A 56806-nucleotide genomic window follows, 5' to 3' on the forward strand; every position below is an offset into this window, starting at 1 on the left:
GGGTGGCGTTCGGTGTGGTAGGTGTCGAGCAGGTCGGGCGGCGCCCAGCCGTGCACCGCCGCCGCCAGCTTCCAGCCCAGGTTCACCGCGTCCTGCAAGCCAGCGCTGAGTCCCCACGCCGCCAGCGGCGGCATCTCGTGCGCCGCGTCGCCGGCCAGGAAGACCCGGCCCCGCCGGTACTCCTCGGCGACCGCGGCCGCGTTGCCGCAGGCCCACAACCACGGTGCCGACCCGTGGTGCAGGGACTCACCGGTGAGGCGTTGCCACGCATCGGCGACCTCGGCAAACGTCAGCGCGTCCGGATCTGGGTTCGGCGGTAGTCCTCGGTCGTGGAGCACGATGCGGTAGCGACCGTCCCCCAGTGGCGTGCACACCACCATGCCGCCGCCGGGCCGGCGTTCGCCGATCGGACGAGGGCGTAACTCGACTCCGGTGATCTCCGCGGTGTACATGCCCCGGGTGGCTGCGGGGCCGGAGGCTTTGATCCCGGCCAGCGCCCGGACGGTGCTCCGCGCGCCATCACAGCCGACCAGGTAGTGGGCCCGCACCTCAGTGCCTCCGCCTGGCTCGTCGAAGGTCGCGACGACGCCGTTGCCCGTTTCCCGCACGCCGGTGAGCTCGTGTCGCCGTACTATCGGAACGCTCTGTTCGGCCAGCCAGTCCGCCAGCATCTGCTCGGTGCGGGCCTGCGGCAGGCCCAGGATGCCGCTGTGGTCGTCGTTGAGCCGGCTGAGGTCGATGCGTACGCCGCCGAAATGTCCCATCGGACCCCAGCGGATGCCGCCCAACCGTGCGAGTAGGCCGCGCTGGTCCAGTGATTCGGCGGCACGCCGGTTGAAGCCGAGAGCACGGGACTCGCCGGTGGCGGCGGCGAGGCGGTCGTACACCCGTACCCGCGCGCCGCCCAGGTGCAGTTCAACGGCGAGCATCAGGCCGACCGGCCCCGCACCCACCACGATCACGTCGGTTTCCATTCCCCGGACCTTTCCGCCTCGCGGCCGGATAATCGCGACGCCAAAGTATCCGCCGACGCCCCTCGGATCAATGGTGACCGACGGTTGGCGGTAATTGTTCGACTGCGGATTTCGCTCGGTTGAACCAACGCTATTGCGCGGCAATTTCAGAGATGCCGCATTTGCGGTTGGCCGTTCAGCATGGACGCGACAGTGCGACGGAAAGGAATTGTGGACGTGCCGGTCGAGAAGATCGCGCTGATCACTGGCGCGAACAAGGGAATCGGGTACGAGATCGCGCGTCAGTTGGGGGAGCGAGGGCATACCGTCCTGGTCGGGTCCCGGGACGAGACCCGGGGTAGGCAGGCGGTGGACTCCCTGGCGGCCCAGGGCATCAGGGCAGTACCGGTGCGCCTGGACGTGACGGATCCGACCTCGATCTCGGCGGCTGCGGCGGAGATCGAGCAGCGCTATGACCGCCTGGACATCCTGGTCAACAACGCCGGCATCGCCGGTACCGCCACCGGTGTGCCCAGCACGGTACGCGTCGATGACCTCCGCCAGGTGTACGAGACCAATGTCCTCGGGGTGGTGTCCGTGACCAACGCCGTGCTTCCGCTGCTGCGTCGGGCGGTGGCCGGGCGGGTGGTCAACGTCTCCAGCCACCTGGGCTCCCTGACCCTGAACTCGCAGTTGGACTCGCCGCTGGCTGGCGTCAACCTGATCGCATACCAGTCCTCGAAGACCGCCCTGAACGCGATCACTGTGGCGTACGCCAAGGAACTGCGGGGCACGCCGATCAAGGTGAACGCGGCGAGCCCTGGCATGGTGGCCACGGACCTCAACGGCCACCGGGGAAACCAGACTCCCGCGGAAGGCGCGGCGATCGCGGTCCGGCTGGCGTTGCTGGACGAGGCGGGGCCTTCCGGCTGCTGCCTCTCCGCGGCCGGCGTCGTGCCCTGGTGACCGAACTTCCTCGCGGACACCGGCGGGTGTGCGCGCTGCGCAAAGGAGCAAACGTGCCGACAGATGGGGCGATTCTGGTGCTGGGCGGTACCGGCCGACAGGGCGGGGCGACGGCGCGCGAACTACTGCGCCGCGGACGGACGGTACACGTCCTGGTCCGGGATCCGGGCAAGCCCGCGGCCCGGGCACTGGCGGCCGCGGGTGCCGTACTGGTCCCCGGCGATCTCGACGACGAGGCGTCGTTGGCAGCGGCGATGACCGGAGTGCACGGGGTGTTCAGCGTCCAGACGTTCCGGACCCCGGGCGGTGTGGTCACCGAGCAACGGCAGGGTAGGGCGGTAGCCGATGCCGCGGCTCGCACCGGCGTGGGGCACCTGGTCTACAGCTCCGTCGGGGGCGCGGAGCGCGCCAACGGCGTTGACCACTTCGCGAGCAAGTGGCAGGTCGAGCAGCACATCCAGCAGCTGGGCATCCCGGCGACGGTACTGCGGCCCACCATGTTTCACGAGGTCTTTCACGACACCGGTCCGCGGCTGGTCGACAGCGGGCTGGTCCTCGGCCTGTGGCTGCAACCCGAGGTGCCGTTGCAGCTGATCGCGACCAGCGACATCGGTGCCTTCGCGGCGGACGCCTTCGACGACCCGGACAGCTGGCTGGGCCGGCAGGTGGAGCTCGCCGGTGACGAACTCGCCGGACCCGAGATGGCGGCGGCGTTTGGGCGGGTCGCTGGCCTGCCGGCGCGCTACGAGCAGTTGCCGCTCGGTCCGCTCCGCGTCGCCCGTCCAGATCTGGCGGCCATGTTCGACTTCTTCAACGACGGGGGATACCGCGCTGACCTGCCGGCGCTGCGCCGGATTCGGCCGGACCTGGTCAGCTTAGAGGCGTTCCTCCGGTCCACCTGGACGGCGCCGGGGCCGGGTCAGTGAGCGACGGCGGGCCGGCGCCCCCGGCCGGGCTGCCGGCACCCGTCCCGGTGCCGGCAGCCCGTGTGGTTGCGGTCAACCGATGATCGGACCCTGGGTACGACTGCGCTTGAGCTCGAAGAACCCGTCGGTCGTGGCCAGCGCCAGCACGCCGTCCCAGAGCCGGAGTGCGGCGGCGCCCCGTGGTGTCGGCGACACCACCGGACCGAAGAACGCCACGTTCCGCACTGCGATCACCGGCGTGCCGACATCGGCGCCGACGCGGCCGAGGCCGTCGTCGTGACTGGCGCGTAGCGCCCCGTCGTACTCAGTAGAACTCGCTGCTGCAGCCAGCTCGGGATCCAGGTTCGCGGCGACCAGCGCCGCCTCGTGGGTGGAACGCTGCCGGGGGGCGTTCTCGAGGTGAAGCCGAGTGCCCAGCTCGGTGTACAGCCGGCCCAACGCGGGGGCACCGTACTTCTGCTCGGCGGCGACGCAGACCCGCACCGCCTCCAGCGCGCCCTGCATCCCGCTCCGGTAGCGCTCTGGCAGGTCGTCGCGTCCTTCGTTGAGCAGCGTCAGGCTCATCACGTGCCAACATGGCGTGATCGGCCGCTGCTTCGCGACCTCGAGCAGCCACCGGGAGGTGATCCAGGCCCAGGGACAGGTCGGGTCGAACCAAAAATCTACGGGGGTACGGACATCGTCCGACATCACTGGACTCCTTCAGCCCTCGGCGGCCCAGCGATAGAACCGGGTGGCCAGGGCGTCCGTGGGGGAACGCCAGGTGGCTGGGTCGTAGGGCTGGATGAACGGCTTCAGATCGTCGCTGATCTGGCGGAAGCGGGGGTCGGTGCGGGCCTGGGCGATCCGCTCGCCGCCGTACTCGCCGTCGAAGTCCTGCAGGTGGAAGTAGAGCCCTTGGTAGTGGAACAGCTCGCGGCGTCGGGTGCCCATGCGGTGCGGCATCTCGGTTCCGTCGAACGCGCCGAAGAGTTCGGCGACCTCCGCCGACCACTGCGGACGCATTCGACCGACGATTAGGGTGCTGTACATTGTCGCGTCACCGCCCTTGGCTGCGAGATCAGTAGTTTCCGAGGCCGCCACAGACGTTGATCGCCTGCGCGGTGACCGGAGCGGCCGCGTCGCTGACCAGGTAGCCGACGAGGCCGGCGACCTCCTCGGGGGTGGAGTAGCGACCCAGTGGGATCTTCGCCTGGAATCGCTCCAGGATCTCCGCCTCGGTCGTCTCGAAGTGCGCGGCGTACCCCTGCCGTACCCGCTGCGCCATCGGCGTCTCGACGTAGCCGGGGCAGACCGCGTTGACCGTGACCCCGGTCTTCGCGAGCTCCAGCCCCAGCGCCTTGGTGAAGCCGACTACCCCGTGCTTGGACGCGGAGTAGGGCGCGGCGAGCACCACCCCCTGCTTACCCCCGGTTGACGCGATGCTGATGATCCGTCCCCAACCGCGCTCCAGCAGCTGTCCCGACCGGAGTACCTCACGGGTGACCCGGAAGACGCTGTTCAGGTTGGTTTCGACGACGTCGTACCAGAGCTTGTCCTCAATGGTGGCGGTCACCCCGCCGCCGCTGCGCCCGGCGTTGTTTACCAGGACGTCAACGTGTCCGTACCGCGCGACTGCGGCGCCCACGAGGCGCTCGACGTCGGCCTGACGCCGGACATCCGCGACAGTGCCGGCGGCCTGGTGGCCGCCGGCCCGCAGTTTGCCGACCGTCTCCTCGACGGTCTCCGGAGTTCGCGCACAGAGGAAGACCTTGAGGCCGCAGCGGGCGAGCGTCTCCGCGACCGCCAAGCCGATTCCACTGGTTCCACCGGTGATCAGCGCTACTCGCTGTTCGTTCTCCGCCATGGGGTTGCCTTTCCCGAATACGGTGTCGCGGCAGTATGTCAACGATTTGCGAAATGTCGCTCGAGCCTCGGTGGAAAGCGCTGTTCCAACCGCGTCAACTCGTCAGTTGAACGACCTGGTGGGGCTTGCGACCAGAAAACGACGCGGCCTATCGTCTGGCATCTCACTATCGCCTCGGAGGAAAAGGATTATGTCCGCAGTACCTGCCGCTCCCGTGGTGCGGGACAATTCCGCCGCCTACCTATTACTTGACCTGATCCAGGGCTCGGTGATCACTCAGGCGATCTCGGTCGCGGCCAAGCTCGGCGTCGCCGATGTTCTCGCCGCCGGCCCGTTGCCGGCTGAGGAGATCGCCAAACGCGTGGACTCCGATCCGGAGGCGACCTATCGGCTGCTGCGTACGCTCTCCGGCTGCTCGGTGTTCGCGCTGCGACCGGATGGCCGTTTCGCGCTGACCCCGATGGGCGAGGCACTGCGCGATGATGCGCCAGATTCCATGCGTGGCATAGCGATGCTCATGGGGCATCCGCTGCTCTGGGAGGAGTGGGGGCACCTGATCGAGTCGGTGCGCACCGGGGCAGCCAGCCTGCCGAAACTGCGGGGCATGGGCGCCTTTGAGTTTCTGATGGCGAATCCGGCGTACGCGGCCGAGTTCTTCCAGGGCATGGGGAGCCTCTCCGGCGCGGAGACCGCCCCCGTGCTCGCCGCGTACGACTTCTCGCGGTTCCGTACCGTGGTGGATGTCGTCGGTGGACGTGGCACGCTGCTGGCCGGCATCCTCGCCCAGACCGGGGGCTCCCGCGGAATCCTGTTCGACAACGAGGTCGCCACCGCGGACGCACCAGCGGTCTTCGCCTCGGCCGGCGTCGGTGACCGAGTGACGATCGAGCACGGCGGTCAGTTCGACCCGCTGCCGACCGGTGCCGACGCCTACGTGCTCAAGCACGTCCTGCATGACTTCCCGGAGCCCGCCTGCCGGCAGCTGCTGCACAACGTGCGGGAGGCGATCGCTCCAGGCGGGACCATGCTCGTGATCGAGTATGTGCTCGAGGAGCAGAATGAGCCGCACATTGGCAAGATCATAGATCTGTGGCTCCTGCTGCTGCTCGGCGCCAAGGAGCGCACCCGGCCGCAGTACACCGAGCTGTTCGCCGAGGCCGGCCTGAAGGTTACCCGGGTCATCCCGACCGCCTCACCGGTCTCGATCATCGAGGCGGTTCCGGTATGAGACTCGCCGTACCGCCGCTCCCACCGCCCCCACTGAGGAGCTGAGGTCAGCAGATGGACACGGACGTAATCGTCGTCGGCGCCGGACCCACCGGACTGATGCTCGCGGCCGAGCTCCGGCTCGGCGGCGCGAGCGTCACCATCATCGAGCGGCGAAGCGAGCGGAGCTGGGAGTCCCGCGGCATCGGATTCACGGCGCGCGCGGCGGAGGTCTTCGCGCAGCGCGGCCTGCTGGAGCGACTGGAGAACGCCGAGATCACCCGGCAGGGGCACTTTGGTGGCATTCCGCTTGACTTCGGGGTGCTCGAGGACTCGCACTTCGGAGTCCGCGGCGTGCCTCAGTTCACCGTCGAGGAGATGCTGGAGAACCGAGCGTTGGAGCTCGGGGTGACCCTACGCCGGGGGCACGAGCTGATCGAACTGAGTGAAACCGGCGACCACGTCACGGCGACTGTACAAGGGCCGAACGGCCGGATCGGATACTCGGCCCAGTACTTGGTCGGTTGCGACGGCGGCCGGAGCACCGTACGCAAGCTCGCCGGTTTTGACTTCCCTGGCCAGGACGCGACCTGCGAGATGTACCTGGCGGACGTGACCGGCTGTGACATCCGGCCGCGGATGATCGGCGAGTTGCTGCCGAACGGCATGGTCATGGCGGGGGCGCTCGGCGAGGGCTACTCCCGCATCATCGTCTGCGAAACCGGCACTCCGCCGGATCGGGACCGGCAGGTCACCTTCGTGGAGGTGGCGGACGCCTGGCAGCGGTTGACCGGTGAGTCCATCCATCACGGCGCGGCGCGCTGGGTAAGCCGGTTTACCGACGCCACCCGCCAGGTCACCGAGTACCGGCGGGGACGGGTGTTGCTGGCCGGGGACGCCGCCCACATTCACCTGCCCGCCGGTGGGCAGGGGATGAGCATTGGCGTGCAGGACGCAGTCAACCTCGGTTGGAAGCTGGCGGCCACAGTCCGGGGCACCGCGGACGCCGGGCTGCTCGACACCTATCACCGGGAGCGGCATCCGGTGGGGGCCCGGGTCCTGCGCAACACCCGTGCCCAGGGCATCCTCAACCTCAGCGGGAGCTCGGTCGAGCCGCTGCGGGCCGTGGTGGCCGAGCTCATCGCGCTCCCGGTGGTGGCGCGGCACCTCTCCGGGATGGTGAGTGGACTCGATATCCGACACGACCCGGATCCGGGCGGCGCGCCGCTGGTCGGCGTCCGGACTCCGGATCGCGAACTGGAGTTGGTCGGCGGTGGCCGGGACCGGACTGCCCGGCTGCTCCAGTCGGCGCGGGGCGTCCTGATCACCACTGCGGACTCCGCAGCGACGGAACGGTTGGCTGCGGCCTGGTCCGATCGGGTCGACCTGGTACGCGTGCGGAGTATGCCAGCCGGCCTGGACCCGGACGGCCCACCCCCGGAATCGCTGCTGATCCGCCCGGACGGCTACCTCGCCTGGGTCGCGCCGGGTGGGGGCGAGCTGGTGGACGCCCTGCGGCGTTGGTTCGGCGCGGCCGGACCCGCCGGTGACACCCCGGACCCGGACCGCCTCGCGCGGGCCCACCCGGCAGCCGGTACCCAGGGGAGGCGAACGTGACCACCGACACGGTGCACGAGACGGAGCATCAGGTCGTTGTCAACGCACCCGTCGAGCGGGTGTATTCGTTGATCGAGGAGGTCGGCCGTTGGCCGGAGGTGTTCCCGCCGACGGTCCACGCCGAGTGTCTCGAGCGTGACGGCGAGGCCGAGCTGGTCCGGATCTGGGCGACCGCCAACGGCGCCGCCAAGACGTGGACCTCGCGGCGGCGGCACGACCGAAAGCGGTGGACTGTCTCCTTCCGGCAGGAACGCTCGCAGCATCCGGTCGGCGGCATGGGCGGGGCGTGGGTGATCGAGCCGATCTCCGTCGCCGCCTGTCGGGTGCGGCTGCTGCACGACTTCTTCGCGGCCAGCGACGACCCCGCCGAGCTGGCCTGGATCCGGCGAGCGGTGGATCGCAACAGCACGTCGGAGCTGGCGGCGCTCAAGACGGCTGCCGAGCTCACCACCGCCGACCAGCGTCTCTCCTTCGACGACACCGTTCCGGTCGCCGGCAGCGCCGCGGAGGTCTACGACTTTCTCCAGGACGCCCGGCGCTGGCCACTGCGGCTCCCACATGTTGCTCGGGTGGTGCTGGCGGAGGAGACACCGGGGCTTCAGGTGCTGGAGATGGATACCCGAACCACGGACGGGCCGGTGCACACGACGCGCTCCGTCCGAGTCTGCGAGCCACACCGCGGCATCGTCTACAAGCAGATCCTCCCGCCTGCCCTGCTGACGTTGCACCTCGGTCGCTGGTTGATCGAGGAGCAGGGACCGGGGCGGGTACTGGTCACCTCCCGGCACACGGTCCGGATCAATACCGCGCGGATCGCCGAGGTCCTCGGGCCGGTGGCCGATCTGCCGGCCGCGCGGGAGTTCGTCCGGAACGCCCTCAGCGCCAACAGCCTGACGACCCTACGGGCCGCGAAGGCGTACGCCGAGGGCGCTGGTGGCGGACGTGTAGCGCCGTGACAGTCATCCCGGTCGTCATCGTCGGTGCCGGCCCGGTCGGGCTCCTGCTCGCCGGCGAACTGGGTCGGGCCCGGGTACCGGTCGTCGTCGTGGAGCGGCTGGCCGACCCGATGACCGAGTCGCGGGCGGGGCAGCTCTCCACGCTCACCGCCGAGCTCCTACACGAGCGGGGCCTCGACGTACTGCTCGGCGAGGCCGCGCACGAGCCGCGGGCCCACTTCGCCGGCCTGGGATTGGACCTGTCGGGGCTGGACAGCGCGTACCAGGGCAGCTGGAAGGTGCCCCAGTACCGGACTGAGGCCGTGCTCGCCGAGTACGCCCGGCGCTGGGGCGCGACGGTGCTGCGGGGGTACGAACTGACCGGACTCACCGCCGGGCCGGGCCACGTGGTCTGCCAGCTTCGGGGGCCCGCGGGTCGGCAGCGCCTCGATGCGGGCTTCGTGGTCGGCTGCGACGGGGCGGACAGCTCCGTACGCCGGCTGTGGAACTTCCCGGTGTCGGCTGCAGCGTCGACGAGAGAGCTGCTGCGTGCGGACGTGATCGGACTTCGGATTCGCGACCGTAGGTTCGAGCGGCGGCCCGCCGGGCTCGCAGTGGCGGCGACCCGAGCCGGTGTCACGCGGGTGATGGTGCACGTGGCCGGCCAGCCGGTGACCAACCGGGTGGGGCCGCCGGAGTTCGGTGAGGTCGTCCGGGCTTGGGCGGTGGTGACCGGCGAGGACCTCTCCAGCGGAACTCCGGTCTGGCTGGATGCCTTTCACAACTCCCGGGGACAGGTCGGCGCATATCGACGGGGTCGGGTGCTACTGGCCGGGGACGCTGCTCACTGGCACCTTCCGATCGGTGGCCAGGCGCTCAACGTCGGACTCCAGGACGCGGTGAACCTGGGCTGGAAGCTGGCGGCGACGGTGCACGGCTGGGCCGCACCCGGGCTCCTGGACAGCTACCACGACGAGCGGCACCCGGTAGCGGCGCGGGTGCTGGATTACGTTACCGCGCAGGAGACGTTGCTGCTGGGCGGAGCGGAGGTTGAGCCGCTGCGGGCGATCCTGGCTGAGCTTGTCGGCCTGCGGTCGGTCCGTGATCATCTAGCCGGGACCGCCGCCAACCTGACTGACCGGTGGGGCCCACCTGGCCCGTCGCCGGTCGGGCGGCGGGCTACGACGTTACGGCTCCGAACCGACTCGGGGCCGCTTCCGTTGGCTGACACCGAGCCCGTCATTGTTCGGCTCAGATCCGGTGCGGACCGTCCGCACCACCGCACGGTGCGGACGGTTCACGCGCGTTGTGACGGTGGTCCTCCCCTGGACACCACCGCCCTCCTACTGCGCCCAGACGGCTATATCGCCTGGGCCGGCGACGACGAGGAGGGCCTGGAACAGGCAATCGAGAAGCTGCTGTGGGTGGAAGGTAGGAAGGAAAATGCCAGACTTTGACGCAGATGTCATCATCGTCGGGGCCGGCCCCACCGGACTCATGCTCGCCGGCGAACTGCGCCTCGCCAGCGTCAAGGCCCTCGTCCTGGACCGGCTCACCGAGCCGACGAAGCAGTCCCGTGCGCTCGGCTTCTCGGCCCGGACGATCGAGGAGTTCGACCAGCGCGGGCTCCTGCCCCGTTTCGGCGAGCTACAGACCATCCCCTTCGGTCACTTCGGTGGGCTGCCGCTGAACTTTCAGGTGGTGCCCGGGGGCTCGTACGGGGCCCGGGGCAAGCCGCAGTCGCTCACCGAGGGGATCCTGACCGGCTGGGCCACCGAACAGGGCGCTGACCTCCGCCGTGGCTACGAGGTGACCGGGCTGCGGGAGATTGACGGGGGCGTTGAGCTGGACGCGGACACCCCGTCGGGCCCCAAGCGTCTGCGGGCCCGGTACGTGGCTGGCTGCGACGGTGGCCGCAGCACCGTACGGAAGTTGGTCGGAGTCGACTTCCCGGGCACCGACGCCACGATCGAGATGTGGTTCGCCGACGTCGCGGGCTGTGCGCTGCGCCCCCGATTTTCCGGGGAGCGGGTACCCGGCGGGATGGTCATGGTGCTTCCGCTGGGCCCGGAGGTCAACCGGGTGGTGGTCTACGAACGCGGCATGACCCGGCAGGGTGAAGGGGCGCCGAGCTTCGAGGCGATCGCCGCCGCCTGGAATCGGTTGACCGGTGAGGACATCAGCGGTGGGAGGCCGCTGTGGACCAGTTGGACCACCGACGCCAGCCGTCAGGCGGCGGAGTATCGGCGGGGCCGGGTGTTCCTGCTCGGCGACGCGGCGCATATTCATCTGCCGGTTGGCGCGCAGGGGATGAGCGCGGGCATCGGCGACGCCGTCAACCTCGGCTGGAAGCTCGGTGCGGCGATCAACGGTCACGTTCCGGACCGCCTACTGGACACCTACCACACCGAGCGGCACCCGGTCGCGGCCCGGATCCTGACCAACACCCTCGCGCAGCGCATTCTGTATCTGGGCGGCGACGAACTGGACCCGATGCGGGCCGTGATGACCGAGCTGCTCGGCTACGCGGAGGCCCAGGAGTTGCTGGTCGGCATGGTCACCGGGCTGGACATTCGCTACGACGTGGGGGCGGACGGCCATTCACTGCTCGGCCGGCGGCTGCCCGACACCGAGCTCACCGGTGACTTCGGGCCGGCCGGCACGGTCCGGGCCTTCAGCTTCCTGCACAACGGCCGCGGCCTCCTCCTCGATCTGGCCGGCGACGCCGAGCTGCGCGCCGTAGCCGCGCCGTGGAAGGACCGGGTCGACGTGGTCACTGCGACCTCACGGCCCGTCGGTGCGTTGGCGGAGGTCAACGCCGCGCTGGTGCGGCCGGACGGCTACGTCGCGTGGGTCCGCTCCGGCGCTGCGGACAGCACCGGCCTGTCGGAGGCCCTCATCCGGTGGTTTGGCCGGCCCTGACCGGTCCGCCCAGCCTGGGTAGTCCCGCCGTGTGTTCTAAAGGAGTGAGGAGACGCATGCCCTTCATCGACCCCGAAAATGGCTACCTGACAGTCATCAACCTGTTCAAGACCGATACCCCCGAGCGCGTGGATCGACTCGTCGGCGAAATGCGGGCGATCGTCGACACCGCGGACTACCCCGGTTGGATCTCCAGTACCGTGCATCGGGGTCTGACCGAGCCGGGAACCGCGAACTTCATTCAGTGGCGCGGCAAACAGGATCTGGAGTCGCGGTACGCCGGCGACGAGTTCAAACACCGTACGGTTCCGGTGTTCCACGAGATCACCACCTTCATCCGGTTGCTGCAGACCGAGGTGGAGGTGAGCCAACGCCATCCCGCGCTCGGTGCGGTCACGGAGATCTCACCGGACCGGGATGACTACACGGTGATCGAGATCCTCGGCGTGGCCCCGGCTGATCAGGACGAGCTGATCGGCACCCTGGGCGCGGCCCATCAGTGGCTGGTGGAGGTACCGGGCTATCGCTCGCAGAGCCTGCTCCGCGGCATTCGGGCCCGGAGTGTCCAGGGCGGCGGCAGTGGTCTGACCGCGGTCGGCGAGGAGCGGGACTTCGTGGTGATCTACTCGCAGTGGGACGGCCCGGAGGCCTTCGCCGCGTTTCGCACCCGACCCGCCGCCGACCAGCCCGCGGCCCGCCGCCGGTCGCTGGAGAAGCGGAGCTCCCTCACGACCACCACCGCCTGGAACACCTATCGGGTCGTCCACACCCGGTCCAGCGCCCAACCCGCGTCGGCCTGATCTTCCCCGGCATCCGGTTGTGGGCCCGTGCCTCCGCCACGGGCCCACAACCGGAGTGCCGTACCGAGTTACTGGCCGGTGATCTTCGCCCAGTGCCACTGGCTGTCGAAGGCGGCCACCTTGAGGTTGATGCCGGCGGCGACCAGGTTGGCGGCCTGGGTCGTGGCGGTGGCGATGAGGTCCGAGGCCCGGTGCGCGGCGAGCAGGTCCTGCTCGTCGAAGGGCCGCCCCGCGCAGCGCAGCAGCCGCAGGTCGACGAAGCCAGTGAAGGCACGGCCCAGCACCACCACCGGCTGCGGGCTGCGGATGCTGAACCGCACCCGGGCCGCGACATGACCGTGGTGGTGTTGGTCGGAGTGGTAGGCGAGATCCGGGATGGTGGGCGGGGCGAAGTAGTCGCGGTCCACCACCTCCGGTACCGGCGGCAGGTTGCCGGCGAGGAAGTGCCACGAGTTGTACTGCATGCGTGCGGCCATCGACCAGGCGGCGTCGGCCAGGTGCGCGGCGGAGTTCCCGAAGTGCTGGCGGGCCGCTGGCGTCGGCACCACGCAGCAGAAGAAGTGTGGGATGTCCCAGGAGACGATTGTGGCCCATCGCTCGTCCCGCAGCGCCGCCACCAAATTGGTCAGGGACCGCATGCCCCGGCTCATCGCGAAGTCGGCGTCGAAGACCGTGGTCGCCGCCGCGACGGTTTCGTACACCAGGGACTCCAGCCCGGTCCCGAAGTCGCCATGGGGCTCGGCCAGCCAGCCCGGCGACGCCGCCACGGCAGCACCCAGCTCCCGCAGGGTGTCGCCGGTGACGGGTAGCCGGTCGCGCAGGTGGGCACTGAGCGCCGCCTCCGCGCGATGGGCCCGCCCCGTGCCGGGCCCGGCGATCCGCTCGATCTTGTGCATCAGGGGCCCGTGGATGTCCCGGTACAGCTGAACCCTTGTGCTGATCTCCCGACGGCGCCGAGCGATCGCCACCGCGAGCGCGTCGAGCGCCGTCACCGTGGCCGAGCTGGCCGGCGGCACCGGATCACCACCGGGGATCTCGTTGTACGCCATCCGGGTCCGCTCCAGGAGGTGGGCCACGTGGTCGAGGGTCAGCTGGGTACCGTTGGCCTCCTCGATCCGGGCGTACCCCGCCGACCGGACCAGCAGCGTGAGCGACACCACCAGCAGCACGTCGTCGTCGGACCACAGTTCGAGTGGGACGGTGAGCAGCGCGCTCAGTGCGCAATCCGGGTGCCCCGGCCACAGCGTCTTGCCGGTCAGCGTGTTTCGGTCGCGGAAATTGGTGTACAGCCGGTCACCGCAGTAGAACACCACCGGAGCTGTTCGGTGAACCGCCTCGGTCAGCTCCGCCAGCAGCTTCGCCCGGCCGTCCGACCGCGCCTCAGCGAGCCAGCGGCGACAGTCGGCAACCGAGTCGTGTTGCCGGATGGCGGCAGCGGTGAGCTCGGCCTGGTAGGCGGCCAGATCTCGGGTCGACCACGGTACTCGCAGCACCCCACCGATCAGGTCGTCCGTACTGGTCAGCGGGCCCTGGGACGGAACCCGTACGGCAATCCGACCGCTCCTGGTTAGCCCCACCTCACCGAGGAAGGCCGTCTCGGCACTGTCCGCGTGCCGGACAGCCGGATCGGCACCGCGCCACGACCGTCCGAAAAGTACTCGTACCGCGCACTCCGCGGTGGTGGGCAGCGCCCGTAGCTGGATTTCAGCCGGAACATGCCCGCCGAGGGTCAGTAGCGCCTCCACCGCCACGGCCGGGTTCGGCGCGGTCGTCGCCTGCTGCCAGACCCGGCCCAGCAGGCCAGGGAAGCCGGCATCGCTGCCGACCGGATAGTCGGGTGTGGCGGTGGCGCCGGCCTTCCGGCCGAGCCGGCTCGGCCGTCGGCTCTGCCGCGCCTTCGCCAGGGCAGCTCGGCGGGACAACCCGCTATCCGGCTCGACTGGCAGTGTCATGCCCATCCTCCATGGTCAGGCCGATGTGATCCCAGAGCTTGTCGTCGGTCGGGGTCCACTGCGGATCCGGGTAGATGCAGTCGACCGGGCAGACCAACACGCACACCGGGCACCCGGAGCACAGCTCGGGAATGATCACCACGTCGAGCCCCCGATCGAAGATCGCCCCAAACTCGGGCGGGCAGTTGCGCAGGCAGGTGTCGCACGTGATGCACTCAGATTTCTCGATCCGGCGCGGCGGCTTCCGCCACGCCTCGTTGCGGGTGCGCTGCGTGATCCGCGCGTCCCGCGCCGCGCCCGCCGGGGCAGCGGCCTCTCGTGTCCACGGCATCTCCTGCTCACCTCCGGTGCTGGGCACTCCGGGCCGACCAGCGGCGGCCCGGAGTGAGGTTCCCCTCGGTCAATGGACGGACCGCCGAAGCTGCGCGGAGATGCCGTCCCACAGCTGGGTCCGCGCGGCCAAAGCGGTGTGGACGGTGTCCCTGCACTGCTCCCACCGGTTTCTGTCGTCCCCGCACAGGTCGGCGAGCATCTGCATCGCCATCGGCGTGTGCTCCTCGCTGTCCACCTGAATGTGCCGCCGGAGGTAGTCGACGAAGGTGGAGAGCACGCCGACTCCGGTGTTGAGCGCGGCGACCTGGTCGAACATCGCCGGGATCAGATCCTCCCGACCGAACGCGAACGCCGCGGCCTGGCAGTGCACCGGGGCGTGCTCGATGAACCTCCAGGTGGTGCCGATGAATTCGGCCGCCGGACCGGGGACGCCGGCCTGGGTGATCGCCACGGGGACCGGCACGCCCTCACGCAGCAGGCTGATGAAGGAGTCGATGCCGTGGGTGTCGGCGCCGGCCTGGCGCATGCCGTCCACGTACAGCTCGAAGTGGCTGATGAAGCCGTCGCCCAGCTCGTCGCTCTCCTCGACCAGGGTGATGTCGTTGATCAGTCGGCTGCTGCTGCGCTGCCCGGACGGCACCCAGGGCACCTCGACGCAGGTGAGCTGCCGCTGCAGCGACTTGAGTAGGGACATGAAGTCCCAGACCGCGTAGACGTGGTGCTCCATGAAGGTGACCACCGCGTCGACACTGTCCAGCTGCCCGTACACCGGGTGGCCAAGCACCTTCTGCCGGGCCGGCTCGATGGTGTCCTTGAGCATGTCGATGGCCGGAGTCGACTCGCCCCAGTCGTACCGTGACATCGCCCTTCTCCTCTCGTCTCGTCCTGCCGTCCGGCCCATGGGGCCGGGTGGTCAGAAGGTCCCGAAGTACTCGCGGTGCTCCCACTCGGTGACGACATCGGTCGCCGGGTGTTCCGTCGCGCACCAGGCGCGGAACCGGGACGCCTCGCTCTCTTTGAGCTTGCGCAGGCAGTTCTTCAGTGGCGTGCCGAGCAACTCCTCCGCACGGGTGCTCTCGCCGAAGGCGGCCAGTGCCGCGTCAAAGGAGGCTGGCAGCGCCGGGGCCCGCGTACCAGCCGCCGCGGCACCCGGCGAGTCCAGCCCGGCCAGGCCCGCGTGTAGCTGCGCGGCGATGACCAGGTACGGGTTGGCGCACGGTTCCCCGATCCGGTTCTCGACGTGGGTCGCGCTGCCGGCGTTGAACACCCGGACCATGGCGCTGCGGTCCTCCTCGCGCCAGTCGACGGAGGTGGGAGAGAGCGGGAACCGCGGCGCCAACCGGTGGTAGCCGTTGACGGTTGGGACGGACAAGAGGCAGAACTCGCGTGCGTGGGCCAGCAGCCCCCGCACGTAGGCCTCGCCCGCGGCAGAAAGGGGGCCCGAGGTGCCGTCCTCCGGCTCGAACAGGTTGCGGTTCGTCGTTGTGTCGACGACCGACTGATGCAGGTGCCACCCGCTTGGGTCGAACCCTTCCAGCCCGGGGAGGGTCATGAACGACGCGTGGTAGCCGCGGCGCCGGCACTCCTGCTTGACCTGGGTCCGGAACAGCAGCATGGCGTCCGCCGCCGCCAGCGCCAGCATCGGGCCGAAGGTCGTCTCCAACTGCCCCGGCCCGGATTCGTGTTCGATGGTGCGCAATGGCAGGCCGAGTGCCATGAGCATGGCCGCCAGGGGGTCTGCGATGTCGGCCACGACGTCGTAGTAGCTGTCCAGGTTGAACTGGTATCCGGCGTTCATCGCCGCCACCGCCGGGGCTGCCCCCTGCCGGCCGAACCCGTTGCCCGCGTTACCCACCGGACCGGAGACCAGGCGAGTCAGGTACCACTCGACCTCGAGTCCAATCACGGGTGCCAGGTCGCGTTCCGCGTAGCGGGCACAGACCCGGCGCAGGAGGTGACGGGTCGCCAGCGGGTGTGGCGAGCCGTCCCGGAGGTACTCGTCGCCAACCACCCACGCGGTCCGCCGTTGCCCGCGGGGCAGCACCTGGAACGTGCGTGGATCCGGGACCAGGACGAAGTCACCGGCGCCGAGTAGTTCCGCGACCCCGACGCCGGGGTCGGTGCGGAAGTCCACGGCGACAGCGTGCCCGGTATCGAAGAGGAACGGCCCGGGGCTGAAGTCCAGGCCGTTGCGCAGCACGGTACGGAAGACGTGCGCCGGCACGGTCTTGGAGCGGGCCAACCCGTGCGGATCACCGAAGACGACCCGGACCAGGTCGACCTCGTCGAGCGCAGCCTCGACCTTCTCGGCGGCGGCGATCTGTTCATCGTTCCAGTGGCCGAACTCGGCCACGAACGAGGGCCGCCCGACGCCGCTGTCGCTACCGGGCAGGGACCAGGTTCTGGACATCGTCATCGCTCTCCTTGGAAGTCGCCGCCCGGCCGTGGCGTCGGGCGGGCCAGCTCCGCTTCCAGCCGGCTGGCTGCCCGGAGCACCAGGTCGTCGTCGCCGACGCGCCCCACGAGCTGAACCCCGACCGGGAGCCCGTGGGGCGTCACGCCGGCGGGCAGGGAGAGGGCCGGCTGGCCGGTGAGGTTGAACGGGTAGGTGGCGGGTGACCACGCGAGCCACCGCAGGCCCTGCGGGTCAGTGGTGGCGGGCGGGGCGACGGCGTCGGCGGCGAAGGGCATGATCGGGACGGTCGCCATCGCCAGCAGGTCGTAGCGCTCCATCACGCGGTGCAGCCGGGCCCGCAGTGCCATCCGGGTCTCTTCGGCGCGGAGGACAGCGGCGCCGGTGAGCGTGCGCCCGTACCGGACGAGCGCAAGCCGGCCCGGGTCGCAGAGCTGGTCTTCCGTCGGTGCCGCTGCAGCGGCCTCGGCGGCAGCGAGGAGGTCCACGAGCGCGTCGTAGGGGTCGGTGAACGGCACCGCGATGCGTTCGACCCGGTGTCCCAGTCGGGCCAGCACCGGTTCAACCATGCCGGTGACCGCACGGACCTCGTCGGTCGTCCCAGGGAACTCGAGCCAGCCGATCCGTAGCGCGGCCGGGGCGGCCGTTGGCGTGACCGCTCCGGCCACCGAGTCCGGGTCCTGGCGGTCCGGTCCGACCAGCACCGCCATCAGGACGGTGATGTCGGCGACCTCGCGTGCCAGCGGCCCCAGGTGGGACAGGCGCTCGGCGCCGGGTGGCACGTAGGGGACCCGGCCGAAGGACGGCTTGAACCCGACCACCCCGCAGAATGCCGCGGGGATGCGGATCGACCCAGCCCCGTCGGTACCGATCGCCGCGGTGCTCAGCCCGGCTGCCACCGCGGCGGCCGAGCCGCCGCTCGACCCGCCGGCGGTCCGCTCCGGTGCCCACGGGTTGCGGGTCGGGCCGGCGACCCGGCTTACCGTGCTGGCGCTCCACCCGTATTCCGAGGTCGCGGTCTTGCCCACCAGGATGGCGCCCGCCGCCCGGAGCCGGGCCACCGCCGGTGCGTCCACCGCCGGGCGGCGGTTCGGCACCAGTGACCCGCGTCGGGTGGGTAGGTCCCGGGTCTGGATGAGGTCCTTGACCGCGATCGGGATCCCGAGTAGTGGCCGCTCTCGGAAGGCGACCTCGCCGAGAGTGTCGAGAAGCCGGTCGGCCGCCTCCGCCTCGTACCGGGCGCGGTCGTCGGCGACCGCGACGAACGCCCGGATCGTCGGGTCGATCTCCCCGACGGCCGCGAGCACGTTCCCGAGATGCTCGGCAACTGTCGAACCGCCGGTGAGAAACAGCTGTCTCGTCTCCCGGACAGACCGGCAAACCGGGGTTCGAATGGTGGGAAGCGTGAATGCGGGCACCACCCAAATAAAGGCCACAGTCGCTCGTCGGGCAAGTGTTGCGGGGAGGGCGTGGTGGTCCGGATGGCAACTCCGAAGAAAATACCTTCGGTACTCCTCGGGACCGCTTTGTTCAACTGACGAAAAGCTACGGAAGCCCAGGAGGCAAGTATGGATAAGTTTTGGATCAGTGCTGTACTGCACGCCGGAAGAATCGCTACTCTGCGGCTTGTGGGTTCGGTTCTCGTTAGGGGGTCATGGTCATGATTTCTCGTTACTCTCTGCCGGAGATGGCCGACCTCTGGTCGGACGAGGCACGCTACACCACCTGGTCGCAGGTGGAGCTTCTCGCGACCCGGGCGCAGGCACTGCTGGGCCGGGTCCCCGAGCCGGCCCTGGCCGACATCCAGCGAGCCCGGGTGCCGTCGGTGGCGCGGGTGGCCGAGCATGAGCGCCAGCGGGACCACGAGATTCTCGCCTTCCTCGCGGCCTTCTGCGAGGACATCCCCGCGGACTCAGCCCGTTGGGTCCACCTCGGCATGACCAGTTACGACCTGGTGGACACCGCGCTGGGGGTTACCCTCGCCCGCGCCTGCGACGTGCTGCTTGCGGCGGTGGTGCGGCTGCGCGGCGTGCTGGTGGATCAGGCGCTCGGGCACTGGGGGACGGTCTGCATCGGCCGTACCCACGGCATGCACGCCGAGCCCACCACGCTCGGTCACAAGCTCGCGGGCTTCGCCTTCGCGTTGGACCGTTCCGTGCGGCGGCTGCGAGCGGCGCGTACTGAGGTCGCGGTTGGCACGATCTCCGGGTCCGTCGGGACCTATGCGCTCATCGACCCCTTCGTCGAGGAGCATGTCTGCGCCGAGCTCGGCCTCGGGGTAGAGCCCGCGCCATCCCAGGTCGTGGCCCGGGATCGACACGCACAGCTGCTGCACGCCCTGGCCACGTTGGGTGCCTGCGTGGAGCAGGTGGCCACCGAGGTCCGACTGCTCTCGCGCAGCGAGGTCCGCGAGGTGGAGGAGCGCCGCACGGTCGGCTACCAGGGCTCCAGCGCCATGCCGCACAAGCGGAATCCGACCACCAGCGAACGTCTGGTGGGGCTGGCCCGGCTGCTACGCGGGTACGCGGGTACGACGTTGGAGAACGTGGCGCTGTGGCACGAGCGGGATCTGTCCCACTCCTCCGTGGAGCGGGTGGTCCTACCCGACGCGATGATCGTTGCCCACTACCAGGCGAGTCGCGCTGCGGATCTGGTGGCGGGGATGGAGGTCTTCCCGGACCGAATGCGGGCCACGGTTGATCAGAACGGCGGTGTGGTCTACAGCTCCGCGGTCCTGGCCGATCTGCTGGCGGGCGGCACCGAGCGGGAACGCGCCTACCGGTCGGTGCAGGCCGCCGCGAACGGCGCCGTCGCCGGCACCGGAGATTTCGCTACCCTGCTGAGGGCCGAGGGCATCGATGTCGCGCCGCTGCGCCCGGAGCTATTCCTGGTCCACCACGATGTCATTCGCAAGCGATTGGAAAACCTCCGTGACCTGGCACATTGAACGCGAAGACGGCGTCGACCTCGACCTGGGTGCGGTCCTGGCGTTGTATCGATCGTCGGGGCTCGGTGCGCGGCGGCCGATCGCGGAGGCCGGCCGGCTGGCCGCGATGGTGCGAAACGCAAACCTGGTTCTGACCTGTCGGGCCGGGGGCAAGCTGGTGGGAATCGCGCGGAGCATTTCCGACTTCGCTTACGTGACGTACCTCTCCGATATCGCCGTGGACCGGGCGTATCAACGGTCCGGCATCGGCCGGGCCCTTATTGCGGCGACCCAGCAGGAGGCGCCGCAGGCGAAGATCGTCCTGCTGTCGGCGCCGGGCGCAGCCGACTACTACCCACACATCGGCTTCACCCGGCACAACTCGGCCTGGGTGCGTAACCCGTAGCGGGCACCGGTGACCAGCGACGAGCGGCGGTGGACCGCCCTCCGGCCCCTCCCGTCGGTGTCCGCTGTCCGGGTGTGTGCAGCGCCTAGCGGGCGTCTGCCGGCACCTCGGCCTCGCGGCTGACGAGCATCGCGTAGTGACCCCCCAGCTCCAGTAGCTCGGTGTGGGTACCGCGTTCGACGATGGTGCCGGCATCCAGCACGATGATTTCGTCCGCGTCGCGGATCGTCGACAGCCGGTGCGCGATCGTGATCGTGGTACGACCGGTGCTGGCTGCATCAATGGCCCGAGTGACGGCCTCTTCGGTCTGGTTGTCCAGAGAACTGGTCGCCTCGTCGAGCACCAGGATCGGCGGGTCGCGCAGGACCGTCCGGGCGATCGCCAGCCGCTGCCGCTCCCCGCCGGAGAACCGGAACCCCCGCTCACCCACCACGGTGTGGTAGCCGTTCGGCAGCGACAGCAGGTGGTCGTGGATATGTGCGATCTTCGCGGCCGCCACCAACTCGTCGTCGGTCGCGTCGGGCCGGGCGAACCGCAGATTCTCGGCGACCGAGGTGTGGAACAGGTAGGTCTCCTGGAAGACCATTCCAACCGTGGCCGCCAGCGCCTCCGCCGGCAGTTCCCGCACGTCGGTACCGTCGATTGTCACCCGTCCCGACGTCGGGTCGTACAGCCGTGGGATCAGGTAGCCGAGAGTGGTCTTGCCGGACCCGGTCTCGCCGACGATCGCCAGGCGGTGGCCGGCGGGGATCGTCACGTCGACGTCGCTGAGCGTGGGCCGCTCCGCGTCGGGGTAGGTGAAGCTGACCTGTCGGAGCCGGAGTTCTCCACGCGGCTTCGCGAAGGGGGTGGGAGCCGCCGGCTTGTCGAGGTCGACGGGCAGGTCGAGGTATTCGAATATCCGGGCGAACAGGACGAGTGAGGTCTGCACCTCCACGGCGACCTCCACCAGGGAGACCGCCGGCCGCAGCAGAGTCTGCTGCAAGGTCGTGAAGGCGACCAGGGTGCCGATGGAGATCGCCGCCTGACCGCCGCTACCGTTCAGTCCCGCCACCCAGTACGTCGCCGCCGGCATCGACGCCAACACGATCCAGGTCGTCGCCTGGGTCCAGCGGCCCGCCATGTGTGAGCGGATCTCCAGGTCGGACAGGAGCCGCGACTCTGCGGTGAAGATATCGGTCAGCGAGCGGGAGCGGCCCATCGTCCGGGCCAACAGCACACCGCTGACGGAGAGTGATTCCTGCACAATCACGGAGATCGCCGCAGCCTGGCGTTGCCGCTCGCGGGTGATGCGGCGGCGCTGGTTGCCAACCCGTCGCCCGACCCAGACGAAGAACGGCACCATTACCAGTGACACGATGGTGAGGCGCCAATCCAACACCAGCATCCCAATGACCGTGGCCACGACCACGGTTACGTCGGAGACCAGCGTCGTCGCGGTGGTGGTCACGGTGGCCTGCATGTCGCCGATGTCGTTGGTGATGCGCGACTGCACCTCGCCGGAGCGGGTCCGGCTGAAGAAGGCCAGTGGCATCCGCTGCAGGCGCCCGTAGACGGCGGCGCGCAGATCGTGCATCACCTGCTCGCCGACCTTCGTGGAGAGGTAGGTCTGCCAGACGACGACCGAGCTGTTCGCGACGGCCGCGAGGAGCATGCCAGCTGCGAGGACGGTGAGTAGGCCCGTCCGGCCCTCCGGTAGGGCCACATCCAGGATCTCTCGGATCAAGAACGGGTTGACCAGGAAGAACAGGGAGGAGAGGCCGACCAGGCCGGCGACGAGTACCAGGCTCCATCCGTACGGGCGGAACAGCCGGAGGATGCGCCGTACCGGCACATCAGGGGCAGCGGTGGTCACCCAGCCTCCTCAACCGGCCGGTGTCGGCGCGGCGTGTCGTCGGGTCGTCCTGGCCAGTGGCCGCCGGGCGTCGGCAGATCACCGGGGCGCCGGTGTGCCGCGCCGGTCAGGGCTGGCCGCCACCGCGGGCGACGTAGACATCCCCACCCTCGACCCGTACTCGATAGGTACCGATCGGTCGGGTAGCTGGGGGGTTGGTCGGCTCGCCGGTCCCCAGATCGAAGCAGGAGCCGTGCAGCCAGCACTCGATTGTGCCGTCGTACACCTCGCCCTCGGCGAGCGAAACCTCCGCATGGGAACACCGGTCGTCGATCGCGTACACCCGTCCCCCGCTACGGACCACGGCCACCGCCCGGCCCTCGACCTTTACCCCGACCGCGCCTTCGGCCGGGAGCGCCGTCACCGGGCACACCTTGACGAAATCCATCGACCACTCCTCTCGACCACGTTGCACTTCGCCCCGGATGCCGGATCGCGGGTTACGGGGCTCGTCCGCCGGACGGGAGCCGACCCCGCCACCTTGCGCGTCGGGCCTCAGGCCGGGGCCGAGCGGGAGTCGAAGCCCGCTGGAGCCTCCGGCTCCCGCCGGTGACCTGGGAGAATGGATCAGGAATCAAGAAGCGTCGGGGTCGGGCGGCCGTTAGCGTAGCGCTATGAACATCACCATCCACTCGAGCTTTCTGCCGCACGAGAATGCGGACGCCTCGATCACCTTCTACCGGGAAGTCCTGGGCTTCGAGATTCGAAACGATGTCGGCTACGACGGGATGCGGTGGGTCACGGTGGGCCCGGTCGGCCAGCCGCAGACCTCGATCGTGCTCCAACCACCGGCGGCCGACCCCGGGATCACCGACGAGGAGCGGCGCACGATCGAGGAGATGATGGCGAAGGGCACGTACGCCGGGGTTCTCCTCGCCGCCCCCAACCTCGACGAGGTGTTCGAGCGGGTGCAGGCCAGCGGAGCCGAGGTGGTGCAGGAGCCGATCGATCAGGACTACGGGGTCCGGGACTGCGCCTTCCGTGACCCGGCCGGCAACCTGATCCGGATCCAGCAGGCGGGTTGAGCTCCGCGCGGAAGCGTCATCTCCCCCGTGGATCGCAAGCCCACCGATGCCAAGGAGGCCATCACCATCATGCTGTTGCCTGACACGATCATGCTCGGTGCAACCGACGCGCAAGCCGCACGCGCCTTTTACCAGTCCGTGTTCTCGCCAACCGCCGTAAGTCAGCAGGACGAGCGGGTGGAGTTGGATCTGCACGGTGTGGCCCGGCTCGCCGTGTGCCCGGTTGCGGAGCTGGCGGCGCAGGCGCACGCGGAGCCCGCAGCACCGAACTATCGCGGTTACGTCCTCAGCTATGTCGTCAGTCAGCCCGACGAGGTGCGGAGCATCCTGGACGCCGCCGCCCGGCAGGGCGCGAGCGTTCTCAAGCCTGCGAAGAAGGCCATGTTCGCCGGCTTCTCCGGCGCCTTCCAGGCTCCGGACGGTGCGGTATGGAAGCTGACCTCGGCGAAGGCGAAGGCGACCGGGCCGGCCGAGGAGACACCGGTGCCGGATGAGGTCGGTGTCCTCCTCGGCGTCGCTGCAACGAAGTCCGCCAAGTCTTTCTATGCGTCCCTGGGCATGGTGGTCGATCGGGACTACGGCAGCAAGTACATCGACTTCCAGCCCACGCCGACCGGTTGCCGGCTGGGCCTCATGGACGGAAAGGTGCTGGCGAAGGATGTCGGAACGAAGGAGGACCGCGCCGACTTCCGGGCGGCGGCCTTCGAACGGATGGTGCCCGCGCCGGACGAGGTCGACTCCCTACTGTCGGCAGTGACCGCTGCTGGCGGCCGGGTCGTCGCCCCGGCTGCGAAATCCGGGTCGGGAGTCTACGCCGGCTTCTTCACCGATCCGGATGGCTTTCTGTGGAAGGTGACCGCCGGGTAGTGGGCGGGACCCCGACGCGCCAACCACCGCGGAGCCAGGTCCGCCGGCCCGAGGTGGCGCCGGCGGACCTGTGGAGCATCCTGGTCAGCCGGCTTCCGGAACTGGTGGCGGGTTCGCGTCACAGGTGGCGTCAACGCCGGTCGTGGCGCTTGGGCGGGTCCCGTCTCGCAGGTAGGCGGTGACGTGGCTGTTGAGGCACCCGTTGGCGTTGGCGGTCAGGGACGCGCCGTGGAAGACGCCACCGCGCTCCAGGACCAGCCGGGAGTTCGGGAACCGCCGGTGCACCTCGTGGGCGCCGGCCACCGGGGTGAGCGCGTCGTACTCCGCCTGGATCAGCAAGATGTTCGCATTTCGGTCGCCGACCTTCGCCGGCCGGCGGGCGGGCACCGGCCAGAACGCGCACGGAGCGTTGTACCATGCGCTGTTCCAGGTCATGAAGCGGTCTCCCTGGTGGTACTGGCGATTCAGGTCGGTGTGCCAGCGGTTCCAGCGCCGGGGCCAGTAGCCGTCGATGCACTGCACGGCGCGGTACGTGGCGTGGGTGTTCTGCGCCGGGAAGCCCGGCTCGCCGCCGAAGTTCTGCCGCGGCCCGGCCGGGTCACCCCGCAGCACCCAGTCGGCCAGCACCTGTGCGTGGTACGTCCAGACGTAGGTGCGGTATACGTTCACCGCGAAGATGTCGTTGTATTCAGCCGGGCCGATCTGGCCGTCGATCGGTGCCGCCCGGACTGCGGCCATGCCCTGGTAGTAGTTCGCCTCGACCTCCGCGGCCGTGTCGCCCAGGTGGTAGTACGAGTCGTGCTCGGCGATCCAACTGAAGAAGATCTGAGCCCGCCGCTCGAAGGCCGCATTCGTCCGGGACAGCGAGGCGTATCCGACGGTGCTTGGCTGCACCACACTGTCCAGTACCATTCGGCGCACCCGGTTCGGGAACAGGGAGGCGTAGACCGAGCCGAGGTAGGTGCCGTAGGAGTAGCCCAGATAGTTGATTTTCTCCTGGCCGAGCGCGGCCCGGATGAGATCCATGTCCCGCGCGGAGTCGGTGGTCCGGAAGTGCCGGAGGGTGTCGCCGTACTTCTCGCCACAGCTCTCGGCGTATGTGCGGGCCCGTTTCGTCCACACCCGTTCCTCGGCCGGGTTGCCCGGAACGTAGTCGGGCCGTGCTTCGCCCGGATACAGGTAGGTGGGGTCGCAGGTGATCGACGGCTCGCTCGCTCCGACGCCGCGGGGATCGAAGCCGATCCAGTCGTAGGTCGAACCCACCTCGGTCGGCAGCCCGCTCCAGCCCTTCGCGAATCGGGTGGGTAGGTCGCGTCCGATGGTGCCGGGCCACTGACCCCGGTTCAGCAGGACAACGCCCTGGTACTCGGACTCCGGCGCGGTGTGCTTGGCTCGGGTGAGGGCTAGGGTGATCTTCTGGCCCCTCGGTCGGGAGTGGTCAAGCGGCACTGCGAGGGAGCCGCACTCCAGCCCGACCAGGTAGTCCTCCATTATCGGGTCGTCTTCTGGGCAGGGGGACCAGGAGATTGGGCTGGTTGGCCGGGCGGTGCTGCCGGCCGTCGGTGTCGCCCCGACCGGGGCGACGGCGATGACCTGTGCCGTGAGGCCCAGTACGACTGCGGTCGCACCGGCGAAAAGTCTCTTCACTATTCCCCCAGATTGCTCGTGGGCTTTGGACCCAACAGCGGTGAGGCGGCTGAACCCTACCGGGTCAGGTTCGCAATTGTCGAACTTTTGACGGCAGGTGGTAATGCGGACGGTGCTCCGTGTTGACATGGAGTAAAGGGGGCAGTTAATGCTGTAACGGCACCTATGTAAGTGCCTTTACTCGTCAGTCGGATCATTCGGATTGTTGATATCTCGCCGAGCGGCAACCAGTGTCTCCATTGTCCGGACGATGTCGGCTGGGGTCGGAAGTGCGGCCAGCTCGGCGGCGAGGGCCTGCGCCTGCCGGGCGTACCGGGGGTCGGCGAGTAGCTCTCGGCTGCGAGCGGCCAGCACGTCCGCCAGTTCGTGGTCGGCCTGGTGGGGGGCGGGGATCGTCACTGCGGCGCCGAAGGTGGACAGAGCGTCGGCGATCGCCCTGGTGTGGGTGTTCGGGGGAGTGATCACCTGCGGCACCCCGGCGGTGATGACAGCCATCGTGGTGGTGGCGCCGCCGTGGTGGATGGCCAGGTCACAGGTGGGTGCGACGGTGTCCAACGGGATCCAACCGATCCGGATGCCGTCCGTCGTCGGGCCGAACTCCTCGGCGACCCGAGTGGGTGCCGCGATCACCACCTCGGCGTCTACGGCGGTGAGCTGCTTCGCCAGCCGTCGCAGTGAGCGGCCGGCGAGCATACGATGGTGCGTTCCGGAGGTGATCAACACCCGGGGGCGGCCTTGTGGGCGGGTGTATGCCCACCGCTGGAGGCGGCGCTGGGGGTTCGTGGCCACGTAGCGCATGGGGTGCGCGTCGGTGGCAGAAGACGACCGTAGCGACGGCGGGCTGACATCAACCAACAGGTCGGGCTCGGGCAGCCCGGCCAGACCCCGGCGGCTCAGCTCTGGCGCGAGCTCCTCCGCCGCCACCGGGTCGATCTCCGCCATCGGAATTCGCAGATACTCGATGTGACGCACGAAGGGGATCTCCCGTGCCGCGGCGAGCAGTCCCGCCGCGTAGCTCATCGAGCTACCGACGATGGCGTCCGGCGTCCAGTCCTGCGCCAGCACACTGAGGCGTGCCAGCGTGGCGGCGGCCATCCTGCCCAGTCCGCGGCCGGTCACCACCACCTCGTGCGGTGAGTCGACGGTGGCGAGGAAGCGCCGGATCGACTCCGACGTGATCGACACCCCGGGTAGGCCGACCGTCTCCACCGCGTCGATGAGCGGCTCGTTCGTGGCCACCAGTACCTCGTGCCCCGCGTTGCGTACCGCATGGGCCAGGGCGGCGATCGCGTACACGGTGACGTGGCTGCCAGTGGTGAGGAAGAGGAATCTCATCGCTGGGCGTTGGTCTTCGTTGCGGTGCTGCCAGCCTCGGGGCGGCATTCGGTGACGAACTGGCCCGACGGACTGTGACCGGATGCCGTGACGGCGAGGCCGGCGCGGGCGGCGAGGTCCCGGAACTCATCCAGGGTCCGGGGCTTTCCGCCGGTCTGCACCATCATCAGTAGCCCGGCCGAGGCGGCCGCTCGCCCCGGGGAGACCCCGCCGATCACGACCACGCGGCCGCGCGGTGCCGCGGCCTCGGCGCAGCGGGTGAGCAGCGCGACAGCCTGCTCGTCGGGCCAGTCCAAGAGCAGGCGTTTGAGCAGGTAGACGTCGGCTCCGGCGGGAAGCGGGTCGAAGAAGCTCTGCCCCTGGACGGTGGCCCGGTCGGCAACCCCCGCGGCCGCGAAGACCTCGGTGGACCGGGCGACTGTTCGGGGCAGGTCAACCAGGGTGCCGCGGACCGTCGGCCGGGCCCGCAGGATTTCGGCGAGCGTCTCGCCGGTCCCACCGCCCACGTCAACGACGTGGCGGACCTGAGACCAGGTGTCGTCGAGGAGGACAGCCGGGTCCGATGCCTCGCCGGCCCGCCGCCCCATGTTCGCGTCGTAGCTGGCCGCGAGGTCGGAGTCGGCATCGAGGTCGGCCCAGTAAGAGCGACCGAAGACAGTCTGGTAGCCGGGCTCTCCGGTCCGCACCGTCGCCAGCAGTCCGTTCCAGGCGGCGGCGCTGCGGCCACCGTGACCGTCCAGAGCCAGGCCGTGCAGCGGGCCGGACCTCAGCAGGGAACGGGCCGCCTCGTTTAGGGCGAACTCACCCTCGACCGGCTCCTCGAAGACGCCCCTGCCGACCAGGTGGCGCAGGACCCGAGCCAGGCAGTCCCGGTCACACTCTATGTGGCGCGCGAGTTCCCCGATCTCGGTGACTCCCGCCGCCAACTGCTCGGCCACGCCCAGGGTTACCACCACGCGTAGGCTCCACGGTGTCGCCAGGTCACTGAGTGAGTCGACATTTACCTTTTCTGGCACTGCGTCGTCCCTCCACTGTTGGGATGGCCCGCGGTGGCCCGCTTCGAGGCCATTATCGGCCTTCTGTTGCCTGTTCGAGAGTGTGTTCAAGCCCGTTTTTGGAGCACCCGAAAAACTGTTCATCTGTCGACGACAGTCAGTTGAACGTGGGCACACCACAACTGTGGAGTTGTGGTGTGCCGGACCGGATGTCAGACTCCGTCGAGATCGAGTACGTCCACACGTCGAGCGCAGAAGAGCGTTTTCGACTACCTTCCCCGGGCGAAAGACGGTCGAGATGACAGGTGTATACCGAGCGAGCCGACAGTGGGAACGCATCACTCGGCACTGGGTCACCGAGGAGGCGGCGGTCGATCTCACGCACTTCAAGTCGGAGCGGCCGAACCACAAGATGTCGTTGTGGGACCCTGAGGTGAACGGCGTGCGCTATCTCAAGACGCTGGTACACAATCTGGCGACCACCCTTGAACCGGACGACTGGGCGCGGTTACGTCGGACGGCCCGGCGTGAGGTGGGTGATCCGGTTGCGGTGCGGTGGCACGGAATGCAGGTCTGCCTGGACTACCTACAGGCCACGCTCGAGGTCGGGTTCATCGAGCGGAGCGTCGACCTGCGGGGCTCCCGGGTGCTCGAGATCGGAGCCGGCTACGGACGGACCTGTCACACCCTGCTGTCGAACCACGACATCGCCGCGTACTGCATCGTGGATCTGCGCAGCACCATGCGATTCAGTCGTCGCTATCTGCGTGTGGTCCTGGACGACGTTCAGTTCGCGAAGCTCCGTTTCGTCCCGGTGGAGGCCGGGGACGTGGGACTGGCGCTCAGCGAAAGCGACTTCGACCTCGGTATCAACATCAACTCGTTCGCCGAAATGACCCCAGAGACCGTACGCTGCTATCTCGATTTGATCGACCGGCGGTGCGCGGCCCTGTATGTGAAGAACCCCGTTGGCAAGTACCAGGACCGGAGCCTGGACGGGCACGTGGAGGGCGACGAGGCCCGATGGCGGGCGATGGAGACCGGTCTACTGCGTCAGGTCCTGGATATCCACGATGACCAGGCGGTGCGGGCCGCCGTGCCCGGGTTCCTTGCGGCCTACCGGCCCGGACCCGACTGGCGCGATGTCGTTGATGCGTGGGCTGTGCCGTGGAGCTTCTACTGGCAGGCCGTCTACCGCAGAAAGCGATCGGACAGCAGTGGCTGACCGGCCGGACCGGCGATGAAGCCAGCGGGGCGCGACAACCTGCGAACACCAGAGATCGGAGGAGTGGTGGACCGGGAGTCTGCGATGGGCGGTAACCCACCCCTGGTGAGCGTACTAGGGGCGGCTGGCTACCTGGGGTCGGTCGTCACCGCCCGGCTGGCACAGCTTCCGATCCGACTGCGGGCCGCGTCGCGTCGCCGGAGCCCGATGCCGGAGCAGGTGGTCGCCGAGGTGGAGGTCTGCACCGGGGACCTCACCGAACCGGAATGCCTGGCCGATGCCGTCGCGGGCGCCGACATCATCCTTCACCTGGGTAAACACAGCGGTGGGTGGCGTGCGGCCGACACTCCGGAGGGAGAGCGGGTGAACGTGGGCATCGTGCGTGACCTCACCGAGATTCTTGGCCGGCGCCGGCCCGCCCGGCCCGCTCCGTTGGTGGTGTTCGCCGCGACCACCCTGCAGGTGGGACAGCCCCCGAAGCAGCCGATGAACGGCAGCGAGCCGGACCGGCCGGAGACCGCCTACGGCCGGCAGAAGCTGACCGCCGAACGGTTGCTGAAGGCCGCGAGCGCGGCGTCGGTACTGCGTGGGATCAGCCTGCGGCTGCCGACCGTGTTCGGGCAGAGCCCGCTGTCCCGGGTGGCTGATCAGGGCGTCGTGGTCACGATGGCCCGTCGGGCCCTCGCCGGTCAGCCACTGACGATGTGGCATGACGGGACCGTTCGGCGGGACCTGGTGTATGTCGAGGACGCCGCGGACGCCTTCCTGGCCGCCATGCGCTGCCCGGATGCGCTGACCGGTCGACACTGGCTGGTGGGCTCCGGCCGCCCGGACACGCTGGGCGCGGTCTTCCGTACGGTGGCGAGGTCGGTGGCGGCGCAGACCGGCGAGCCGGCCGTACCGGTGATCTCGGTGCCGGCGCCGGACCACGCCCCCGTGATCGATTTTCAGAGTATGCAGATCGACCCGACGCCCTTTCAGCGGGTCTCGGGATGGTGCGCGCGCACGGAGTTGGCGGAGGCGGTGCACCGCACCGTGGCGGCCCTGCTCGACGGGCGCGGCCGGTTCTAGGGAGATCAGGTGAAGGTCGAGAAGCTCGCGGTCCAGGGTGCGTTCGTGTTTACCCCCGAGGTCTTCTCGGACCGCCGTGGACTGTTCGTGTCACCGTTCCAGCGAGCTCCGTTCGCCGCGGCGAACGGTAGCCCGCTCCTGCCCGTCGCGCAGACCAACCACAGCGTGTCCCGGCGGGGTGTGGTCCGCGGAGTCCACTACACCAGCGCTCCGCCGGGTACGGCGAAGTACGTCCACTGTGCTGCCGGTGCGGCGATCGACATCGTCGTTGACGTCCGCGTCGGTTCACCGACCTTCGGCGTCTGGGATGCGGTGCAGATGAATTCGCGGGAGTTCCGGGCGGTGTACTTTCCAGTCGGGGTCGGGCACGCCTTCGTGTCGCTCGCCGATGACACCATCATGTCCTACCTGCTCACCGGGGCGTACGTCCCGGAGCACGAGCGGGTGGTCTCCGCCTTCGACCCAGCTCTGGGGCTGCCGATCCCCGCGGACCTGGAAGCGATCATCTCCGACCGGGACCGGGTCGGTCCGAGTCTGGCCGAGACCGCCGAGGCCGGTCTGCTCCCCGACTACCAGCAGTGCCAGGCGCTGGAGCAACAGCTGTATCGGATGTCCCACTGACCGCCACCGGGCCGGCTGCCGGCCGGCTCCAGTAGAGGGAGGCACCGAATGCCGGCTCTCATCCGACTGGGTGTCCTGGGGTGTGCCAGCATCGCGCTCCGCCGGTTTCTGCCGGCGCTGAACGAGGCGACCGGAATCGAGCTGAGGGCGGTCGCGAGCCGCGACGCCGCCCGGGCCCGCACCGTCGCCGAGCAGTTCGGCTGCCAGGCTGCCAACGGATACGACGAACTGCTGGAGCGGGCCGACATTGACGCGGTGTACATCCCACTGCCCACCGGGCTGCACGCGTACTGGGTGAGCCGGGCCCTGGCGGCCGGCAAGCACGTGCTCTCCGAAAAGCCGCTCACCGGCGACCACCGCACCGCCCGCAAGCTGGTGAACCAGGCGGAGCAGGCGGGACTCTGGCTGCTGGAGAACTACATGTTTCTCCACCACCGTCAGCACGAGGTGGTCCGTGACCTTGTCGCCGGTGGCCGGATCGGCGCGACCCGGCTCTTCACGGCGAGCTTCGGGATTCCGCCACTCGCCCCGACGAACTGGCGCTACGACCGCGAGTTCGGTGGCGGCGCGCTGCTCGATGTCGGCGTCTATCCGCTGCGCGCCGCCACCTACTTCCTCGGCCCGGAGCTCGACGTCATCGGATCGGTGCTGCGGACGAGTCCGGTCCGGGGCGTCGACCTGGCCGGCCACGTCTTGCTGGCTACCCCGTCGGGCGTGACGGCCGAACTCTCCTTCGGCTTCGAGCACGCGTACCGATCCTGCTATTCGCTCTGGGGCGAACGGGCGCGACTCACCCTCGACCGGGCTTTCACTCCACCGGCCACCCGGCAGCCGGTGATCCGGATCGAGGCTGACGGCCATGCCGAGGAGGTGCTGCTCCCCGCAGATCATCAGTTCCGCAACATCGCGGAGTTCTTCGCCCGGTCTCTGCTCGACGGTGCGGACTACAGCCCACAGGCGAGAGCGATCAACCAGCAGGCGGAACTGATCGACAAGGTACGGTCGCGCGCCGTGTCCGTCCCCGCGCCGCACCGGGACGGCGGAGCGGACTGAGCGGCTGACGTGCCGTGCCCCGGTGCACCCCGCGGGACCGGTCCCGCCACGCTATCTTGGTGGTGGGGCGGTGCTGCCGCGGGCGGCCATGAACTCCGCGACCATCGCCACGAACGCCTTCTTGTCGGTATCCGGAAGAAAGAAGTACGGCGCGATGACCTCGGAGAGCCCGGGCCGTACGAAGGTCATCGGCTGGTCGCGCCGGTGGAGCGGCTCGATGACGCAGACATCCTCGGGGCGGGTGTCGCGGTAGGCCATGTCGGTGGCGACCGTGTACCACTGCTGTTCCTTCGTGATCAGACCGTGCGCCCGGGCGACGGTCTGCTCCTTGAGGCAGCGGGGAGCATGACTGGCGGCGGTGACCTGCAGCACCCGGTGGACGCCGTGTGCAGCGAAGATGCCAGCCGCGGTCGCAAGTTCGGAGACCGTATTGCCGGCCTGCGGCATGATGATGATGTCCTGCACCGTCTGGCGGAAGGCAGCCCGTTGCGGGCCGGACAGCCGGGCCAGGAGCGGGCGCAGCCGGGGGAAGTCATCGAGGCGGGCGAGGTTCGCCAGGAAGAACCGCTTCGTGTACTCGCCCTCGCTGACGCCGTCGCGCTGGGAGCAGCCGCTGCCCATGACGATGCAGCTGAGCTCGTGATCATGGCTTAGGGTCAGGACCTCCCGGGCCAGCGTGGCCGCGTCGCCCAACCTGTCGTCCCGGGGGCGACCGAGGACCAGGTCCTCCCACGCCTCCGTCTCGAGGTGACGACTGTGCAGGAGCACGCCCACCTTCGTGGTCAACACGGAACTCCTCCGGGGTGGGCAGGCTGGTGCGGCTTTCAGGATAGCCAGCGTGGATCCCTCACCGGGGCTGGCTATCGGCTGGCGGCCAACTGCTCGACCGTATGAACGACCTCGGCGGGTGTCGGAAGTCCGGCGATCTCGGCGGCCAGGAACCGTGCGCGTTCGGTGTACTCGGGGTTGGAGAGGATTCGCCGGCAACCCGCCGTGATCGCCTCGACCGCCGCCTGGTCCCCATCCGGGGGCACCGGGTCGGCGGTCAGGCCCGCACCGAAGTCGGTGAGGGCCTTGGCGACGGACCGGGAGTAGTCGTTGTCGGGGACGACCAGATGCGGTGCGCCGGCGTTCAGCACCGTCATCGTGGTGGCCGCGCCGCCATGGTGCACCGCCAGATCACAGGTGGGGGCGACGACATCCAACGGGACCCAGCCGACGCGGACATCGTGGAACTGTGCGCCGAACTCCGCGGCGGCCCGCTCCGGTGCGGCGATCACCACCTCGGTACCAGCCGCGATGAGCTGGTCCACCAGGTGCCGGATGACGCTGCTGCGCGAATGCAGGAAGAGGTTGCGCGTGCCTGCGGTGACCAGCACCCGGGGGCGGTCGGCGGGCCGGATGTACATCCATGGCTGCAGGCGACGCTGCCGGTTCTTCGGGATCCAGCGCATCGGCCGTGCGCCGGGGGTGGGCGATGGCCGTAGGCCCGGCGGGCAGACGTCGATGAACAGGTCGGCCGCCGGCGGCCCGCTCAGCCCAAGCCGCTCCAGGTCGGGCGCGATTCCTGGCTCTGGTCGCAGCGGCGCGATGTCCCAGTAGTGGCGCACGTACAGTGCCCGGGTCTCCACGGCGACGAGACCGGGGACGGAGGAGAGGCCACCGACAACCACATCGGGCGGCCACTGTCCAGCCAACTCCAGCAGGGCCCGCAGCCGGGCCGCGGGCTTTCCCGGATGGGGTGTGGGGACCGCCGGCAACCCGATCGCCGCCGCGGTCTCCAGCAGCGGTTCGTCGGCGGTCAGCAGGATCTCGTGGCCGGCGTTGCGGGCCGCGGTCGCCAGTGGGGCGATACAGAACACGGTGGACTGGCTGCCCCCGACGGTGAACATGAATCTCATCGAATTGAGGTGCTTTCTAGGAGGTGGCGAAGGGGCGGGTGGAACTCGGGTCCAGTCGGTTGGTGAGCTCTGGTCCGTGGGAGATCGCGCACCGCACGATGCTGCAGATTCGGTCGATGTCCGCCGCGGAGACCGCCGGTCCGGTCGGCAGGGCGAGAACCTGCTCCGCCAGGCGTTCGGTGTGCGGCAGGGAGACCGGACGCTGTGACCGGTAGGGCTCCAGCCGGTGACAGGCCGGGGAGAAGTAGCGCTGAGCGCCCGCATTCTCCGCTCGGAGTATCCGCATCACCAGGTCGCGATGGATACCGGTAGCCGCTTCGTCGATCTTGAGGATGACGTACTGCCAGTTTGGTTCCTGAGCCTCGTCGAAGTCGACGACAGCGAGGCCACCCAGTCCGCGCAGCGCAGCACAGTAGCGTGCGTGGTTGGCACGATTATGGCGCACCGTGGCAGTCAGTGCGTCCAGCGAGGTCAGTCCCATCGCCGCGGAGGCCTCGGTCATCTTGGCGTTGGTGCCGACCCCCAGGCTACGGCCGTCGGTGGTGATCCCAAAGGTACGGAGCGTGCGAAGCTCCCCGGCGAGGGCGTCGTCGTCGGTAGCCACGGCACCGCCCTCGAAGCAGTTGACCACCTTGGTGGCGTGGAAGCTGAACATCTCCGCACTACCGAAACCACCGATCCGGCGGCCCTGATGGCTGCATCCCAGTGCATGCGCCGCGTCGAAGACGAGCGTGAGGCCGTGCTCGGCGGCTACCTTCTCCAGCTCGCCCGCCGGGCTGGGCCGGCCCCAGAGGTGGACCCCGACGATGCCGGAGGTACGCGGGGTCAGTACCGTCTCCACCTGCTGCGGGTCGAGACACCCGGTCTCCGGATCGACGTCGGCGAAGACCGGCGTCAGCCCCAGCATCGAGGCGGCATGCGCAGTGGCCACGTAGGTCATTGCGGGCATGATCACCTCGCCGGTGAGCCCGGTGGCCTGGTAGAGCAGTTGCAGCGCCATGGTGCCGCTGCAGGTCGCCACGCAGTGCCGTACGCCCGCCAGCTCTGCGATGCGTTCTTCGAACTCTCTGACCAGGGCGCCGTTGGTGAGCCACTTGTTGTCCAGCGCGGTGTTCAGCCGCTCGAACAACCGCGACCGCTCTCCCACGCTGGGCGTTCCCACCTGCAACACCTGTGGGAACGTCGGAGTCCCGCCGAGGATGGCGAGATCAGCGACCGTGTCTTTCACGCGCGGGCCTCCAAAGCCGTACGACCTTCGGACGAGCACCGTCGCGCACCGTGCTCGTACCCCGGTGGAGCCCGGCTGGTGGCGTGTGCTGCCGGGTGCGGTGGATCTGCTCGACCGCCGTTCCAGTGGACCTCCACCCGGGGTCGGTTGCGTCCGGCGAGGCTCGCAGACATGAGAATCCTCGTGACCGGGGGAGCCGGCTTCGTCGGCTCGCAGTACGTACGCAACCTCCTTGACGGCGCCTATCAGGGTTACGAGGACGCGGAGATCACCGTCCTGGACCTCCTCACGTACGCGGGCCGCCGGGCGAACCTGCCGGTGGCGGACCGTCGGCTGACCTTTGTTCGGGGCGACATCGGTGACCGGAGCCTGCTTCTTGACCTGCTGCCGGGGCAGGACGCGGTCGTCCACTTCGCGGCCGAGAGCCACGTGGACCGGTCACTGCAGGACGCGTCGCCGTTCCTGACGACCAACGTGCTGGGTACCCAGACCCTGTTGGAGTGCTGCCTGCGGCTCGGCATTGAACGGATCGTGCAGGTCTCGACGGACGAGGTCTACGGCACCATCGCTGAAGGTTCCTGGACGGAGGAGCATCCGCTCCAGCCGAACTCCCCGTACGCCGCCTCGAAGGCCGCGGCCGATCTGCTCGCCCGCGCCTATCACCGCTCATACGGACTGCCGGTGGTGATCACTCGCTGCACCAACAACTATGGGCCGTACCAGCATGTGGAGAAGGTGATCCCGCGCTTCGTCACCAACCTGCTGACCGGCCAGTCGGTGCCGCTCTACGGTGACGGCCAGAATGTCCGGGAGTGGCTGCACGTCGCGGACCACTGCCGCGGGGTGCAGCTGGCGCTGGAGAAGGGTCGCGAGGGCCAGATCTACCACCTCGGTGGCGGAGTCGAGCTGACCAACCGAGAGCTCACCGCACTTATTGTGGAGCTCTGCGGGGCCAGCTGGGACGCGGTCCGGTTCGTGGCCGACCGGTTGGGACACGACCGGCGCTACTGCCTCGACGACCGCAAGGCCCGCCACGAGCTCGGCTATGCCCCACAGGTGTCGTTCGAGTCAGGACTGGCCGCGGTCGTGAACTGGTATCGCGACAACCGCCCCTGGTGGGCGGAGCGTACCCGCGGCACGCGACCAGACCGGGAAGATGTCGGCTCGAGCATGGCGGTGCCCCGGTGAGCGGCCCAAGGGTGGTGATCACGGGTCTCGGCGTCGTGGCGCCGGGTGGCGTGGGTACGAAGGCGTTCTGGCACCTGATCACCGCCGGCCGAACCGCGACCCGGCCGATCACCGCTTTCGACGCTGCCGCGTTCCGGTCGCGGATCGCTGCCGAGGTGGACTTCGAGGCGGCTCAGGCCGAACTGTCCCACCGGGAGCGTCGCCGACTGGACCGATCCGCCCAGTTCGCCTTGGTCGCGACGAGGGAGGCGTGCGTTGACAGTGGCCTGGAGCCGGACCGGTTCGATCCCACCCGGGTCGGCGTGAGTCTCGGCACTGCCGTCGGCGCCACCTGCAACCTTGAGTCCGAGTACCTCGCCCTCAGCGACACCGGTCGGGAGTGGATTCTGGACCACCGGTATGCCAGCCCACACCTCTACGACTACTTCATGCCCGGCTCGATGGCTGCGGAGATCGCCGCGGAGTGCAACGCCCAGGGCCCAGTCACCGTGGTCTCGGCGGGATGCACCTCTGGCCTGGACGCGGTCGGCCACGCGGCCGATCTGATCCGGGAGGGTGCCGCCGATGTGATGGTCACCGGCGGTACCGACGCGCCGATCTCTCCGATCACGGTCGCCTGTTTCGATGCCATTCGGGCAACCTCGCCGAGTAACGACGATGCCGCACACGCGTTGCGGCCCTTTGATCGCACCCGGAACGGCTTCGTCCTCGGCGAGGGCGCCGCCACGCTGGTGCTGGAGGCCGAGGAGCACGCCCGAGCCCGCGGCGCCCGGATCTATGCCGAGATCGCCGGCTTCGCCTCGCGGAGTAACGCCTACCATATGACCGGGCTGCGGCCCGACGGCGCCGAGATGGCCGCCGCCATCACCGCGGCCCTGGCCGAGAGCCGGCGCGCGCCCCAGTCCGTCGACTATGTCAACGCGCACGGCACCGCGACCAAACAGAACGACCGGCATGAGACCGCCGCGCTCAAACGGGCACTCGGTCCCCACGCGTACCGGACCCCGGTCAGCTCGATCAAATCTATGATTGGTCACTCGCTCGGGGCCATCGGCTCGATTGAGATCGCCGCCTGCGCCCTCGCCCTCGACCAGGGCGTCGTCCCGCCCACCGCGAACCTATGCGAGCCGGATCCCGAGCTCGACCTGGACTACGTCCCGCTGCACGCTCGGGAGCAGCGGCTCGACACGGTGTTGAGCGTCGGCAGCGGCTTCGGTGGTTTCCAGAGCGCGATCGTGCTCACCCGGTTGGGCCCGGCATGACCACAGCGGTGATCACCGGTATCGGCGTCCTGGCGCCGAACGGCGCCGGGACAGAGAACTTCTGGGCCGCGACGCTCCGCGGCGAATCCGGCATCGGCCCGATCCGCCGCTTCGACGCGCGGGGCTATCCGGCTCGACTGGGTGGCGAGATCGACGGCTTCGACCCGGTTGAGCACCTGCCCCGCCGGCTGCTACCGCAGACCGATCGGATGACCCAGCTCGCCCTCGCGGCGTCGGCGTGGGCGTTGGCCGACGCCGGGGTGGAGCCGGGCACCTACGACCCGGGCGGGACCGGGGTGGCGATGGCCGGGGCGTTCGGCGGCTTCGAGTACGGCCAGCGGGAGCTGGAGAACCTCTGGTGTTCCGGCCCGGAGCGCGTCAGTGTCTACATGTCGTTTGCGTGGTTCTACGCCGTCAACACCGGGCAGTTGTCCATCCGGCACGCCCTGCGCGGCCCGGCTGGCGTCGTCGTTGGTGACCAGGCCGGCGGACTGGACGCGGTCGCGCAGGCCCGGCGCAACATCCGCAAGGGGGCACGGCTGATGCTCTCCGGCGGCGTCGACAGCTCCTTCTGCCCGTATGGGTGGGTTGCCCGGATAAGCGACGGGGCGCTGAGCACCGACGAGGATCCGCGCACCGCCTACCTGCCCTTTGACCTCCGCGCCCGGGGACAGGTCCCCGGCGAGGGCGGTGCGGTCCTGGTGGTCGAGGAGGCCGCTGCGGCCCGTCGCCGCGGTACCCAGATCTACGGGGAGATCGCTGGGTACGCCGCGACGTTCGACGCCGCGGTCCGGCACGGCGGTGAGCGGGGTCTGGGCCGGGCGGTGGAGGCCGCTCTCGCCGACGCGGGGGTGACCGCCCGGGAGATCGGGGTGGTCTTCGCGGACGGTTCCGGCCGGCTGGCTGACGACCGTGCCGAGGCCGAGACCATCGCTGATGTCTTCGGTCCGCAAGGGGTGCCGGTCACCGTCCCGAAGACCATGACTGGACGGATGAGTTCCGGCGGCGCCCCGGCCGACCTCGCCGGCGCGTTGCTGGCGATGCGAGACGGGCTCATTCCGCCCACGGTCAACGTGCAGACGCCGGCCCCCGGCGCACGGCTGGATCTCGTCACCGGTGTTCCCCGGCCGTGGCAGCCGGGACCCGCCTTGGTGCTGGCCCGGGGCCGGGGCGGCTTCAACTCCGCCATGGTGCTCCGGCCTGGTGCCGCGGTTCCCGGCCGCACCGGAGAAGCCGGCGTCACCGGCCGTGCGGCGCCCACCCGCTCAGGAGGGAAACCGTCATGAAGCAGATGACACTGTCGGCCCTGGAACAGATCATGCATACCTGCGCGGGGGACGACGAGTCCACGGACTCGTTCCAACAGGCCCCCGAACGGCCCTTCGCCGACCTCGGCTACGACTCCCTCGCGCTACTGGAGACCCAGAGCGTGATCCGGCGCGAGTACGGCGTTGACCTCTCCGAGCAGGCGCTGAGTGAGGCGGAGACGCCGCAGCAGCTGGTTGACCTTGTGAACCGATGGCTGTCGGCCGCCTGACCGGCCCGCTGGCCCTGCTGATGCCGGGCCAGAGCGCCCAGTACCAGGGGATGGGTACCGGGCTGTACCGCGACGTCCCGGCGTTCGCGAGGGTCATGGACGAGCTGTTCCTGCTGATGGGGGCGGCAGGGGACGAGCTCCGCTCGGACTGGCTCGCCACTTCGCCCCGGGTGCCGATCGACCACGCCGACCGCTCCCAGCCGTTGCTCTTCGCCATCGACTATGCGCTCGGCCGGCTCCTGATGGACCGGGGGCTGCGGCCGACGGTTCTGCTCGGGCACAGCATCGGCGAGCTGGCCGCGGCGACCCTGGCCGGGATCTTCGATCCGGCCGGCGCGGTCCGGATCGTGCGGCATCGGGTCGGCCAGTTCGCCACGGTGCCGGCGGGCGGGATGGCCGCCGTCGCCGCATCCCGAGCGCAGGTGCAGCCCTACCTCCGGCCGGGGGTCGAAATCGGTGCGGTCAACGCGCCCCGGCAGACGGTGATCGCGGGCGCGGTCGAGCCACTGCGGACGACCTTGGACGCGCTCCGGCATGCGGGCTACACCTGGGCTCCGGTGCTGTCAACGGTGCCATTCCATAGCGAGTTGCTCCGCCCGGTGGTTGTCGCGGCCGGCCCGCTGCTGGCCAGTTTGCCGGCCCGGCCGCCACAGATACCCCTGGTTTCCGGGTACACCGCGGGCTACCTGACTGACGCCGAGGCACGGGACCCCGGGTACTGGGCGCGTCATCCGGTGGACCCGGTGCTGTTCTGGCCGGCCCTGACGACCCTGGCGGGGGCCGGGCCGCAGCTGTTGGTCGAGTGCGGCCCGGGTAATGGCCTGACGAGGATCGCGCGGCGGCTGCCACAGGTTCGCTCCGGGCACAGCGAGGTGCTGGCGCTGCTCGGCCCGCCGACGCACCCGTACCGGGAGGCCGAGCAGCTCGCCGCCGCCGCTGCCCGCCTCGGGATTTCCCCGCCCTGATCCGCCGCCGGAGCGGAGCCAGTGTTGCTTGACCGGACCGGGTGTGAGCTCGGGTCACCGGCGGGTGGTGACCACGTTCCGCCGGGCCCTGGCTTTCCGGAACACCAGCTACGGAGGGGCACGGCCCCCTCCAGAATCGTGGAGGCGAGATGGCGACCTACCAACCGGCCCCGTTCACCCAGGTCGGTCGCCCGGCGCTGGTTCGCGGCCCGGGCGACTGGTGGGGACGCGTCGAGTTGATTACCCCGGCGATGTGCGGCCCCAACTCGCTCTTCGTCGGGCAGCTCGGGGACTGGACGTGGGACGCGGTGGGCGCCGCCTGCCACCTCGACCCCTACTCTGCCGTGGATCCGGCCGGCAACCCGGTCTATCTCTCCTTCGCGTACTTCCGGGTTCAGGCCTGCCGGGAGCTGTCCGTGGAGCAGTTGACCTTCGGTGACCGGCTGCGGGTGCGTTCCAAGGTCCTCTCCTGCGGCGGTGATTCGGTGCTGACCGTGCATCAGATCAGCCGTTACGAGGGGGAATCCGGTGCGACGCCGAGCGGCACCGCTGCCAGTACGGACGACTTCTTCCGTTACGACACGCCCGACTGCCTGCACGTCGAGACGTTCAACCGGTGGATTCAGCGTTCCGGGGCGGGAACCAACCACGGGTTGCGGCGGGCCACGCCGGTTGGCTTCCGGGCGGATCACCTGGAGCAGATCGCCGACGAGTACACGCCGCGGCGAATCGTGTCGAGTGTTCGCCGGGCCGCCGGGTTCCGGTCAGTGGGGGAGCCACCGCCGCAGGTCCGCTTGGCGCTGACCTACCAGGTGAGCGCGAGCCGTGATCTCAACGGTGTCGGTCTGCTGTACTTCGCGTCGTACTTCTCGATTGTGGATTGGGCTGTCCTGCAGCTGTGGCGCTCTCTCGGTCGGTCGGTAGCGGGCTTTCTTCGCCGGCGGGTCCGGGACCGGCAGGTCTGCCTGGTCGCCAACGCCAACGCCGACGATCTGCTCGATGTCGAGGTCATGATGTACCGAGATGTTTCGGGGGAGGATGTGATTGATGTGAGCCTCCGCCGTGGTCAGGACGGCAGCCTGCTCGCCGTGGCGCGTCAGCGGATCACCCGGCCAGCCGACTGACGGCGGGCGGTCCCGCCGTCACGATCCGAGGTGTTCGTTGATGAACGCAACCAAGGTCTGGGGCGTGCGGACGTGCTCCAGGTCGTCTTCGGAGACCAGGACGCCGTAGTCGTGCTTGATTCGGCTGTGCGTCTCCAGCAGGGCCAGCGAGTCGTACCCCAGTTCGTCGAAAGGCTGGTCTGGGGCGTGCTCGAACGACTGCCAGTCCCCGTCCCAGACGTACTGGCGCATGAGGAGCTCGAGCTCCCGCAACGTGATCGGCGGCACGAACGACTCCTTCGCCTTGCGGTCGATGCGGCTGCCGGCGTCGGTGCCGCATCCGGACCGTTTCGGATCGCATCGTGTCGATCCTGCGGCCCCGACCTCCGGGGAGGCTCGAGGGTGAATCGAGCCTCGTCTCGGCGAGTCGGCGGCGAACTGCTGGACGGGGGCGTGGAGACTTTGCAGAATACGTGCGTGCGTGCTCAGCAGCCGAACCCGGACGAGGTCCGATTCCGCCTGCGTCATCTTGCGCGGCTGCGGCGAGTACGGGACCGGATCGACCGGGAGTACGCGCAGCCGCTAGACGTACAGGCGTTAGCCCGCGGGGTGAACATGTCGGCCGGGCATCTCAGTCGTGAGTTCCGCCTCGCCTACGGTGAGTCGCCCTACGCGTACCTGCTGACCCGCCGGGTGGAGCGGGCGATGGCGCTGCTGCGACGGGGCGACATGACCGTTACGGAGGTCTGCTTCGCGGTCGGGTCCTCCTCGCTGGGGACGTTCAGTACTCGGTTCACCGAACTGGTGGGCGTGCCCCCCAGCACGTACCGACGGATGGCGTCGGAGGCAACGGCGGGGATGCCGTCGTGCGTGTCGAAGCAGGTGACTCGGCCGGTGCGGAGCCGACCGAGGTCGACGGGGGAGCGGCAGCCGGCCTGAGACCGGGACGCCCCGAGCCCGGCTTGAGCGCTGCCGGAGCGTTGCCGGCCAGACTTCGGCCGCGTAGCCATCGGTCGGCTGGAAATCCTTGTTTGCCCGGCCTCCGGTCCAGTGGTGGCGGCGCCCGCCCATGGCATCCGGTCCGGCGGGACGGCACAGAGACATCCCGCGGTGAGGAGGGCTCAGGTGAAGGGCATCGTCCTGGCCGGCGGCTCGGGGACGCGGCTGCACCCGGTGACCCTGGCGCTGTCGAAACAGCTTTTGCCGGTCTACAACAAACCGATGATCTACTACCCCCTCTCGGTGCTCATGCTTACCGGAATCCGGGACATCCTGATCATTTCCACGCCACGGGACCTGCCGTTGTTCGAGCGGCTCCTCGGCGACGGTTCCCGGTTCGGCCTGTCGATCTCGTATGCCGCCCAGCCGGTTCCGCGGGGCCTGGCCGACGCCTTCATAATCGGCGCGGAGCACGTCGGCCCCGACCCAGTCGCCCTCATCCTGGGCGACAACATCTTCCACGGCTACCGGTTCTCGGAGCGGCTGCAGGCGGAGAGCCGGGACATCGACGGGTGTGTGTTGTTCGGCTATCCGGTCACCGATCCGCAGCGGTACGGGGTGGGGGAGACCGATGCGACGGGGCGGCTCATCTCCATCGAGGAGAAGCCACGCGCGCCCCGGTCGAATCGGGCGATCACCGGGTTGTACTTCTACGACAACGACGTGGTGGATATCGCCAAGAACGTTCGTCCGTCGGCGCGTAACGAGGTCGAGATCACCCGGGTCAACCAGGTCTACCTGGAGCGGGGTAAGGCGAGACTGGTCGATCTGGGTCGTGGGCTGGCCTGGCTGGACGCTGGCACCTATGACTCGCTGCTGCAGGCCAGTCACTACCTGCAGACCCTGGAGCAGCGGCAGGGCATCCATATCGCCTGTCTCGAGGAGGTGGCCCTGCGAATGGGTTTCATCGACGCCGAGGCCTGTCACGCTCTCGGTGCCGAGTTGGCGCATACCGACTACGGCCGGTACGTCCTGAACGTGGCCGCGGAAGCACGCTGAGCTTTTGTTGCTCCCGGCCGGCGGGGCCGGCGCGGTGCTGGTGGTCGGGGCTGTCTAATCATGCGGACCCCACGGACCGGTCGGGCGCGATGAGATTGACCAGGGCGGCGGTCAGTGCGATGGCGAAGAGCCCGACGATGACCAGAGTTGGTATGCGGAAGGCGGTCAGCCAGTCGCCCGTCCGGTCCAGGCTCGCGAAGAGAACCGTGCCGACGAGACCAACGCCCAGACCGCCACCGAAGGCCTGCCCGGTCTCGAGCATGCCGCCAGCGCTTCCGCCCTCGGTCCGTGGTACGGGAGTGAGGGCTACGGTCAGGTTCGGGGCGATCACCAGGCCCCCGGCCACCCCCGAGGTGATCAGTCCGCCGCCCAGCCCGGCCAGGAGCAGCGGCAGGGTGGCCGTGTGCGGGGAGTCCGGGCCGGGGAGAAAGACGTCGGCGACGAGCAGTGCGATGAGCCCGACCGCTGCGAGAAGCAACCCCGACACCACCAGTGGTCGGCCCAGCCGCCCCGCCTTGGACCCGGCGATCACCGAACTGATTGCGGCGCCCAGCGCCAGTGGGGTGAGCGCGACACCGGTCACCAACTCGTCATGTCCGAGCCCGTGTTGCAGATATTCTGACATTAGGTAGTAGATACCGTCATAGCCGGCGGTGTAGAAGACGGCGATGACCACTCCCGCAGAAAACGACCGGAACCGGAACAGCCTCATGTCGAACATCGGCACGCCGCGGCGGGCGTATCGCTTTTCCCAGCGCACGAACCCCATCAGTACCGCCACCCCGGTGGCTAGGAGCGTCCAGGTCAACCACGCCGGCCAGTGTTCACCCTGGGTCAGCCACACCAAGCCCAGCCCGACCATCAACAGGACGGCTCCCACCAGGTCCATTCGTGGCCGGTGGGCCCGCTCTGCAACCGGGAAGAACCGCCACCCGAGGATCGCGATGACGATCCCGGCCGGCACGCTGACCAGAAAGGCCCACCGCCAGCCCCATTCGGCACCCCCGACAGCGACCAGTCCGCCGCCAAGCACCGGACCGACTATCCGGGCGACGTTGATCCCCACGGAGACCGCTCCGAACGGCAGCCCCCGCTCCTGGGCGGGAAACATCCGTTGAATTGTTCCGAACACCTGGGCGAGTGCCAGCCCGATACCGACCCCTTGCACCAGGCGGGCGGCGATCAGCCACGCCTCATGCGACGCGAGAGCCGCGGCTCCGCTCGCCACGACGAACGCCGTCATGCCGGCCACGAAGATGTTGCGCCGGCCGTGTACGTCACCGAATCGGCCCGCGGGCACCAGCACCAGGCCGATCGCTAGGTAGAACGCCGAGACCAGCCACTGTTGGGTGCTCGAGTCCAACCCGAGCGTGGTACGGATCGTCGGCATCGCGATCACCACCAGGGCGATGTTGAGCCCCAGGATGAAGGTAACCAACGTGCTGACCGCCACTACCGGCATCCGCGGCACCGGACGACCCGATCCCGTCCGAAGCGACTGCTCCTCCTGCTGATGCTCCTCGGTCACGACAGGTGCTCCTCGGTCACGACAGGTGCTCCTCGGTCACGACAGGGCCACCGGGCAGGCTGCGAGAACCGTCATGTACCCACTAACGATCTGCGGTGAACGTGGCCGTGTAGAGAGAAGCGATCCGGGCCGGGACAACCCACCGGTGGTGGCGCGAATCCCGGTTGGCCCGGCCGCCGAGTCGGGTACCCCCGCACCGGCCGCCGCCGAATCGGGGTACCCGCCAGCGGCGAATGTCACCGGGGAGCGGGATCGGGTGCCGAGGCTGGGGCGGCGGCTGGCAACATCTGTGGTCTACCCCGAGGTGAGGAGGCCCACGGTGAGCGCCCAACATCCTGCCGCTGTCCTCTTCGACATGGACGGCACCCTGGTGGACAGCGAAAAGTTGTGGGACACCGCGCTGCACGAGCTGGCAGTCGCCTATGGCGGCGTGCTCTCCGCGGCCGCTCGCCGGGCCATGATCGGAACGAGCATGGCGGCCTCGATGCAGCTCCTGCACGACGACCTGGGCCAGTCGGAACGTGACCTGCAGGCCAGCGCGGCGTGGATCAACGCACGGATACTGGAGCTGTTCCGCAGCGGGCTGCAGTGGCGGCCGGGCGCGCTGACCCTGCTGCGTGCCGTCCGTGCCGCGCAGATCCCGACTGCCCTGGTCACCTCCAGCGCTCGGGCGTTGGTGGAGGTTGCCCTCGACACCCTGGGGCGGGACAGCTTCGACGTGGTGGTGTGCGGGGACGAGGTGGATTCGGCCAAACCACACCCGATGCCCTACCTGACCGCCGCCCGGGTGCTCGGTGTGCCGATCGGCCGGTGTGTGGCGATCGAGGACTCCCCGACCGGCGTGGCGAGTGCTCTCGCCGCGGGTGCGGCGGTCCTCGCGGTACCGGCAGAGGTGCCGGTGGAGCCCCGCGCCGACGTGCATCAGCTGGCGAGCCTGGCCGCGGCCGACCTGGAGCTCCTCGCGGCGCTGCTCGGGGACCGCTCTGCGAACGCGGCCTTCGGCGCTCGGTAGCGCGCGGCCGCTCCGGGGCCCTTCCGTCAGCACTCGGAAGGGCCCCGGAGCCACGGGGCCCTTCCGAGCTGACTCAGTCGTGGGCGATAGCGCCCAGGACATCGATGCGGGCGGCGCGGACCGCGGGAATCACCGCGGCGATGACGCCGACCAGCGCGCCGAGGCCGACCATCGTCCCCATGTCCGCCCAAGGCAGCACCAGGTCGGTGATTCCCTCGTCGCGCAACGCCTCGACGACGGCCGCGCCGAGGCCGGAGCCGACGGCGATGCCGAGCAGCGCACCGAACACCGAGATCACCACCGCCTCTATAGTGATCATGCCCATGGTCTGCGCCCGACCAAGGCCGACCGCGCGGAGCAGCCCGAGCTCCCGGGTGCGTTCGAGCACCGACAGGGCCAGGGTGTTGATGATGCCGAGTACCGCGATCACGATGGCCAACAGCAGCAGGATCTGGATCATTCGCAACAGGTCGTCGAGCGGCTTGGTCTGCTGCTCGATGAACGCGTCCCGGTCGGCCACCGTCACCTCCGGGCTGTCCGCCAGAAGCGTCTCCACCCGCGGCAGCACGTCAGCGGCCTGGGCCCCGGGCGTGAGCTGGATGAAGCCCGCTATCGGCTGGGGGACGGTGAAGTCCTGCGCCGCGGTGACCGGCACAGTGATCGGATCGAGGAGCTCATCGGCTTCGTAGATCCCGCTGACCGTGTAGGTCTTCGCCTCGGCGCGGGCCAACTGCACCGGCACGGTGGAGCCGACGGAGAGTCCGCGCGAGGCCGCCACATCCGAACTGACCAGCATCTGATCCGGCCCGAGTCGACTGATGTCCCCGGCGGTGGCCCGCGCGCCGAAGATCCGCGTCAGCGTCGACACGTCGCTGTTGGCGCCCACCCAGGTGCGTTCGTCGCCGACCTGGGCCAGATCGCCGTATGCTCCGCCGACCAGCGCCACCCCGGGCAGCGCCGCGGTCTTCTCCAGCACCACGGGGTCGAAGGTCGGCGGCCGGGGTCCGGTCTGCGCGCCGCCGATCACCAACTCGGCCTTGATCTTGTCCTGGGCCAGGCCGCTGATGCTGCTCTTGGTGGAATCCAGGATGACGGTAACCCCGGTTACCAGGGCGATGCCGACCATCAGCGCGGCCGCCGTGATCGCCGTACGGCGCGGGTTTCGTCCGGAGTTGAGCCGGCCCAACTTGCCCGGCATCCACCAGGAGAAGATCCCGCCGAGTAGACCGACCACCGGCCGGCTGATCAGCGGGGTCAGGAGCGCCACCCCGATGAAGGCGAAGAGCACGCCGCCGAGGATGGTGATCAGGGTGTTGCCACCGGCGTGTCCGCCGAGGCCCAGGAAGAGCAGCGTGGCGCCGGTCGAGGTCACCGCCGCGCCCGCCACCGTGACCTTGGTCAGCGGCCGGTCCGGCGTCGCGACATCCTGCATCGCCGCGATCGGCGGGATCCGGGACGCCCGCAGCGCGGGCAGCAGCGCCGCCACCACCGTGATGATCAGGCCGACCCCGAACGCACCGATAACCGCCGCCGGGGGTACGGCGACCCCTGCCAGGTCGAGCCCGCCGGAGAGGTTGCCGAACAGGTACGCCAACAGCGCGCCGATGCCGACGCCGGCGCCGAGGCCGAGCACGGAGGCGAGTAGGCCGACCGCCACCGCCTCCAGCACCACCGAGCCGATGATCTGGCGGCGGCCCGCCCCGACGGCGCGCATCAGCGCCAACTCCCGGGTGCGCTGGGCCACGATGATCGAAAATGTGTTGAGGATCAGGAACGTCCCCACCAGCAGCGCCACCGCGGCGAAGCCGAGCAGGATTCGGTTGAAGAAGGACAACCCCTCCTTCAGCGTCGCCGAGGCCTCCGCGGAGACCTCGGCGCCGGTCTTCACCTCGAAGTCGGCCCCGAGCGCGGCGGCGATGTCGTCGCGCAGCCGATCGTTGGCGACGCCGTCGGCGGCGGTGACCGTGACGTTGGTGAAGGCGTCGCCCTGGCCGAGCATCAACTGCTGCGCCACCGGAGTGGTGAACATGACCTCGTTGACGCCGCCGATGGAGTCGCGGCCGCCGCTGTAGCCGAAGATCCCGACGATGGTGAACTCCTGCTTCGGCTCGAGCGTGAGCACGCCCACTCGATCGCCGACAGCGACCTGGCCGGCCTTGGCCAGCCCGGCATTGACCAGGATTTCGTCGTCCGCCTGCGGCTCCCGGCCCTCGCGCAGCTGGACGAGATCGCTTACGCCCACCCAGTTCGCACCGATTTGGGGCGGCCCGAAGGAGGTGACCACCTTGCCATTGCTACCGATCAGGCGCGCGCCGTCGGCGGCCACGATGCCGGTGGCGTCGGCCACCCCGGCAACGTTTCGGATTCGCTCCACCGTCTCGGCCGGCACCGGCATTGCCACCGCGTCACCCTCGAAGTCGCCCACCTCGATCCGCGGCTTCGCGGCGACGTTGACGTCCACCCCTTCGTACGCGTCGGCGAAGACGGCGTCGAAGGAACGGCCGAGGGTGTCGGTGAGCACGAACGCGCCCGAGACGAACATGACGCCGAGTACCACCGCCAACCCGGACAGGATCAGCCGGAGCTTGCGTGCCAGCAGGCTCTTGAGGGTCGCCCGGAACATCAGTCGCCCACCTCGACCTGGGTGTCGAGCTTCTTCATCGTGTCCAGCACCGTCTCCGCCGTCGGCTCGATCAGCTCGGAGACGATCTGTCCGTCGGCGAGGAAGACCACCCGGTCGGCGTAGGCGGCGGCGGTCGGATCATGGGTGACCATGACAATGGTCTGTCCGTGCTCCCGTACCGAGTTACGGAGGAACTTCAGCACCTCCGCGCCGGCCCGAGAGTCGAGGTTGCCGGTCGGCTCATCTGCGAAGATCACCTGTGGGCGGCTGACCAGTGCCCGCGCGCACGCCACCCGCTGCTGCTGCCCACCGGAGAGCTGCGCCGGCCGGTGACCCAGCCGTTCCCGCAGGCCGACGGTCTCGATCACCGTGTCGAACCAGGCTTGGTCCGGCTTGCGCCCAGCGATCGACAGCGGCAGCAGGATGTTTTCCTTTGCGGTCAACGTCGGCAGCAGGTTGAACTGTTGGAAGATGAATCCGACCTGCTCGCGGCGCAGCTTGGTCAGACCGGCATCCCCCAGGCCGGTGACCGTGGTCTCGCCGATCGAGACCGTGCCCCGGGTCACGGCGTCCAGCCCGGCGAGGCAGTGCATCAACGTTGACTTGCCCGACCCGGATGGACCCATGATCGCGGTGAATCGGCTCTGCTCGAACTCACAGGTGACCCCGCGAAGCGCGATCACCTGTGCCTCCCCGCTGCCGTACACCTTCCACACCTCGCTCGCGCGGGCCGCGGCCTGCGCCTGACGGCCTACCGTCGCGGTCACGTCTTCTCCCTCTCGTCGTTCGGTCCGCCCCGTCCCCCTCGGCCGGCGCGGCAGTCCCATCATGGGGTTTCCCCAGTCCACATCCCTCCGACTTGCGGCGGAGCCGTGGCGGATTTTTGTGCTACGGGTGTCCCCGAGCGCCACTCAGGGTTGCCCCTGAGCGCCCGTTGGCGTCGAGCCGGCTTCCCGATTGCCCCGGGACCGATCCCCACCCGGTGATGTCCCATGGATGATCAAGCCCGCTGCCCCCTGTTGGTCACGGTAGGTGACCGGGGCAACCCGGCGGGGCGGGCGGGTCAGCTCCGGGGCCGGACCAGCCCGGACTCGTACGCCAGCACCGCCAGGATCCGGACCGGGCGCCGCTGCGGGTCGGGGCCCGCGCGGCGCCCACTCACTCGTCAGCGCCCGGCGGCATCGGCTGGGATCGCGAGTCACGGAGCGAGTCGGCCGGTTTCGGGCCGACCGGGAACGGCGGCGGCGTGCCCCCGAAACTCGGACACAGCGGCTGGTGGCTGCACCAGTCACAGAGCCGGCTCGGCCGCGGGCGGAAGTCCTGGGCGGCGGTGGCGGCCTCGATCGCCCGCCAGAGCGCCACCACCGTGCGCTCGAATCGCACCAGTTCGTCGGCGTCCGGGGTGTAGTCGCAGACCTCGGCATCTTTCAGGTAGAGCAGCCGCAGTACCCGTGGCACCACGCCGCGGGTACGCCACAACACCAAGGCATAGAACTTGAGCTGGAACAGCGCCCGCGCCTCGAACGCCTCCCGCGGCGCGCCGCCGGTCTTGTAGTCAACCACCCGCAGCGCGCCGTCCGGCGCCACGTCCAACCGGTCCAGGTAGCCCCGGATCAGCAACTCCTCGTCCACCACCGCGGAGATCAGACTCTCCCGCTCGGCCGGCTCCAGGCGGCGTGGATCCTCCACCGCGAAGTAGCCCTGGAGCAGCCCTGCGGCCGAGCGTAGAAACGTTGACCGGGCCTCGGCGTCGTCGGTGAACAGGGTGGCCAGCTCCGGCTGCTCGGTGACCAGCCGTTCCCACTGCGGAGCCACCAGGTCGCTGGCGGCCCGCGGGGTGCGGCCAGCGGAGGGCAGGTCGAACAGTCGCTCCAGTACGGCGTGGATCAGGGTGCCCCGGGCCTGCTCCATGGTGGGCTGCTCGGGCAGCCGGTCGATGCTGCGGAACCGGTAGAGCAACGGGCAGGTCTTGAAGTCGGCCGCCCGCGAGGGGGACAGCGAGGCCCGTACCGTGACCGGCACCTCCGCCGTGGGCGAGAGCTGCTGGGCTGTCACCGGATCCGCTGTCATGACCGGAAAGGGTAGGGCACCGGGGTGACAGCGTGACCCGCGCCGTCTGCAAGGCATGATCGGCTCCCGCGTAGCATCGGGTCGGTGGAGTCCAGGAGGCAAGCCCCGCGTCGACCGGCCGGGGTAACCGTCGGCCGGGTGATCGGGGTGCCGCTGCACCTCGACTGGTCGATGCTGCTGCTCACCCTGGCCGTCACCGTGCTGTACGCCGAGTTCGCCCGGCGGGAGCTCGCCCTCTCTCCGGCCGGTGGCTACCTGATCGGCCTCGGTTTCGTCGTCTCCCTGCTCGGGTCGGTGCTGCTGCACGAGCTCGGTCATGCCCTCACCGCCCGCAGATTCGGCATCGGGGTCCGCGGCATCACCCTGGAGCTGCTCGGTGGCTATACCGAGATGGACCGAGATGCCCCGACTCCTCGGGCTGATCTGTTGGTGTCCCTCGCCGGGCCGGCGGTCTCCGCGGTACTCGGCGCGGCGGCGGTCACCGTCACCCTGGCGCTCCCCGAGCGCACCCTGGCGCACCAGCTCGCCTTCCAGCTTGCGGTGAGTAACGTTGTGGTCGCGGTGTTCAACGTGCTGCCCGGGCTGCCGCTCGACGGCGGTCGCGCGCTGCGGGCCGCCGTCTGGGCCGTCACCCGGGACCGACACCGGGCCACCGAGGTGGCGGGCTGGGTCGGTCGGGTTGTCGCCCTCGGTACGGGCGGGGCCGCCGTCGCACTAGCCCTGACCCGTCCGCCGACGCCGCCGGTGCTGCTCGCGATGCCGCTGATGCTGCTGGTCGCGTTCACCCTCTGGCGGGGCGCCGGGCAGTCCATTCGGCTGGCCCGGATCACCCGCCGGCTTCCGCTGATCGATCTCCCCCGGCTGGCCCGTCCGGTCTGCGCCGTTCGGGCCGGCACTCCGCTCGCCGAGGCGCAGCGGCGCGTCGCCGGAGCCAACCCACCGGCCGCGCTGCTGGTCACCGACTCCGCGGGCCGCCCACACGCCCTGGTCAACCCGGCTGCCGCCGCGGCGGTCGCGGTCAACCGCCGGCCCTGGCTATCGGTGGACGCGGTGGCTCGGCCGTTGGTCGAGGTGCCGACCGTGCCGGTCGGCCTCGATGGCGAGCAGGTGCTGGAGACCGTGCGGCGCCACCCGGGCGCACAGTACGTGGTGACCTCAGGCGAAGATGTCGTCGGCATCCTGTACCTCGCGGATCTTGCTCAGCTGCTCGAACCCCACCGGAGATGAACACGTGACCGCACCGCCCTCCGACGCGCCCGACCAGCACGTCCCCGCCCCGCCTCCAGCGCGCCGGGGGCCGTTCCAACCCGGTGACCGGGTGCAGTTGACCGACCCGAAGGGGCGAATGCACACCGTCACCCTCGAGCCGGGCAAGGAGTTCCACACCCACCGCGGCATCCTGCACCACGACGCCCTGATCGGTCAGCCTGACGGCAGCGTCGTCAGTACCGCCGGCGGCGGTACGGCGTTCCTGGCCCTGCGCCCGCTGCTCGCCGACTACGTCCTGTCGATGCCTCGGGGTGCCCAGGTTATCTATCCGAAGGACTCGGCCCAGATCGTCGCGATGGGCGATGTCTTCCCCGGTGCGCGGGTGCTGGAGGCGGGGGCGGGGTCCGGTGCGCTGAGTTGTTCCCTGCTGCGTGCTGTCGGTCCCACCGGAGAGCTGCACTCGTGGGAGGTGCGCGACGACTTCGCCCAGATTGCCCGACGTAACGTCGAGGCGTTCTTCGGTGGCCCACATCCGGCCTGGCGGCTGCGAGTCGGGGATGTGGCGGCGAACCCGGAGATCGGGTTCGACCGGATCATTCTGGACATGCTCACGCCCTGGGAGAAGCTCGACATGGTCGAGCGGGCCCTGGTGCCCGGTGGGGTGCTGATTGGGTACGTCGCCACCACCCCGCAGCTTTCCGAACTGGTGGAGGCGCTGCGGGAGCGGGGTGGCTGGACGGAGCCGCGGGCCTGGGAGTCACTGGTCCGGGACTGGCACGCGGAGGGGTTGGCCGTTCGGCCCGACCATCGCATGATCGCGCACACCGCGTTCCTGGTGTCTGCGCGTAAGCTCGCCCCGGGAGTTACCGCCCCACCGCGCCGGCGCAAGCCCAGCAAGGGTATGGAGGCATACGCGCAGCGCTGGGCGGCGCTGCGGGAGGCAGCGGCCGTCCAGGCCGACTCGGCGGAGGAGGGGTGACGGTCATGACGGTCGAGCAGGACAGCGGGGAATGACGCGACAGCGGCCGACCGGCGTGGACCGGTGGTGCGGGGAGGCGGAATGAAACGGCCGGGCCTGGGCGGCGGCGACGTGCCAGCGGTGTTTCCGGACTGGTCGCCGTATCGGGACCTCGAGTCCGCGGCGAGTGCCTACCTGCGCGACCCGGATGTGGCCCTGGAGGCGCTCGGCGGTGTGCTTCGCGGCGCCTCCGTGCTTGGCTTCACCCTGGAACGGTTTGTCAACGAGGTCAACGGAGTCTGGCAGGAGGTGGTCATCTGTGACGGCAGTCGCCTGGTCCTCTGGCACGGCGAGGACATCCCGCCCGGAGAGGGCCCACCTGGTTCGATGACCTCCTCGCTGCGGGTGGTGCCGGTCTCCTCGATCACCGAGGTGGGGTGTCGGCGGCGGCTCACCCGCGCCGATGACGGCACCGTGCGGGTGGACGGCATCGACGTCTACCTGCTGTTGAGGTCGCTGGATGAGGCGCCGTCGGGCGAGGAGGGGGCCAGCGTGCTCCGGCATGACGCGTTGCGCTTCGGCAAGACCCTCGACGACGGTGGCGCCGGGCAAATCGCCCGCCTTGAGGAGTTCGCCCGGTTGGTCGCCTCGGCCGTCGGTCGGCCACTGCGTTGAGGGCTGACCGCTCGGCTGAGGGTTGACCGCGCGCGCTCGGCGGGGAGCTGCCCGGTGCGGCAGCGCCGCACCCGGCGGTGGCGGTCAGTCTTCGGCTTCTGGACCGGCGACTGGCGTGCCGTCGCCGCCGCGGAGCACGTGGATGCACTCGCCCGGGCACTCCTTCGCCGAGTCGATCACCTCAAGGCGGAGGTGTTCCGGCACCTCCACCCGGCCGCCCGGGGCCTGCACCAGTTCGCCGTCCGGTCCTTTGACGTAGGCGAGTCCGTCGATGTCGAACTCGAAGACCTCTGGCGCGTACTGGACGCAGAGCCCATCGCCCGTGCACAGGTCCTGGTCCACCCAGACCTGTAGCTGGTCCGTCGCGACCTCGATCACCGTTCCCCCAGGTTCGTCCGTCGTACGCCTTGACGGTACCCGAACCGTCGGACGGATTCCCGCGCCCACCCGGGGACGATCAAGGTTCGGTGACGAGGGTGTTGCATGGGACCGAATCGGCCTCATAGCGGTTAGTGTTAGGGCAGAACGTTCAAGCCCCCCGGGGAGGTGGGACGTGGCACGCAGCGACGACGCGGACTCGCGCGCCGCACGGTGGGAGAAGGAGGCCCACGATCTCTCCACGCAGGTCGCGTTCCTGCAAGAGGAACTCGCTCTGGTGCGGCGCAAGTTGACCGAAAGCCCCCGACAGGTCCGGCAGCTCGAAGAGCGGCTGGCGGCCGCCCAGGCTCAACTGGCGCGGCTGACCGAGAACAATGAGCGGCTCGTGAGCACTCTCAAGGAGGCTCGAGCGCAGATCATGACGCTCAAGGAGGAGATCGACCGGCTCGCCCAGCCGCCGAGCGGCTATGGGGTCTTCCTGGCGCGACACGACGACGGCACGGTGGATGTGTTTACCGGCGGCCGCAAGCTCCGGGTGGCCGTCTCACCGTCCCTGGAGGTCGCCGAACTGCGCCGGGGGCAGGAGGTCCTGCTCAACGATGCGCTCAACATCGTTGACGCGTTCGGCTATGAGCGGGCCGGTGAGGTGGTCATGCTCAAGGAGGTGCTCGCCGGGCCGGACGGCGCTCCCGGCGACCGCGCCCTCGTGGTCTCCCACTCCGACGAGGAGCGCGTCGTCCACCTCGCGGAGACGCTGATCGACGCCCCGATCCGGGCGGGTGACTCCCTCATGATCGAGCCTCGCTCGGCGTACGCCTATGAGCGGATTCCGAAGAGTGAGGTTGAGGAGCTGGTCCTGGAGGAGGTGCCGGATGTCGACTACACCGACATCGGCGGTCTCCATGCCCAGATCGAGCAGATTCGCGACGCGGTGGAGCTGCCGTTCCTGCACGCTGACCTGTTCCGGGAGCACCAGCTCCGGCCACCGAAGGGCATTCTGCTCTACGGGCCACCGGGCTGCGGCAAGACCCTGATCGCCAAGGCGGTGGCGAACTCGCTGGCGAAGAAGATCGCCGAGCGGCGTGGCGAGGAGAAGCACACCAGCTACTTCCTCAACATCAAGGGCCCGGAGTTGCTCAACAAGTACGTCGGCGAGACCGAGCGGCACATCCGGCTGGTCTTCCAGCGGGCCCGGGAGAAGGCCGGCGAGGGCACACCGGTCATCGTGTTCTTTGACGAGATGGATTCCGTGTTCCGCACCCGGGGCTCCGGTGTCTCGTCGGATGTGGAGAACACCATCGTCCCGCAGTTGCTCAGCGAGATCGATGGGGTGGAGGGTCTGGAGAACGTCATCGTCATCGGTGCCTCCAACCGGGAGGACATGATCGATCCGGCGATCCTGCGGCCGGGCCGGCTCGATGTCAAGATTAAGATCGAGCGGCCGGATGCCGAGGCGGCGAAGGATATCTTCTCCAAGTACATCCTTCCCGGCCTGCCCCTGCACCCGGATGACCTGGCCGAGCACGGCAGCGATCCGCAGGCCACCGTGGCGGCGATGATCGACGCGGTCGTCCTGCGGATGTACTCGGAGACCGAGGAGAACCGCTTCCTCGAGGTCACCTACGCCAACGGCGACAAGGATGTCCTCTACTTCAAGGACTTCAACTCCGGTGCGATGATCCAGAACATCGTGGACCGGGGCAAGAAGATGGCCATCAAGGAGTTCCTCACCTCCGCCCGCAAGGGCTTGCGGCTGCAGCACCTCCTCGACGCCTGCGTTGACGAGTTCCGGGAGAACGAGGACCTGCCCAACACCACCAACCCCGATGACTGGGCGCGCATCTCCGGAAAGAAGGGCGAGCGGATCGTCTACATCCGTACGCTCGTCTCCGGCGGCAAGGGCGCCGATGCGGGCCGGTCCATCGAGACCGCCAGTAACACCGGCCAGTACCTCTGACGACGGAGGAGACGGGCCCGGGTCGTGGTTGGACCCGGGCCCGTAACCCTTCGCTGGGTACGGGTCAACCCTTCGCTGGGTAGTTGCTCCGCACCGCCGCGTCACGATCGGGTGCGGCGCCGACTACTCTCGACGAAGGGATCGGTCGGGGCGAGTGAAGCGGGTAGGTTGATGAGCGTTAGACGGATCATGGGCACCGAGGTCGAGTACGGCATCTCCGTGCCCAGTCAGGCCGGGGCCAACCCGATGGTCACCTCCTCGCAGGTGGTCAACGCCTACGGGGCGCGCCCCGAGCTCAACCGCGGGGGGCGTGCTCGCTGGGACTACGAGGAGGAATCGCCGCTGCGCGACGCCCGTGGCTTCACCTATTCCGGCGCCGCGTACGACCCGGCGGAGGCCCTCGCCGACGAGGATCTCGGTCTGGCCAACGTGATTCTGACCAATGGCGCCCGGCTCTATGTGGACCACGCCCATCCGGAGTACTCCACTCCGGAGGTGACCACGCCGTTGGACCTGGTGCGCTGGGACAAGGCAGGGGAGCAGGTGATGGCCGAGGCGGCTCGGCGCGCCGCCACCATCCCCGGTAGCCACCCCATTCACCTGTACAAGAACAACACCGACAACAAGGGCGCCAGTTACGGCGCCCACGAGAACTACCTCATGCGCCGGCAGACGCCCTTCGCCGACATCGTCACGTTTCTGACTCCGTTCTTTGTCACCCGGCAGATCGTCGCGGGGGCCGGGCGGGTTGGCCTCGGCCAGGACGGTGGGCAGAACGGCTTCCAGATCTCTCAGCGCGCCGACTTCTTCGAGGTTGAGGTGGGGCTGGAGACCACGCTTAAGCGGCCCATCATCAACACTCGCGACGAGCCGCACGCCGATGCCGACAAGTATCGCCGGCTGCACGTCATCATCGGCGATGCCAACCTGTCGGAGATCTCCACGTACCTCAAGGTCGGCACGACTGCCCTGATCCTCACCATGATCGAGGAGAAGGCGCTCGTCCCTGATCTCGGCATCGCGGACCCGGTCAGCGAACTCCGTGCGGTCAGCCACGATCCCTCCCTCGGCCACCTCATGCGGCTGCGGGACGGGCGGCGGCTCACCGCGCTGGACGTCCAGTGGGCCTACTACGAGCGGGTGCGCTCGTTCGTGGACGACCGGTACGGCAGCGACGTCGACGAGCAGACCGCCGACGTGTTGCAACGGTGGGAGAACGTGCTGGACCGGCTGGGCCGGGACGTGTTCCTCTGCGCCGACGAGCTCGACTGGGTGGCGAA

General features: G+C 69.3%; 53 protein-coding genes (1 of these 53 cut by a window edge). 30 read left to right on the forward strand and 23 right to left on the reverse strand.

From position 1 onward, the window contains the following. The coding region (locus tag K228_RS0105890) for an FAD-dependent monooxygenase (protein ID WP_025617583.1) at positions 1-974 on the reverse strand (974 nt) is incomplete at its 3' end. Positions 975-1190: 216 nt separating this feature from the next. Between K228_RS0105890 and K228_RS0105895 the strand changes: the two genes are divergently transcribed. Further along, positions 1191-1919, forward strand: coding sequence for an SDR family oxidoreductase (locus tag K228_RS0105895; protein WP_025617584.1), 729 nt, complete (start codon positions 1191-1193; stop codon positions 1917-1919). A 53-nt stretch (positions 1920-1972) separates the two neighbouring features. Further along, entirely contained in the window at positions 1973-2845 is an 873-nt protein-coding gene (locus K228_RS0105900) for an NmrA/HSCARG family protein (protein WP_029723379.1), read from the forward strand. 72 nt (positions 2846-2917) lie between these two features. On the opposite strand, the gene K228_RS0105905 is transcribed toward K228_RS0105900, so the two are convergent. The 3 genes from K228_RS0105905 to K228_RS0105915 are packed head-to-tail and all read right to left on the reverse strand — an operon-like array spanning position 2918 to position 4691. Next, on the reverse strand, positions 2918-3535 hold the full coding sequence (locus K228_RS0105905; protein ID WP_025617586.1) for a mycothiol-dependent nitroreductase Rv2466c family protein: 618 nt from the start codon (positions 3533-3535) through the stop codon (positions 2918-2920). Between the two features lie 12 nt (positions 3536-3547). Beyond that, positions 3548-3877, reverse strand: a complete 330-nt coding sequence (locus K228_RS0105910; RefSeq protein ID WP_025617587.1) for a TcmI family type II polyketide cyclase — start codon at positions 3875-3877, stop codon at positions 3548-3550. Positions 3878-3905: 28 nt separating this feature from the next. Next, the gene (locus K228_RS0105915) at positions 3906-4691 is read right to left on the reverse strand and encodes an SDR family NAD(P)-dependent oxidoreductase (protein ID WP_025617588.1); all 786 of its coding nucleotides are present in this window, start codon (positions 4689-4691) and stop codon (positions 3906-3908) included. A 214-nt stretch (positions 4692-4905) separates the two neighbouring features. Here K228_RS0105915 and K228_RS0105920 point away from each other — a divergent pair, with 214 nt between their 5' ends. From K228_RS0105920 to K228_RS0105945, 6 genes are read left to right on the forward strand one after another with little or no spacing between them, the layout of a single operon-like run. Continuing rightward, the gene (locus tag K228_RS0105920; RefSeq protein WP_025617589.1) at positions 4906-5919 is read left to right on the forward strand and encodes a methyltransferase; all 1014 of its coding nucleotides are present in this window, start codon (positions 4906-4908) and stop codon (positions 5917-5919) included. A gap of 53 nt (positions 5920-5972) precedes the next feature. Next, positions 5973-7514, forward strand: coding sequence for an FAD-dependent monooxygenase (locus K228_RS0105925; RefSeq protein WP_025617590.1), 1542 nt, complete (start codon positions 5973-5975; stop codon positions 7512-7514). Next, positions 7511-8470 carry an aromatase/cyclase gene (locus K228_RS0105930; RefSeq protein ID WP_025617591.1) on the forward strand — a complete coding sequence of 320 codons (960 nt, stop codon included), beginning with the start codon at positions 7511-7513 and terminating at the stop codon, positions 8468-8470. Before K228_RS0105925 ends, K228_RS0105930 begins: the two co-directional genes overlap by 4 nt. Then, the gene (locus K228_RS0105935) at positions 8467-9906 is read left to right on the forward strand and encodes an FAD-dependent monooxygenase (RefSeq protein ID WP_025617592.1); all 1440 of its coding nucleotides are present in this window, start codon (positions 8467-8469) and stop codon (positions 9904-9906) included. The genes K228_RS0105930 and K228_RS0105935 overlap by 4 nt, the downstream gene beginning before the upstream one ends. Next, the gene (locus K228_RS0105940) at positions 9893-11371 is read left to right on the forward strand and encodes an FAD-dependent monooxygenase (RefSeq protein ID WP_025617593.1); all 1479 of its coding nucleotides are present in this window, start codon (positions 9893-9895) and stop codon (positions 11369-11371) included. Before K228_RS0105935 ends, K228_RS0105940 begins: the two co-directional genes overlap by 14 nt. Before the next feature lie 56 nt (positions 11372-11427). Continuing rightward, positions 11428-12171, forward strand: coding sequence for an antibiotic biosynthesis monooxygenase family protein (locus K228_RS0105945; protein ID WP_025617594.1), 744 nt, complete (start codon positions 11428-11430; stop codon positions 12169-12171). 68 nt (positions 12172-12239) lie between these two features. On the opposite strand, the gene K228_RS0105950 is transcribed toward K228_RS0105945, so the two are convergent. The 5 genes from K228_RS0105950 to K228_RS0105970 form a co-directional block, all read right to left on the reverse strand. Continuing rightward, complete coding sequence (locus tag K228_RS0105950) at positions 12240-14123, reverse strand: hypothetical protein (RefSeq protein WP_025617595.1); 1884 nt, start codon at positions 14121-14123, stop codon at positions 12240-12242. After that, entirely contained in the window at positions 14098-14454 is a 357-nt protein-coding gene (locus tag K228_RS0105955; protein ID WP_025617596.1) for a 4Fe-4S dicluster-binding protein, read from the reverse strand. The genes K228_RS0105950 and K228_RS0105955 overlap by 26 nt, the downstream gene beginning before the upstream one ends. A 69-nt stretch (positions 14455-14523) precedes the next feature. Next, positions 14524-15318: a DUF3050 domain-containing protein gene (locus K228_RS0105960; RefSeq protein WP_025617597.1), complete on the reverse strand. Its 795-nt coding sequence runs from the start codon at positions 15316-15318 to the stop codon at positions 14524-14526. Positions 15319-15369: 51 nt separating this feature from the next. After that, on the reverse strand, positions 15370-16872 hold the full coding sequence (locus tag K228_RS0105965; RefSeq protein ID WP_029723380.1) for a type I glutamate--ammonia ligase: 1503 nt from the start codon (positions 16870-16872) through the stop codon (positions 15370-15372). After that, positions 16869-18176, reverse strand: coding sequence for an amidase (locus K228_RS0105970; protein ID WP_025617599.1), 1308 nt, complete (start codon positions 18174-18176; stop codon positions 16869-16871). The genes K228_RS0105965 and K228_RS0105970 overlap by 4 nt, the downstream gene beginning before the upstream one ends. Positions 18177-18529: 353 nt before the next feature. Between K228_RS0105970 and purB the strand changes: the two genes are divergently transcribed. Beyond that, complete coding sequence (purB, locus tag K228_RS0105975) at positions 18530-19816, forward strand: adenylosuccinate lyase (protein ID WP_080671546.1); 1287 nt, start codon at positions 18530-18532, stop codon at positions 19814-19816. Beyond that, entirely contained in the window at positions 19800-20201 is a 402-nt protein-coding gene (locus K228_RS0105980; protein ID WP_025617601.1) for a GNAT family N-acetyltransferase, read from the forward strand. Before purB ends, K228_RS0105980 begins: the two co-directional genes overlap by 17 nt. Before the next feature lie 85 nt (positions 20202-20286). Here the strand turns inward: K228_RS0105980 and K228_RS0105985 are convergent, their stop codons facing one another. Together K228_RS0105985 and K228_RS0105990 are read right to left on the reverse strand one after the other, a co-directional pair. Next, a complete protein-coding gene (locus tag K228_RS0105985) occupies positions 20287-22056 on the reverse strand; it encodes an ABC transporter ATP-binding protein (RefSeq protein ID WP_025617602.1) in 1770 nt (589 codons plus the stop codon). A 106-nt stretch (positions 22057-22162) separates the two neighbouring features. Beyond that, positions 22163-22483 carry a non-heme iron oxygenase ferredoxin subunit gene (locus K228_RS0105990; RefSeq protein WP_025617603.1) on the reverse strand — a complete coding sequence of 107 codons (321 nt, stop codon included), beginning with the start codon at positions 22481-22483 and terminating at the stop codon, positions 22163-22165. A 226-nt stretch (positions 22484-22709) separates the two neighbouring features. Between K228_RS0105990 and K228_RS0105995 the strand changes: the two genes are divergently transcribed. Then, entirely contained in the window at positions 22710-23120 is a 411-nt protein-coding gene (locus K228_RS0105995) for a VOC family protein (RefSeq protein WP_025617604.1), read from the forward strand. A 69-nt stretch (positions 23121-23189) separates the two neighbouring features. Next, positions 23190-23987 (forward strand): VOC family protein, encoded by a 798-nt coding sequence (locus K228_RS0106000; RefSeq protein WP_025617605.1) that lies wholly within the window; start codon positions 23190-23192, stop codon positions 23985-23987. An 84-nt stretch (positions 23988-24071) separates the two neighbouring features. Here K228_RS0106000 and K228_RS0106005 read toward each other — a convergent pair whose 3' ends face one another. The 3 genes from K228_RS0106005 to K228_RS0106015 form a co-directional block, all read right to left on the reverse strand. Then, positions 24072-25634, reverse strand: a complete 1563-nt coding sequence (locus K228_RS0106005) for an alpha/beta hydrolase (RefSeq protein WP_025617606.1) — start codon at positions 25632-25634, stop codon at positions 24072-24074. 177 nt (positions 25635-25811) lie between these two features. Next, entirely contained in the window at positions 25812-26969 is a 1158-nt protein-coding gene (locus K228_RS0106010) for a glycosyltransferase (RefSeq protein ID WP_025617607.1), read from the reverse strand. Then, positions 26966-27985: a methyltransferase gene (locus K228_RS0106015; protein ID WP_029723381.1), complete on the reverse strand. Its 1020-nt coding sequence runs from the start codon at positions 27983-27985 to the stop codon at positions 26966-26968. The genes K228_RS0106010 and K228_RS0106015 overlap by 4 nt, the downstream gene beginning before the upstream one ends. Positions 27986-28262: 277 nt before the next feature. Here K228_RS0106015 and K228_RS0106020 point away from each other — a divergent pair, with 277 nt between their 5' ends. The 4 genes from K228_RS0106020 to K228_RS0106035 all read left to right on the forward strand — a co-directional run bounded on the left by K228_RS0106020 (position 28263) and on the right by K228_RS0106035 (position 31934). Further along, complete coding sequence (locus K228_RS0106020; RefSeq protein ID WP_025617609.1) at positions 28263-29189, forward strand: putative sugar O-methyltransferase; 927 nt, start codon at positions 28263-28265, stop codon at positions 29187-29189. An 84-nt stretch (positions 29190-29273) separates the two neighbouring features. Then, positions 29274-30260, forward strand: a complete 987-nt coding sequence (locus tag K228_RS0106025; protein WP_029723382.1) for an NAD-dependent epimerase/dehydratase family protein — start codon at positions 29274-29276, stop codon at positions 30258-30260. 9 nt (positions 30261-30269) lie between these two features. Continuing rightward, a complete protein-coding gene (locus K228_RS0106030) occupies positions 30270-30881 on the forward strand; it encodes a dTDP-4-dehydrorhamnose 3,5-epimerase family protein (protein ID WP_025617611.1) in 612 nt (203 codons plus the stop codon). A 48-nt stretch (positions 30882-30929) separates the two neighbouring features. Beyond that, positions 30930-31934: a Gfo/Idh/MocA family protein gene (locus K228_RS0106035; RefSeq protein ID WP_025617612.1), complete on the forward strand. Its 1005-nt coding sequence runs from the start codon at positions 30930-30932 to the stop codon at positions 31932-31934. A gap of 51 nt (positions 31935-31985) precedes the next feature. On the opposite strand, the gene K228_RS0106040 is transcribed toward K228_RS0106035, so the two are convergent. The 3 genes from K228_RS0106040 to K228_RS0106050 form a co-directional block, all read right to left on the reverse strand. Then, entirely contained in the window at positions 31986-32720 is a 735-nt protein-coding gene (locus K228_RS0106040; protein ID WP_025617613.1) for a YdcF family protein, read from the reverse strand. A 74-nt stretch (positions 32721-32794) separates the two neighbouring features. Then, a complete protein-coding gene (locus K228_RS0106045) occupies positions 32795-33826 on the reverse strand; it encodes a glycosyltransferase (protein ID WP_025617614.1) in 1032 nt (343 codons plus the stop codon). Positions 33827-33851: 25 nt separating this feature from the next. Further along, positions 33852-35063, reverse strand: a complete 1212-nt coding sequence (locus K228_RS0106050; protein WP_025617615.1) for a DegT/DnrJ/EryC1/StrS family aminotransferase — start codon at positions 35061-35063, stop codon at positions 33852-33854. 171 nt (positions 35064-35234) lie between these two features. Between K228_RS0106050 and rfbB the strand changes: the two genes are divergently transcribed. The 6 genes from rfbB to K228_RS0106080 all read left to right on the forward strand — a co-directional run bounded on the left by rfbB (position 35235) and on the right by K228_RS0106080 (position 41139). Then, positions 35235-36251 carry a dTDP-glucose 4,6-dehydratase gene (rfbB, locus tag K228_RS0106055; RefSeq protein WP_025617616.1) on the forward strand — a complete coding sequence of 339 codons (1017 nt, stop codon included), beginning with the start codon at positions 35235-35237 and terminating at the stop codon, positions 36249-36251. Further along, complete coding sequence (locus K228_RS0106060) at positions 36179-37513, forward strand: beta-ketoacyl-[acyl-carrier-protein] synthase family protein (RefSeq protein WP_033776564.1); 1335 nt, start codon at positions 36179-36181, stop codon at positions 37511-37513. Before rfbB ends, K228_RS0106060 begins: the two co-directional genes overlap by 73 nt. After that, positions 37510-38799, forward strand: a complete 1290-nt coding sequence (locus K228_RS25375) for a ketosynthase chain-length factor (protein WP_155251559.1) — start codon at positions 37510-37512, stop codon at positions 38797-38799. Before K228_RS0106060 ends, K228_RS25375 begins: the two co-directional genes overlap by 4 nt. 5 nt (positions 38800-38804) lie before the next feature. Next, positions 38805-39050, forward strand: a complete 246-nt coding sequence (locus tag K228_RS0106070; protein WP_025617618.1) for a phosphopantetheine-binding protein — start codon at positions 38805-38807, stop codon at positions 39048-39050. Next, positions 39032-40015 (forward strand): acyltransferase domain-containing protein, encoded by a 984-nt coding sequence (locus K228_RS0106075; protein ID WP_025617619.1) that lies wholly within the window; start codon positions 39032-39034, stop codon positions 40013-40015. The genes K228_RS0106070 and K228_RS0106075 overlap by 19 nt, the downstream gene beginning before the upstream one ends. A gap of 149 nt (positions 40016-40164) precedes the next feature. Beyond that, complete coding sequence (locus K228_RS0106080; protein WP_025617620.1) at positions 40165-41139, forward strand: LnmK family bifunctional acyltransferase/decarboxylase; 975 nt, start codon at positions 40165-40167, stop codon at positions 41137-41139. 18 nt (positions 41140-41157) lie between these two features. On the opposite strand, the gene K228_RS0106085 is transcribed toward K228_RS0106080, so the two are convergent. Next, complete coding sequence (locus K228_RS0106085) at positions 41158-41406, reverse strand: acyl carrier protein (RefSeq protein WP_025617621.1); 249 nt, start codon at positions 41404-41406, stop codon at positions 41158-41160. 189 nt (positions 41407-41595) lie between these two features. Here K228_RS0106085 and K228_RS0106090 point away from each other — a divergent pair, with 189 nt between their 5' ends. Continuing rightward, positions 41596-42057, forward strand: coding sequence for a helix-turn-helix transcriptional regulator (locus K228_RS0106090; RefSeq protein WP_025617622.1), 462 nt, complete (start codon positions 41596-41598; stop codon positions 42055-42057). A gap of 186 nt (positions 42058-42243) precedes the next feature. Next, the gene (rfbA, locus tag K228_RS0106095) at positions 42244-43116 is read left to right on the forward strand and encodes a glucose-1-phosphate thymidylyltransferase RfbA (RefSeq protein WP_025617623.1); all 873 of its coding nucleotides are present in this window, start codon (positions 42244-42246) and stop codon (positions 43114-43116) included. A 58-nt stretch (positions 43117-43174) separates the two neighbouring features. Here the strand turns inward: rfbA and K228_RS0106100 are convergent, their stop codons facing one another. Next, complete coding sequence (locus tag K228_RS0106100) at positions 43175-44578, reverse strand: MFS transporter (protein ID WP_029723384.1); 1404 nt, start codon at positions 44576-44578, stop codon at positions 43175-43177. A gap of 385 nt (positions 44579-44963) precedes the next feature. Between K228_RS0106100 and K228_RS0106105 the strand changes: the two genes are divergently transcribed. Then, positions 44964-45656: an HAD family hydrolase gene (locus K228_RS0106105; RefSeq protein ID WP_281171564.1), complete on the forward strand. Its 693-nt coding sequence runs from the start codon at positions 44964-44966 to the stop codon at positions 45654-45656. Between the two features lie 73 nt (positions 45657-45729). Here the strand turns inward: K228_RS0106105 and K228_RS0106110 are convergent, their stop codons facing one another. The 3 genes from K228_RS0106110 to K228_RS0106125 form a co-directional block, all read right to left on the reverse strand. Continuing rightward, entirely contained in the window at positions 45730-48279 is a 2550-nt protein-coding gene (locus K228_RS0106110) for an ABC transporter permease (RefSeq protein WP_025617626.1), read from the reverse strand. After that, a complete protein-coding gene (locus K228_RS0106115) occupies positions 48279-49046 on the reverse strand; it encodes an ABC transporter ATP-binding protein (protein ID WP_025617627.1) in 768 nt (255 codons plus the stop codon). The genes K228_RS0106110 and K228_RS0106115 overlap by 1 nt, the downstream gene beginning before the upstream one ends. A 391-nt stretch (positions 49047-49437) precedes the next feature. Then, positions 49438-50349: a RecB family exonuclease gene (locus K228_RS0106125; protein ID WP_025617628.1), complete on the reverse strand. Its 912-nt coding sequence runs from the start codon at positions 50347-50349 to the stop codon at positions 49438-49440. Between the two features lie 84 nt (positions 50350-50433). On the opposite strand from K228_RS0106125, the gene K228_RS0106130 reads away from it, so the two are divergent. The 3 genes from K228_RS0106130 to K228_RS0106140 all read left to right on the forward strand — a co-directional run bounded on the left by K228_RS0106130 (position 50434) and on the right by K228_RS0106140 (position 53191). Beyond that, on the forward strand, positions 50434-51576 hold the full coding sequence (locus tag K228_RS0106130) for a site-2 protease family protein (RefSeq protein WP_245603428.1): 1143 nt from the start codon (positions 50434-50436) through the stop codon (positions 51574-51576). 4 nt (positions 51577-51580) lie between these two features. Next, the gene (locus tag K228_RS0106135; RefSeq protein WP_025617630.1) at positions 51581-52537 is read left to right on the forward strand and encodes a tRNA (adenine-N1)-methyltransferase; all 957 of its coding nucleotides are present in this window, start codon (positions 51581-51583) and stop codon (positions 52535-52537) included. An 81-nt stretch (positions 52538-52618) separates the two neighbouring features. Further along, positions 52619-53191, forward strand: coding sequence for a hypothetical protein (locus K228_RS0106140; protein WP_025617631.1), 573 nt, complete (start codon positions 52619-52621; stop codon positions 53189-53191). An 84-nt stretch (positions 53192-53275) separates the two neighbouring features. Here K228_RS0106140 and K228_RS0106145 read toward each other — a convergent pair whose 3' ends face one another. Next, complete coding sequence (locus K228_RS0106145) at positions 53276-53569, reverse strand: ferredoxin (RefSeq protein WP_018742562.1); 294 nt, start codon at positions 53567-53569, stop codon at positions 53276-53278. Between the two features lie 175 nt (positions 53570-53744). Between K228_RS0106145 and arc the strand changes: the two genes are divergently transcribed. Then, positions 53745-55526 (forward strand): proteasome ATPase, encoded by a 1782-nt coding sequence (gene arc / locus K228_RS0106150; protein ID WP_025617632.1) that lies wholly within the window; start codon positions 53745-53747, stop codon positions 55524-55526. A gap of 171 nt (positions 55527-55697) precedes the next feature. Next, positions 55698-56806: the 5' portion of a depupylase/deamidase Dop gene (dop, locus tag K228_RS0106155; RefSeq protein ID WP_033776568.1), read on the forward strand. The gene runs 409 nt beyond the window's last position; the window shows 1109 of its 1518 coding nt (coding positions 1-1109); it begins with the start codon at positions 55698-55700; its stop codon lies beyond the right edge, outside the window.

Origin of the sequence: Salinispora cortesiana (genome assembly GCF_000484695.1) — a bacterium.
Classification (GTDB): domain Bacteria; phylum Actinomycetota; class Actinomycetes; order Mycobacteriales; family Micromonosporaceae; genus Micromonospora; species Micromonospora cortesiana.

What these genes read in the sequence shown, in the direction of transcription:
- K228_RS0105905 (WP_025617586.1), bottom strand. Translation starts at nt 3,535, where the DNA reads ATGTCGGACGATGTCCGTACCCCCGTAGATTTTTGGTTCGACCCGACC.
- K228_RS0105910 (WP_025617587.1), bottom strand. Translation starts at nt 3,877, where the DNA reads ATGTACAGCACCCTAATCGTCGGTCGAATGCGTCCGCAGTGGTCGGCG.
- K228_RS0105915 (WP_025617588.1), bottom strand. Translation starts at nt 4,691, where the DNA reads ATGGCGGAGAACGAACAGCGAGTAGCGCTGATCACCGGTGGAACCAGT.
- K228_RS0105925 (WP_025617590.1), top strand. Translation starts at nt 5,973, where the DNA reads ATGGACACGGACGTAATCGTCGTCGGCGCCGGACCCACCGGACTGATG.
- K228_RS0105940 (WP_025617593.1), top strand. Translation starts at nt 9,893, where the DNA reads ATGCCAGACTTTGACGCAGATGTCATCATCGTCGGGGCCGGCCCCACC.
- K228_RS0105945 (WP_025617594.1), top strand. Translation starts at nt 11,428, where the DNA reads ATGCCCTTCATCGACCCCGAAAATGGCTACCTGACAGTCATCAACCTG.
- K228_RS0105950 (WP_025617595.1), bottom strand. Translation starts at nt 14,123, where the DNA reads ATGACACTGCCAGTCGAGCCGGATAGCGGGTTGTCCCGCCGAGCTGCC.
- K228_RS0105955 (WP_025617596.1), bottom strand. Translation starts at nt 14,454, where the DNA reads ATGCCGTGGACACGAGAGGCCGCTGCCCCGGCGGGCGCGGCGCGGGAC.
- K228_RS0105960 (WP_025617597.1), bottom strand. Translation starts at nt 15,318, where the DNA reads ATGTCACGGTACGACTGGGGCGAGTCGACTCCGGCCATCGACATGCTC.
- K228_RS0105965 (WP_029723380.1), bottom strand. Translation starts at nt 16,872, where the DNA reads ATGACGATGTCCAGAACCTGGTCCCTGCCCGGTAGCGACAGCGGCGTC.
- purB (WP_080671546.1), top strand. Translation starts at nt 18,530, where the DNA reads ATGATTTCTCGTTACTCTCTGCCGGAGATGGCCGACCTCTGGTCGGAC.
- K228_RS0105990 (WP_025617603.1), bottom strand. Translation starts at nt 22,483, where the DNA reads ATGGATTTCGTCAAGGTGTGCCCGGTGACGGCGCTCCCGGCCGAAGGC.
- K228_RS0105995 (WP_025617604.1), top strand. Translation starts at nt 22,710, where the DNA reads ATGAACATCACCATCCACTCGAGCTTTCTGCCGCACGAGAATGCGGAC.
- K228_RS0106000 (WP_025617605.1), top strand. Translation starts at nt 23,190, where the DNA reads ATGCTGTTGCCTGACACGATCATGCTCGGTGCAACCGACGCGCAAGCC.
- K228_RS0106010 (WP_025617607.1), bottom strand. Translation starts at nt 26,969, where the DNA reads ATGAGATTCCTCTTCCTCACCACTGGCAGCCACGTCACCGTGTACGCG.
- K228_RS0106020 (WP_025617609.1), top strand. Translation starts at nt 28,263, where the DNA reads ATGACAGGTGTATACCGAGCGAGCCGACAGTGGGAACGCATCACTCGG.
- K228_RS0106025 (WP_029723382.1), top strand. Translation starts at nt 29,274, where the DNA reads ATGGGCGGTAACCCACCCCTGGTGAGCGTACTAGGGGCGGCTGGCTAC.
- K228_RS0106035 (WP_025617612.1), top strand. Translation starts at nt 30,930, where the DNA reads ATGCCGGCTCTCATCCGACTGGGTGTCCTGGGGTGTGCCAGCATCGCG.
- K228_RS0106045 (WP_025617614.1), bottom strand. Translation starts at nt 33,826, where the DNA reads ATGTTCACCGTCGGGGGCAGCCAGTCCACCGTGTTCTGTATCGCCCCA.
- rfbB (WP_025617616.1), top strand. Translation starts at nt 35,235, where the DNA reads ATGAGAATCCTCGTGACCGGGGGAGCCGGCTTCGTCGGCTCGCAGTAC.
- K228_RS25375 (WP_155251559.1), top strand. Translation starts at nt 37,510, where the DNA reads ATGACCACAGCGGTGATCACCGGTATCGGCGTCCTGGCGCCGAACGGC.
- K228_RS0106070 (WP_025617618.1), top strand. Translation starts at nt 38,805, where the DNA reads ATGACACTGTCGGCCCTGGAACAGATCATGCATACCTGCGCGGGGGAC.
- K228_RS0106075 (WP_025617619.1), top strand. Translation starts at nt 39,032, where the DNA reads ATGGCTGTCGGCCGCCTGACCGGCCCGCTGGCCCTGCTGATGCCGGGC.
- K228_RS0106080 (WP_025617620.1), top strand. Translation starts at nt 40,165, where the DNA reads ATGGCGACCTACCAACCGGCCCCGTTCACCCAGGTCGGTCGCCCGGCG.
- K228_RS0106100 (WP_029723384.1), bottom strand. Translation starts at nt 44,578, where the DNA reads ATGCCGGTAGTGGCGGTCAGCACGTTGGTTACCTTCATCCTGGGGCTC.
- K228_RS0106110 (WP_025617626.1), bottom strand. Translation starts at nt 48,279, where the DNA reads ATGTTCCGGGCGACCCTCAAGAGCCTGCTGGCACGCAAGCTCCGGCTG.
- K228_RS0106125 (WP_025617628.1), bottom strand. Translation starts at nt 50,349, where the DNA reads ATGACAGCGGATCCGGTGACAGCCCAGCAGCTCTCGCCCACGGCGGAG.
- K228_RS0106140 (WP_025617631.1), top strand. Translation starts at nt 52,619, where the DNA reads ATGAAACGGCCGGGCCTGGGCGGCGGCGACGTGCCAGCGGTGTTTCCG.